The sequence below is a fragment of the Bradyrhizobium sp. UFLA06-06 genome, assembly GCF_054820065.1.
The window spans coordinates 115,344-159,225 of the sequence record NZ_JADFUD010000014.1; the positions used below are offsets into that span (position 1 = coordinate 115,344).

Consider the following 43,882-nt stretch of genomic DNA (forward strand, 5'->3'; position numbering starts at 1 on the left):
CTGCGCTCGCCGACGCCAGCCAGCGCGGATCGTTCAGCGCGATCTCGGCCTCGGTGCAGCAGCTGTCGGGCGGGCTGGGCTCAGTCTCTGCGGCGGCGGCGATCGCCGGCGTTCTCAAATTCCAAGCATCGGCCGACGTGTTCAGCCAATCGCAAACATGTCGGCACGCTCAATGATCAGATCGCGGAATAGTCTCGCGCGGTGCGACATCCAATGCGGGTCAGGATAGACGAGATGCATCGGCAGCGATGGTACCGCATAATCCGGCAGCAGATGAACAAGCCGGCCTGCGGCGATGTGTTCGACGGCGCACCAGCTTGGCAGCACCGCGACGCCGAGCCCCTCAACCGTCGCGAGCGTCATCACGTCGGCGTCGTCGCAGGTCATGGACGGCGCGATCTCGACCACATGGCGGCCGGTCTCGGCTTCGAACGTCCACTGGTTCCGCGGCGACAAGCGCGAATACGTTACGCTCGGCATGCGGCGCAGATGGTCGGGGAGGAGCGGGGCTTGATGCCGTGCGAGCAGTGAAGGGGCCGCCACCAGGAGGCGCTTGATGGTGCCGACGCGCCGCGCCACCAGCGAGCTGGAGTTCAGCATTCCGATCCGAATTGCCAGCTCCGTCCCGGTCTCCACCAGGTCTACGAACTGCTCGGTGAAGCTCACATCGAGCCGCACGTCGGGATAGCGGCGAAGATACTCTGCGAAAATGCCGCGGAAAAAATACCGACCGAACGAGGTCGGCACAGTGATCCGCAAGGTCCCCGACGGACTGCGAACCCGGCTCTGCGCCGGCGTGCTGGCACTTTCCAACAGCGCGACGATGTCCTTGGCGAGCTTGAGCACGCGATCGGCCTCCGGCGTCGGACGAACCTTGCGCGTGGTGCGGACGAACAGCCGGCAGCCGAACTCCGCCTCCAGCAGCGCCACGCGCTTGCTGATGGCCGGCTGTCCGAGGCCCAGATCGCTCGCGGCCTGGCTGAAGCTGCCGGCCTCCATCACGCGAATGAAGGTTTGCAGCGCATCGATCCGATCCATGCATTCCTCCCAGGAATTTGTAATATTCTTATCATTCCCTACATGAGCACAGTCGATCCGGTCTAGCCTCTCGGTAACCAGGGAGGATCAACAATGAACAAATCGATCGGGATCGTCGGCGCCGGAATCGGCGGCCTGCATCTGGCTCTTTATCTGCAACAGCACGGGATCCAGGCGACGGTGCTGACCGACCGCACTCCGGAGCAGTACGCCTCGGCACGGCTGATGAACACGGTCGCCCATCACAGCGTCACCATCGCGCGTGAGAACGAGCTAGGCGTGAACCATTGGGATGACGCGGCCACGATCTACCACCACCACGACCATTTCTTTAATTTCCCAGGCAACGGGCTGCTGTTTCGCGGCGCGTTCAAGAAGCCGAGCCGGGCAGTGGATTACCGCATGTACCTGCCCGCTCTGATGAAGGATTTCGAGCATCGCGGCGGCAGCATCGAATATGCCAGCATTCAGGACGACGACATCCCGGCTCTGGTTTCACGCTTTGACCTTCTCGTCGTGTCGACCGGCAAGGGTGCGCTCGGGCGAATGTTCGCCCATCGGCCGGAGTTGTCCCCCTACAGCCAGCCACAGCGCCTGCTCTGCGTGGGACTCTATGACGGCGTCGATCACGGCAGCCCGGACGGTGACGACCCGCGCGGTGTCACGCTCTCGGTGTCACCCGGACATGGCGAGATGATCGTCATTCCGACGCTGTCATTTAGCGGCATGAAGACAGCGCTCCTGATGGAGAACATTCCCGGCGGCGACATGGCCGATCTGGTCTCGCTGAACTACGACGCGGACCCTGCAGCCTTTCGCCAGACAATTCTCGACAAGCTGGAAAAGCATCATCCGCACACCTACAACCGGATCGATACCCATCGCTTCGGGCTTGCCCAGCCGCTCGACCTGCTGCAAGGCGCAGTGGTGCCGACCGTGCGGCAATCGTCGGTCGCCTTCGATGGCGAGAAATTCGCCGTCGCGCTGGGCGATGTCCATTCAGTGGTCGACCCGTTGATGGGCCAAGGCGCCAACATCGCCTCCTACGCCGCCTTCGAACTCGGCAAGGCGATCGTGGAAACGGTGGCCTTCGACGCTCGCTTCGTTGAGGAGGTGGATCGCGCCCGCGAAAATCGCGTGTTCGCGGCTGCGCGCTGGACGAATCTGATGCTGCGGCCGCCGTCCGAGGCGATGGGTCGGCTGATCCTCACCATGGCGCAGGACCGAGAACTCTGCGACGAGTTCACCGATAATTTCAACTACCCGGAGCGCCAGTGGGATCGCGTCGCGACCGACAAGCGCATCCACGCTTGGATCGACAGGCGCGCGCCGCTCGCCGCCTGACGCAACAATGATCGCGAGCCGGCCGTACGGTCCCACTTGCACCAGGCAGCTGCCTGCCGACAAACCATCGCTCGAGCCACACGCCGAAAGGCGCGACCTCTTGCCGTTTCGCCATGGAGCGCTATCGATGAACCCGCATCCCGATCCGGCGAGCTTCCGGGAGGCCGCTGCGCGCTTCCCCACAGGCGTGACAGTCGTGGCGAGCATCGACCGCGACGGCACTCCGGTCGGCATGACGGCCAACAGCTTCACAACCGTCTCCACCAAACCGCCGACCGTGCTGGTGTCGGTGATGCGAGGGCGGACCTGGCAGGCGATCATGGATTCGAAGCGTTACGCCGTGAATGTCCTTCACGCGGAAGATCTCGCACTCTGCGCGCACTTCTCCGGCAGACCGCGGGCCGAAGGCTCGCCATCGCTGGTCAAACGGGAAGAGTTTCCAGTCCTGCCGCAAGCGATCGCCCAGTTCGCTTGCGACGTGGTCCGGTCAATTGACGTCGCCGACCACACGCTATTCATTGGCGAGGTCCGCTGGTGCCGGCAGCGAAACGGTTCCCCGCTCGCCTTTTATTCCAACCGATTCTGCAACGGGCTCGGTGCGGCGATCATGCCCGCGGAGACGATCGCCTATCCCGCCGACGGATGGGCGATCTAAGGCGAAGCGCGAAGCCTTCGCGCGACGAGCCCTGGAGAACCCGAAATCTGCAGCACACTGGAGCGGTGGCCCCACGGGCGAACGATCGCGAGCGCCAGCTGAGCAGGATGCCTGCTAAGCTCGTCTCAAAAACCCGTCCTGAGGTGCTGGAATGAAGATCGGGGACAGAGTCGAAGTCATGGCGATTCCGGATGCGCTACCGGAGCACATGGGAACGCAGGCGCTCTTCATGAAGTGCCTCGGCCGCCATTTTCCGATCGTCGATCTCAAGGGACATCTGGTCGAGCTCGAAGTCGGCGAGGTCCTCGGGGGAGCCAAGCTACATGCACTCCATTTGGATCGAACGGGATTACGTCCGTCTTGCCTGACGGAGGAAATGCGCAAACGGTCGCGTAACGGAAACCGAGGCCGATGTAGCTAGGTTGGGCGGCGGTATCATCGCCATCTCACCAGCTCTCGCTGGGTTACGGCTTCGCCGCACCCCCTCCGGATACTGAGCGATTTCAATCGCTTAAAAAGGGGGTGGTGCCCAGGAAAGGACTCGAACCTTCACGGCCGTTAAGCCACTGGCACCTGAAGCCAGCGCGTCTACCAATTCCGCCACCTGGGCATGTGGAGCGGCTTAGTAAGGATCGGTTGCGCGCTTGTCAAATTCGCGATTGGAAATTCAAATACCCTGTACAGGATAAGGCCGATGGCGTATCGCCAGACGGTTAACCCACGTCAATCGCTCTCGAATCCCACAGGAATCACCCCATGGCATCGAACCTGGACACGCTGGTCACGGTCTTCGGCGGATCGGGTTTTCTGGGGCGGAACGTGGTCCGGGCGCTCTGCAAGCGTGATTACCGCGTCCGAGTCGCGGTGCGGCGGCCTGAACTGGCCGGCCACCTGCAGCCGCTCGGCCGTGTAGGGCAGATTCATGCCGTCCAGGCCAATGTGCGCTACCCGGCCTCGGTCGAGGCGGCGATGCGTGATTCGCATATCGCCATCAACCTGGTCGGCATCCTGGCCGAGGGCGGCGGGCAGAGCTTCGATGCCGTGCAGGTGAAGGGCGCCGAGAGCATCGCCAAGGCGGCGGCCGCTGTCGGCGGGCGGATGGTCCACGTCTCGGCGATCGGGGCCGACGCGGATTCGCCCTCGAGCTATTTCCGCGCCAAGGCCGAGGGCGAGGCGGCGGTGCTGGCGGCCTTGCCACATGCCACCATCATGCGGCCGTCGCTGCTGTTCGGACCCGAGGATCAGTTCACCAACCGCTTTGCGGCGCTGGCACGGATGTCACCGGTGCTGCCGCTGGTCGGCGGCGGGGTCAACACGGTGCAGCCGGCCTATGTCGGCGACGTCGCGGTCGCCGTGGCCAATGCCGTGGACGGCAAGGCGAAGCAGGGCGCAGCTTACGAGCTCGGCGGGCCGGAAGTGCTGACCATGCGCGAGGTGATGCAGATCATCCTCAAGATCACCCAGCGCGATCGCATGCTGGCGCCGCTGCCGTTCGGCCTCGCCAAGTTCCAGTCGTACATCCTGCAGTTCGCGCCGGGGCCGTTCACTCTGACGCCGGACCAGGTCGAGATGCTGCGTTCGGACAATGTGGTGTCCGACGCCGCCAAGGCCGCCGGCCTGACCTTCGCGGGCCTCGGCATCTCGCCGGATTCGATGGAAGCGATCGCCCCGCAATATCTCTGGCGCTTCCGCGCCACCGGCCAGTTCCAGAAGAAGAGCGCGTAGGCGTTACCACGGAAAGACTCCGCCCCCTCTCCCGCTTGCGGGGGAGGGTTGGGGTGGGGGTTTCACCGCAAAACAACTCTCTTGGTGTGGAGAGAGCCCCCACCCGGATTGCATCTACGATGCAATCCGACCTCCCCCGCAAGCGGGAGAGGTGAAGACCGCTGACGCAGTGAGAGCTGTTCCTTACCGTCCCATCGCCAGCGCGATCAGGCCGAGCGTGCCGACGATCACACGCCACCAGGCGAAGAAGGTGAAGCCGCGGCGGGTGACGAAGTTGAGGAACGCCCGCACCACGATCATCGCCGTGATGAACGACACCACGAAGCCGACCGCGATGACGCTGAGATTGTCGGAGGTGAAGTCGGCGCGGTTCTTGTAGAAGTCATAGGCGAACGCGCCGACCATGGTCGGGATCGCGAGGAAGAACGAGAACTCCGCTGCCGAGCGCTTGTCGGCGCCGAGCAGCATCGCCGCCACGATGCTGGCGCCCGAGCGCGACACGCCGGGAATCATCGCCAGGCACTGCGCGACGCCGATCCAGAAATACATCAGCAGCGGGAAGCGCGTCGCATCGTCCTCGTACACTTTGAGATCGAGCTGATCGACCCACAGCAGCACGGCGCCGCCGACGATCAGCGTGAAGCAGACCACCCACGGATTGAACAGGAACTCCTTGATGTATTTTCCGGCGATCAGGCCGATCACGACGGCGGGCAGGAATGCCACCAGCACGCCGATCACGAAGCGGCGGTCGTCGGGATTGGTGAACATGCCGAGCGCGACGCGCCACAATTTGACGAAGTAGAGCGCGAGGATCGCGAGGATCGCGCCGAGCTGAATCAGGATCGCAAAGCTCTTCCAGAAATTGCCTTCGCCGAGATTGAAGAAGCGCTCCGCAAGCAGCAGGTGGCCTGTCGAGGAGACCGGCAGGAACTCCGTGACGCCCTCGATGATGCCGAGAATCACCGCCCGCAGCATATCCGTCATCATGTTGTGGCCTGCCCTGTGTGGAAAACGGGATTCTTCTCGCTTATTCGCACATTGGCCGCAATCGCAAAAAATCGTCAAACAATGGGTTACCCGGCCGATTTGCTGAGCTATAGCGTTTTTGTGACCCGCACCATCTGCGGGGATGGCTACCGGTTTGCGTGCTGACGCGACATAGAGACGACCGGAACTGGCCTGGCCAAAGCACAGGTCCAGGCCGCACAGGTTGATGATTTCTTAAGCGCCGCGAAACTACCAAGGGCTTCATGTATACGCTGTATCACCATCCGTTCTGTCCGCATTCGCGCTTCATTCGGCTCGTGCTCGGCGAGTATGGGCTCGATTTGCGCCTTGTGGAGGAACGGGTGTGGGAACGGCGCGAGGCGTTCCTGGCGCTCAATCCGGCGGCCACCACGCCGGTGCTGATCGCCGAGGGCTTTCCACCGATCCCGGGTGCGCCTGTGATCGCCGAATATGTCGACGAGGCGCATGGCCTCGATGCCGGCGATCGGCGGCTGTTGCCGACCTCGACGGCCGAGCGCGTCGAGGTGCGCCGGCTGATGGCGTGGTTCAACGAAAAATTCTTCGAGGAAGCCTCCAACCCGCTGGTGACCGAGCGGATCTACAAGCGCTTCATGAGCGAGGACAACGGCGGCGGTCCGCCGGCCCCCGACGTCATGCGCGCCGCCAAGGTCAATGTGCGCTATCATCTGAGCTATATCGGCTGGCTGGCGAAGACGCGGAACTACCTCGCCGGCGACCGCCTCACCTACGCGGATCTCGCCGCCGCGGCGCATCTCTCGGCGATCGACTATCTGGGCGACGTGCCATGGAGCGAGGACGACGCGGCAAAGTCGTGGTACGCGCGGGTCAAATCCCGCCCGTCGTTCCGCCCGCTGCTCAGCGAATGGCTGGCGGGGGTGCCGGCGTCGCGCACCTATGTGGACCTCGACTTCTGAACCCGGCGGTCAGGCTCTCCCCTTCCGATCTCAAGGCGGCGCTGCAGCGCGAGGCCCGCGCGCTCGGCTTCGATGCCATCGGCTTCACCGCGCCTGACGCGACGAGCGAGGCCGGAAAATATTTCCTCGAATTCCTCGGCTCCGGCGGCCATGGCGACATGGACTGGCTCGCGGCCAATCCGGAGCGGCGCGCCGATCCGCGCGTGCTGTGGGGCGGCGTGCGCTCGATCATCATGCTCGGCGTCAATTACGGGCCGGACGACGACCCGCTCGACATCCTCGCGCGCCGGTCGCATGGCGCGATCTCGGTCTATGCGCAGGGCGACGACTATCACGACGTGATCAAGAAGCGGCTCAAGGTCCTGGCGCGCTGGCTCGCCACCATCACCGGCGACGAGGTGAAGGTGTTCGTCGACACCGCCGCGGTCATGGAGAAGCCGCTCGCCCAGGCGGCCGGCATCGGCTGGCAGGGCAAGCACACCAATCTCGTGTCGCGCGAATTCGGCTCGTGGCTGTTTCTCGGGGCGATCTATTCGGCGACCGAGCTGCCGCGCGATGATGCCGAGGCCGATCATTGCGGCAGCTGCCGCGCCTGCCAGGACATCTGCCCGACCGCAGCGTTCCCCGCGCCCTACAAGCTCGATGCGCGGCGCTGCATCTCGTATCTGACGATCGAGAACAAGGGTCCGATTCCGCACGAATTCCGCAAGAGCATCGGCAACCGCATCTATGGCTGCGACGATTGCCTCGCGGTGTGTCCGTGGAACAAGTTCGCGCAAGCGGGGCGCGAGCAGAAGCTCGCCGCGCGCGATACGTTGCGGGCGCCGGCGCTCGCCGATCTCGCACGGCTGGATGATGCCGCCTTCCGCGCTCTGTTCACGAAGTCGCCGGTCAAGCGCATCGGCCGCGACCGCTTCATCCGCAATGTGCTGATCGCGATCGGCAACTCCGGCGATGCAAGTCTTGCCGGCGAAGCGCGGCGTTTGCTCGACGATGCGAGCCCGCTGGTGCGCGGCGCCGCGGTGTGGGCGCTGTCGCAGCTGATCACGCGCGATGCGTTCGCCGCGCTGGCGTCGCGGGCCGGCGGCGAGCCCGACGTCACGGTGCAGCAGGAGTGGCGCGCGGCTCTGTCCCCTCATCCTGAGGAGCGCGCAGCGCGTCTCGAAGGATGAGGCCACAGACCGGGCCTCATGGTTCGAGACGCCGCTACGCGGCTCCTCACCATGAGGGTGAAGAGTCTTGATTTCATCGCGCTGTTCCCGTCATGGTCGCGCGCCATGACAAACCAGCCCTTCTTCACCAGGCACGGCGACGGCTTCATGCCGACACCAGTTGCGAACGGACCGTGGAGTCCGGAATCCCTGCACGGCCGCGTCGTGATCGGCCTGCTCGCCTTCGTCATCGAGGAGCGCCACGGCTCCGACGATTTCGTCCCCGCCCGGCTGACCGTCGACATGTTCCGGCTGCCCAACATCACGACGCCGATCGAGGTGACGACCAAGCTCGTGCGCGACGGCATGCGCATCAAGATGATCGAGGCCGAGTTTGTCTCCGGCGGCACCAGCATGGCGCGCGCCTCCTGCCAATTGTTGCGCAAGACGGAAAATGCCCCCGGCAATGTGTGGTCGCCGCCGAACTGGCAGGTGCCGGCGCCGGCGGAGATTCCGAAGCCGACCGATCCGAGGCTCGGCATGAACGGCAAATGGGAGACGCGGCCGATCGTCGGTCACATGGGCTCGCTCGGCGAGCGACGGCTCTGGATGAGCGAGGTGCGCGAGCTCGTCGCGGGCGTGAAGATGACGCCATTCGTCCATGTCGCGACCGGCGCGGATTTCGCCAGCCCCTTCGCCAATGCCGGCGACCAGGGCCTCGGCTACATCAACAGCGACGTCACGATCTATCTGCATCGTTTGCCGGTGACCAACTGGATCGGCTTCGAGGTCGTCAACCACCACGCCACGGACGGCATCGCGATCGGCGAATGCTGGCTCTATGACGAGAAGGGCCCGATCGGCACCTCCACCGTGGCGGCGCTCGCCCAGCGCAAGCCGATGACCAATCCGCCACCGCCGTAATTCTTCGCCGTCATTCCGGGGCATCGCGCAGCGATGAACCCGGAATCTCGCGCCAACACTTCTGGATTCCGGGTTCGCGCTTCGCGCGCCCCGGAATGACGTCAAACCAGATGCCGCTGCATCTCCGGCCGCGCTTTCAGCTCCGCGCCCTGCTTGCCGACGATCTTGGCGATGCGCTCCGGCGCGAAGTTCAAATCGACGAACGCCGGCGCGGTGTTGGCGACCTCGTGGTACTCCGTGATCTTGCCGTCGCGCAGCCGCATGATCGCGACGCCCTCGAACATCGCGCGGGCCCCCTTGGCTTCCGGCAAGGTCGAGCGGTAGCTGAACGTGTAGCGCGCATAGAGCGTTGCGCCGTCACTGACGGGATCGTGCATCACCCAGCGGAAATCGGTCGCAGTGCGGTAGAACCAGTCGTCGATCATCTCGGCGATTTTGCCGTGGCCCTTGAAGGCACCGTAGAACACATCGTGATAGACGCCGTCCTCGGTGAAGAGATTCGCAAAGGCCTTGCCGTTGCGTTGCTCGACCGCGTCGCAGAACGCGCGCAGCATTGTCGTGGTGTCCATTGGCGTCTCCCTCGCGTGCGGCCATCCTTCGAGGCTCGCTTCGCTCGCACCTCCAGCGACAAAGGCAAAGCCTTTGCGCAGGATGACGTCTTTCTCCGTAGCCGTCACCCCCGCGCAACGGCGAAGCCGTTGTCGCTGGAGGAGGCCGCGAAGCGGCCGTCTCGAAGGGCGGGGCGTGGCTAGATCTCCGCCACCGCGGCGATGATCCGGGCGATGTCCTGCGGCCGCGAGAGGCGGTGGTCGCCGTCCTGGATCATGGTGAGCACGACGTCCTCGGCCGGCAGGCGGTGCACCAGCGCGAAGGCGTGCTTCCACGGCACGTCGGGATCCTGCGCGCCCTGCAGGATGCGCACCGGGCAACCGACGTCGATCTTGCTGCCGAGCAGCAGGTGGTTGCGGCCCTCCTCGATCAGGTTGCGGGTGATCGGATAGGGCGTGCCGTCGCCATATTCGGACGGACGCAGCCACATGCCATTGGCCTCGATCTCGGCGCGGACCTCCGGCGAGAACGCCTTCCACATCAGCTCCTCGGTGAAGTCGGGCGCCGGCGCGATCAGCACGAGGCCGGCGAGCTGTGCTTTCCCGTTCCCGCGCCTGGCGATCTCACGCGCAAGCAGCAGCGCCATCCAGCCGCCCATCGAGGACCCGATCACGACCTGCGGCCCGTTGCAGAACTGCGAGAACACGGCCACGCTCTCCTCGAGCCAGCGGCCGATGGTGCCGTCGGCGAACTCGCCGCCGGATTCGCCATGCCCGGAATAGTCGAACCTGACCGAACTGCGGCCGTGCTCGGCCGCCCACGCATCGAGCGCCAGCGCCTTGGTGCCGGCCATGTCGGACTTGAAGCCGCCGAGCCAGAACAGCCCCGGCGCGCCACTTGCGCTGCCGGGATCGCTGCCGGCACGGGCCCGCACAGCGATCCGGCGCGCCTCGCTGCCCTCGCCGACCTCGATGAAGGCAGGTTCCTGTTCCGATGCGGCGGTTTGGCTCATGGTTCGGTCACTCGCGTGTCAGACATCCGCTTTTCAATTGTCGCGCAGCACCGGTCAACGGCTGCAAGCCCCGTCTTGCGGAGCAGACGCGCCCGCTATATGTGCCGGGCGTGGCCAAAATGCCTCGCAATTGGCGGTTTTGCCGCTTAAAGAAGCGAGTTCGCTTGCCCGTCGCAGCATCTTGCTTCAAAATATCCGCCTTCCCTTTCACAACTTTGGAGAGTTACCCATTCGCCGTCCCAATAGAGCCCCGCCCACAGTCGCCAAAGAAGGGCCGCGCACCAATGACGAGATTCGCAACGCACAGATCCAGCTGATCGATGCGGAGGGTGTCAATCAGGGCACCGTAGAAACCATGGTGGCCATCAAGATGGCCATGGAAGCCGGCATGGATCTCGTCGAGATTTCGCCGAATACCAGCCCTCCCGTCTGCAAGATCATGGACTACGGGAAGTACAAGTATTCCGCGCAGAAGAAGGCTGCCGAAGCTCGCAAGAAGCAGAAGGTCGTCGAGATCAAGGAGATCAAGCTCCGCCCGATGATCGACGATCACGACTATGACGTGAAGATGCGCGCGATGCAGCGCTTCTTCGAGGAAGGCGACAAGGTCAAGATCACCTTGCGCTACCGCGGTCGTGAGATGGCGCACCAGGAGATCGGCACCAAGCTGTTGGACAAGGTGAAGGCCGACGTCGCCGAATTCGCCAAGGTCGAGCAGGACGCGAAGTTCGAGGGCCGCCAGGTCGTGATGGTGCTGGCGCCACGCTAGTTCGAATTTGTCGCTTTGTTGAAATGAAATGGCCCGTCAGGCGATCTGGCGGGCTGTTTCGTATCTCGGGCGCCCCTTATGGCGCGGTGGTGCCAACCTCCCCTTGAAAAGGGGAGGTCGATTTGCTCGCCAGAGCAAAGCGGGTGGGGATCTACTCTCTCCACGAGCAGCGACGCCGCGGCCGACCCCCATCCCGGCCTTCCCCCTTTCAGGGGGAAGGGGAAGACCGATCCGCCCCGATTCCCCGCTGCAAACGTTGCAAAACCGCCGATCCTCTGTCATAAGCCGGGCCTTCGCCGCCCGGCTGATCAAGGGCTGCCGTGGCGACGGTTCGTGCAGGTTCTTTCAATTCGGAAAAAACCTTAGCACTTTCAACGCTCTAACGAGCATTTTAGCCGGCCGGACGCCTCTCGGGGCGATTTTCGTGCTGTGCGACAGGAGAGCCAAATGCCCAAGTTGAAGACCAAGTCGGGCGCTAAAAAGCGCTTCAAGGTGACTGCCACTGGCAAAGTCATGCACGCCCAGCGCGGCAAGCGCCACGGCATGATCAAGCGGACGAAGAAGCAGATCCGTCAGCTGCGCGGCACCCGCGTGCTGTTCAAGACCGACGGCGACAACGTCAAGAAGTACTTCTTGCCGAACGCCTGATCGCACCGATCCGCTTGAACCCTCGCCGCGACTGCGCGGCGCCCCGTCACCTCTTCCAGATCAAGGATTTCCGTCATGTCTCGCGTCAAACGCGGTGTGACCGCTCACGCCAAGCACAAGAAAGTCTACAAGGCCGCCAAGGGCTATTACGGCCGCCGCAAGAACACCATCCGCGTCGCCAAGCAGGCCGTCGAAAAGGCCGGCCAGTACGCCTTCCGCGACCGCAAGCGCAAGAAGCGCACCTTCCGCGCGCTCTGGATCCAGCGCATCAACGCCGCGGTCCGTCCGTTCGGCATGACCTACAGCGTGTTTATCAACGGCCTCTCCAAGTCGGGCGTCGTCGTCGACCGCAAGGTGTTGTCGGATCTCGCGATCCACGAGCCGGTTGCGTTCCAGGCGATCGCCGAGAAGGCCAAGGCCGCGCTGGCCGCCTGATCCTGGCGGGCGGCCCTAACGCGATTTGGGGCCCGCCTTCAGCGCCTTCTGCGAATAGCGCTGGGCGACGATCGCCCGGCAGAACGCCGTGAACGAGCGGTACATGGTGCCGCTTTCGTTGTCGTATTTGTGGTCGCAGCGCTTGAGCTGGCCGGCATAGGCCTTCTTCTGCGACGCTCCGAGGCCGGACAGGAAGTCCCCCTCGCACCTCTTCTCGACCACGGCGCCGAACTGGACGTCTCCGCTGGCGCCGTATTCGCACGCCTCGAAGATCTTCATCGCGCGGTTGCAGCTCGGCGCCTTCTGAAGCTCCGCGATGATGTCGTCCATCTGGGTCGATTTGGCGGGGCATTCCTCGGTCGCGGCATGCACGGTGGTGAGCATCAACAGCACCGCCGGCACAGCCAGGCAAGATCGCAGCAACATCGCGTGGGCCTCCTTGAACTCCCCCTTGGGTAGCCCGGCCTCCGCGCGGGGTTCAATGCTGCCGGCCATCGGCCCGAAATGACCGGCTTTTTGCTTGACGTTACCGCCTTCGGGCGGCGACAACCCAGCCGAATTTTGGCGCATGGTCCCCGGTTCGGGTAGCGGTACTTCCCACCAGATCGTGCTCCGCTCAAGCGCAGGAATTGACCGTGTCCGACCTCGCAACGCTCGAACAATCCATCCTCGACCAGATCGCCTCAGCCGCTGACGAGGCCGCCCTCGAGGCGGTCCGCGTCTCGGCGCTCGGCAAGAAGGGCTCGATCTCGGCACTCCTTGCGACCCTTGGAAAAATGTCGCCGGAGGAGCGCAAGACCGAAGGCGCGAAGATCAACCTCGCCAAGGATGCGGTGACGCAAGCGCTCGCGGCCAAGCGCGACGTGCTGAAAGCAGCCGCGCTCGATGCGCGCCTCGCCGCCGAGACCATCGACGTCACGCTGCCGCTGCGCGAGGCGCCGGCGGAGACCGGCCGGATCCATCCGCTGAGCCAGGTCTGGGACGAGCTCACCACGATCTTCGCCGACATGGGCTTTGCGGTCGCCGAAGGTCCCGACATCGAGACCGACGACTACAACTTCACCAAGCTGAACTTCCCGATCGGCCATCCGGCGCGCGAGATGCACGACACCTTCTTCTTCAACCCGAAGGAGGACGGCTCGCGCATGCTGCTGCGGACCCACACCTCGCCGGTGCAGGTGCGTACCATGCTGACCCAGCAGCCGCCGATCCGCGTGATCTGCCCGGGCCGCACCTATCGCATCGATTCCGACGCGACGCACACGCCGCAGTTCCATCAGGTGGAGGGCCTCGTGATCGACAAGGGCTCGCATCTCGGCCACCTCAAATGGATCCTGCACGAATTCTGCAAGGCGTTCTTCGAGGTCGACCACATCAACATGCGGTTCCGGCCGTCGTTCTTCCCGTTCACCGAGCCGTCGCTCGAGGTCGACATCCAGTGCCGCCGCGACAAGGGCGAGATCCGCTTCGGCGAGGGCGAGGACTGGCTGGAGATTCTCGGCTGCGGCATGGTGCACCCCAACGTGCTGCGCGCCTGCGGCCTCGATCCCGACGTTTACCAGGGTTTTGCCTGGGGCATGGGCATCGACCGCATCGCGATGCTGAAATACGGCATCGCCGACCTGCGCCAATTGTTCGACAGCGACGTGCGCTGGCTCAACCACTACGGCTTCAAGCCGCTCGACATCCCGTCGATCGCGGGAGGGCTGAGTACGTGAGTCAGGTTCTCCTTGACCTACGTCGCGCTCTCTCCGACAGCGCGACGTCTTTCCGAGCAAGTGGCTTGCCCCTCTCCCCAACCCTCCCCCGCAAGGGGAGAGGAAGCCCTACCGCCGTCGCAAGCACGCTAGTCAACACCAACAAGAACCGAGGCATGCAGCCGTGAAGTTCACCCTCTCCTGGCTGAAGGAACATCTCGAGACCGACGAGCCGCTCGAAAAGCTCGCCGACAAGCTCACCATGATCGGGCTCGAGGTCGAGAACATCGAGGACAAGGCGAAGGCGCTCGCGCCGTTCACCATCGCGCGCGTGATCTCGGCCGAGCAGCATCCGAATGCGGACCGGCTGCGCGTCTGCATGGTCGACACCGGCGACGGGGCTGAGCCGGTGCAGGTGGTGTGTGGCGCGCCGAATGCGCGAGCCGGGCTGATCAGCGTGTTCTCGCCGCCCGGCACCTATATCCCCGGCAAGAACATCACGCTCGGCGTCGGCACCATCCGCGGCGTCGAGAGCCGCGGCATGCTGTGCTCTGCAGCCGAGCTGCAGATCTCCGAGGATCACGACGGCATCATGGAGCTGCCGGCGGACGCGCCGCTCGGCAAGGGCTATGCCGACTGGGCCGGGCTCGGCGATCCCACCATCGAGATCAATTTGACGCCGAACCGGCAGGACTGCACCGGCGTGCACGGCATCGCGCGCGATCTGTCCGCCGCCGACATGGGCAAGTTCAAAGACCCCGGCATCAGGCCGATCAAGGGCGAATTCCCCTGCCCGGTCCAGGTCAAGGTGGAAGACGCCACGCTGTGCCCGGGCTTCGCGCTGCGGCTGGTGCGTGGCGTGAAGAACGGCCCGTCGCCGGAATGGCTGCAGAAGCGGCTGACCTCGATCGGGCTGCGCCCGATCAACGCGCTGGTCGACATCACCAACTTCATGACCTACGACCGCGCCCGCCCGCTGCACGTGTTCGACGCCAAGAAGGTGCAGGGCAACCTCACCGTCCGGCGCGCGAAAGACGGCGAGACGCTGCTCGCGCTCGACGGCCGCACCTACACGCTCGACAGCAACATCTGCGTCATCGCCGATGAGCACGGCGTCGAATCGCTCGCCGGTATCATGGGCGGCGAGGCCTCGGGCTGCGATGATAACACCACCGACGTGCTGATCGAATCGGCGCTCTGGAACGAGATCAACATCGCGCAGACCGGCCGCAAGCTCGGCATCAATTCGGACGCGCGCTATCGCTTCGAGCGCGGCGTCGATCCGGCCTTCATGGTGCCCGGGCTCGAGCTCGCGACCAAACTGGTGCTGGAGCTGTGCGGCGGCACGCCGTCCGAGAACGTCGTGGTCGGCAAGCAGTTCGGCGAGGATCGCGTCATCGATTTCCCGCTCAGTGAAGTGAAGCGCCTCGCCGGCATCGAGGTGCCGCTGGTCGAGGTGAAGCTGATCCTCACCCGGCTCGGCTTCATGCTGGCCGGCAACGGCCCCGTGGTGAAGATCGCGATCCCGTCCTGGCGCACCGACGTGCACGGCAAGGCCGACATCGTCGAGGAGATCGTGCGCATTGTCGGCGTCGACAAGGTGCCGATGACGCCGTTCGAGCGCGGCGAGGAGCCGCGCAAGCCGGTGCTGACGCCGATGCAGCTGCGCACCCGCCGCGCCAAGCGCGCGCTCGGCGTGCGCGGCATGGTGGAAGCCGTGACCTGGTCGTTCATCACCAATGACGCGGCAAAACTGTTCGGCGGCGGCCAGAGCGAGCTCGTGCTCGCCAACCCGATCGCGGCCGATCTCTCCGACATGCGGCCGAGCCTGCTGCCCGGCCTCGTCGCGGCGGCTCAGGCCAACATCAACCGCGGCTATCCTGACGTGGCGCTGTTCGAGGTCGGCCAGGTGTTCCGCGGCGACCGCCCGGAGGACCAGCTGGTCGCCGCCTCCGGCGTGCGCCATGGCTTCGCCTCGTCGAAGGGGATCGGACGGCACTGGACCGGCTCGGCTGTGGCGGATGCGATGGATGCCAAGGCCGACGCCTTCGCCGTGCTGGCGGCCGCCGGCGCGCCGATGCAGGCGCTGCAGATCGTCCCCGGCGGTCCGGCCTGGCTGCATCCGGGGCGCTCCGGAACCATCCAGATCGGCCCGCAGAATGTGCTCGGCACTTTCGGCGAGCTGCATCCGCGCGCGGCCGAGGCGCTCGGCGCCGACGGCCCGATGATCGTGTTCGAGGTGATCCTCGAGCGCATCCCGCAAGGCAAGCAGAGGGCGACGCGCGCCAAGCCGGTGCTGGAACTCTCGGCATTCCAGCCGGTGTCGCGCGACTTCGCCTTCATCGTCGACCGCGGCGTCAAGGCGGGCGACATCCTCCGCGCGGCGCAGAATGTCGACAAGAAGCTGATCACCGATGTGACCGTGTTCGACGTCTACGAAGGCAAGGGCATCGATCCCGACAAGAAGTCGATCGCGATCGCGGTAACGATCCAGCCGCGCGAGAAGACCATGACCGACCAGGAGATCGACGCGGTCGCGGCCAAGGTCGTCGCCGAGGTGACCAAGAAGACCGGCGGCACGCTGCGTGGGTGATGTGAACCACAGGCGGTCTATTGCACCGTCACCCTGAGGAGGCCGCGTAGCGGCTGTCTCGAAGGGTCGACGGCCCCGTCTGTGGCCGTGCATCCTTCGAGGCTCGCTCCGCTCGCACCTCCAGCGACAAAGGCGAAGCCTTTGCGCGGGGATGACGGTCCGACCGAAGTGCCGTTGCGTTAGAACCGTAGTGCGGGCGGGCACGCCGGACAGCAAATCGAACCTCACTTCCAGCCCCCGCATGACCTCCTTCAGCCTGATCCCCTCCGACATCTCGACCAGCATCGCGCTCGCGATCTGTGCGATCGCCTTCGTGTCGGGGACGGCGCGCGGCTTCTCCGGCTTCGGCTCGGCGCTGATCTTCATGCCGCTCGCGAGCAGCGTCGCGGCGCCGCGGCTGGTGGCGGCGCTGCTGCTGATCATCGACTTCATCGCCGCCACGCCGCTGCTGCCGAACGCCTGGACCCATGCCGACCGCAAGGCGACCGCGGTCATGGTCGCCGGCGCGCTGGTCGGCGTTCCCATCGGCACCTATTTTTTGACCGTGCTCGAGCCCGTGACGACGCGCTGGATCATCTCCTGCTTTGTCGCGGCGCTGCTCGCGCTGCTGCTGTCGGGCTGGCGCTACCACGGCAAGGAGCACGTCGCCCTCTCCGTCGGCGTCGGCGGTCTCTCCGGCTTCTGCAGCGGCCTCGCGCAGACCGGCGGCCCGCCGATCGTCGCCTACTGGCTGGGCCGCCCGATCTCGTCGGTGATCTCGCGCGCCAATATCGTGCTGTTCTTCGGCGCCTCGGATTTCTTCTCGCTGGTCAGCTACTGGTTCACCGGCCTGATCACGATCGAGTCGGTCAAGTTCTCGCTGATCGTCGGCCCGATCTACGGCATCGGCGTCTGGTTCGGCGCCGCGCTGTTTGGCAAGGCGAGCGAAAGGGTGTTTCGCGCGATCTGCTACGCGCTGATCGCCGCGGCCGTCATCGTCGGTTTGCCCGCGCTTGATGGCATCTTGCGCGGCGGCTAGGGTCGCAGCACTCAAAAGAGACCAGGGAGACACCGATGATCGATCGCCGCAATGCATTGAAACTGGCGCTCGGCAGCGCCGCCGTGCTCGCAGCGCCTCACGTGCGCGCGCAAACCGACAAAGCGCGGACCCGCATCGTGTTCCTCGGCACCAAGGGCGGACCGCGCGTCGGAATCGGCGCTTCGAACCCCGCCAATCTCGTCGTCGTCAACGATACCCCGTTCGTGATCGATTGCGGCATGGGCGTCAGCCGCCAGCTTGTGCGCGCGGGCGTGCCGATCCCGCAGGTCAAGTACATCTTCATCAGCCATCATCATTCCGATCACAATCTGGAATACGGCAATCTGTTCTACAACGCCTGGGCGGCCGGCCTCTCGACACCGGTCCATTCGTTCGGCCCCAAGGGCATCGAGGCGATGACAAAAGAATATTGGGAGCTGAACAAGTTCGACGTCGAGACCCGGATCGAGGACGAAGGCCGGCCCGATCCCCGAAAGCTGCTGATCGCGAAAGACATCAGCGACGACGGCGTGGTGCTGAAGACATCGGATGTCACCGTGACCGCGTTCCGCACGCCGCATCCGCCGATCACGGATAACTACGCCTACAAGTTCGAGACGCCGGACGGCACCATCGTGTTCTCCAGCGACACCGCCTACAACCCGAAGCTCGCCGAGTTTGCCAAGGGCGTCGACGTGCTGGTGCACGAATGTCTCTACGTCCCCGCAGTCGATCGCCTGGTCGCCACGACCAAGAACGGCGCCACGCTGAAGAAGCATCTGCTCGACAGCCACACCTCGACCGAGGACGTCGGCCGTATCGCCGCCGCTGCCGGCGTGAAGACGCTGGTGCTCAGCCACTTCGTCCCCGGCGACGATCGGCAGGTCACCGATGATGACTGGACCCGGGATGTAAAGAAGAACTATTCCGGCCGCATCGTGGTGGCCAAGGATCTGATGGAGCTGAAGCTGCCGGTGTGAGGGGAGACGCTCTCCCTGGTCGTTATTCCGGGGCGTGCGAAGCGAGAGCCCGGAATCCATCGGGCCATGTCGCGAGAGTGCGGATGTATGCCTCAAGTGGCGCCAAAAATTCGCTGTCGTCCCGGGCAAGCGAAGCGCGACCCGGGACCCATAACCACGGGCCGTCATTGTTTGCACGATGCTGGGGCCGCAGCTCAGTCCTACAACACAACCCTGTGGTTATGGGTCCCTGCTTTCGCAGGGACGACATCTGTTATGCGGCACTCCTCTGCCCGCACATCCAGTAGCGGTGCCTGATCTTCCTCAGCCGTCAATTCATCGCCCCGGAGCGAGGCGACGTGCGGCGCTTGTGTTTTGCGGCGGGCGCTGCGGGCGCCGGTGTCGCTTCCTTCACCCCGCCGATCCTGCGTAGCGCGGCGTCGGCGGCGCGCTCGCCGCTGTCCCAGGCGCCGTCGATCGTGCCCCACAGCGTTTCATGGGTGGCCTCGCCCGCAAGATACATCGCGCCGATCGGCTCGGTCAGGATCCGGCGCGAGAATTGTGCGCCGGGTGCGGCGGCCGACATCGCGCCGAGGATGAAGGGCTGCGCATTCCAGCGCGTCGCGCTGGTCTTCTTCACGGCGGCGCCGACCTCGCTGCCATAGAGCTTGGTCAGCCATTCCACCGCGAAAGCCGCCATCGCCTTCTCGCCCTGCGCGGACAGATCGCGGCCGAACGAACCTGCAACGTCGATCGTGCACAGCGAGGAGCCCGCGATATTGCCGTAGAGCAGCGCCGTCTTGGTGGAGTTGCTCTGCTCGATGATGACGTCGTCGCGCGACAGCCCGAGCGGATTGCCGGGAATCTGCAATGCGATGCGATCGTAGCTGCCGAGGCTGAGCTTGGCGGCGGCATCGAGCGCGCGCTTCGGAAGCTCCGGCGCGAACTTGATGTTGCCGCTCGCAAGCACGTTGCTCGACACGGTGACGATGGCGGCGCGCGCGGTGATCTTGCCGGAGGGCGTCTCGACCATCACGTCGCGATTGCTCCACAGGATGCGCTGCGCCGGCGTCGACAGCGCCAGCGGCAGTCCCTCGCCGAGCTTTGTGATCAGCGCGCCGAGCCCCTGCCGGCAGGCGATCGCAGTGTTGCGATCCTGCGCGCGTACCTTGTCGACGGCGGAAAGATCCTTCAGATCCTTGCCGCAGAAATTGGGCCCGAGCAGGAATTCCGCGGTGCCGGCCCAATCGCCGAGGTCCTTCGGCATGACCGCGGCGCAGGCGACATCGGCCTTGCGCGCAGCGTCGTCGACGGCGCGATTGGCGCGCACCAGCGCCGCCAAGAACTCCTCGGTCTCGCCGGGGCGGGCATAGCGCCGGCCGATCCGGATCTTCTGGCCCGCGGGCGCCGTGACGATGTCGAGGCCTGCAGAGCGGGCCAGCCGGATCATCGGGTTGGTTTCGGGATTGTGCATCCAGCGCGCGCCGCGGTCGAACGGCACGCCGAATGTCGATGCGTCGGTCTGGCAGCGACCGCCGAGCTGGCCGGCCGCCTCTACCACGATCACCTTGCGATTTGCGGCAATGATCCGTCGCGCCGCGGCGATGCCTGCGGCACCCGCGCCGATCACGACGACGTCGGCCTCGCGCGGCGGCGGCTGCGCAGCAAGCACCCGGCCGCCCAGCGCAGGCACCAGCGCGAAAACTGCGGACGCCGACAGGAAATCGCGGCGCGTCACTGGCATGACATAGCTTCTGGCATGGTTTCCGGGGACTTGCGGAGAACGGGAACGCTTCGCGAACTGTGCCGCATCTCACCGACCTCAGCAACCATCATGGTAAATCAATCATGATTGATCCGCCGATGGCATGAACTAAATTGCAACGGCTTGCGACCATGATTAAGTGAAACACAAGCGGTCATAGAACCGCTGGGGGGAATCCATGGGCGTAATGCTCGATACCGTCGGGAAATGGATCGCGGGGTACCTTCAAAAAGAAGTTCCCGGTTACGAGCCGTTCACGCCGAGCGACCCGGACCATCTGCGGAGCATCATGCAGCCCGGCGACGTGCTGCTGGTCGAAGGCAACAACCGGATTTCCGGCATCATCAAATACCTCACGCAGTCGACCTGGTCGCACGCCGCGCTGTTTGTCGGACCGATCGACGGCGCGTTCGAGCCTGACGGCGAACAGCATGTGCTGATCGAGGCCAATATCGGCGAAGGCGTGACCTCCGCGCCGCTGTCGAAATATCTCGCCTACCACACCCGCCTCTGCCGTCCGGTCGGACTGTCGTTCGAGGACCGCACCACGGTGTGCCGCTACGCCATCAACCGCATCGGCTTCGGCTACGACACCAAGAACATCGTCGATCTCGCGCGCTATCTGTTTCCGCTGCCGATCCCGCAGCGCTGGCGTCGCCGCATGATCGCGTTCGGCTCCGGCGATCCGACCAAGATCATCTGCTCGGCGCTGATCGCGCAGGCGTTCGACGCCGTGCGCTATCCGATCCTGCCCAAGATCACGCGCGCTGCCAGCCGCAAGGCGCGTCGCGACATCCTGCATATCCGCGATTCCTCGCTTTACATGCCGCGCGACTTCGACATCTCGCCCTATTTCGAAGTCGTCAAACCCACTATCGTGCACGGTTTCGACTACACGGCCCTGCACTGGGCCGACAAGCAGAAGCCGCTCCAGGAGGTAGCCGGCGAATTCGGTGTGTTTCCAAAATCGCCGCCGCTCGTTCCTGAAGCGACTGACGAAGCGGCGACGCTTCCGGCTGCGGAAATGACCGTGAACACTGCCCCGGTGTGAGGGTTCACGCGGCAACGGGCATGAGCTTCGTAGCCCGGATGGAGCGCAGCGCAATCCGGGGCCTCGCACCCGCGGACAGGGCTTCCCGGATTTCGCTTCGCTCCATCCGGGCTACGCAATGAGTACGCTACGCCGCCCTCGCCTTGGTGCCGCGCGGCAGGCCGGCGCGGGCGAGGCCGCCATAGAGCGCCTCGTTCGGCATCGCGGATTTCAGGATCGCGCGCACCTCGACCAGGCGATCGAGATCGATGCCGGTCGGAAATCCCTTGCTCTCGCAGAGGAAGACGAGGTCCTCGAACACAACGTTGCCGGTGGCGCCCGGCGCGAACGGGCAGCCGCCGAGGCCGCCGAGCGAGCCGTCGAGCACGCGGGCGCCCTCGTCGAGCGCGGCGGAGGCATTGGCGATGCCCATGCCGCGGGTGTCATGCAGATGCACGCAGACCGGCTTGGAGCCTGCGATCTTCACCGCGCCGCGCGTCAGCTCGCCGACCTGCTTCGGCCCGGCATAGCCGACCGTGTCCGCAATCGCGACCATGTCGACGCCGACCTCGTAGAGCTTCTCGGTGAGGCGCAGCACCTCCTTCGGATCGACGGGACCGACGATCGAGCAGCCCAATCCCATCGAGATCGCGGCATTGACCAGCGGCTTGTGCGCGCTGGCGTCGCGCAGCTCGCAGAGCCGCTTGATGTTCTCGATCGCCGATTCGCGCGAGCGGTTGGCGTTGGCCTGGCTGTGCTCCTCGGTCGCCGACACCACCGAGGCGATCTCGGCGACGCCGGAGGCCAGCGCCTCGTTAACGCCGCGCTCGTTCAGCGCCAGCGCGACGCCGTGCGCGCCGGGCAGCGCGGCGATGGTTGCAACGACGTCACGGACATCGACGAATTGCGGAAACGTCTTGGCCGGCAGGAACGAGCCGACCTCGAAATGCCGGACGCCGGCGGCGTATTCATCGCGCACCCAGCGCGCTTTCGCCGCGGTCGACGGGAACGTCTTCACCAGCTGCAGGCCGTCGCGCAGGCCGACCTCGCGCAGGCTCACCTTGTCGCTCGGATAGATATCGTGGACGCGGGTCATGTCAGCCTCACGCAGCGTTTCCGGTTGATGAAATTGTCTGTTGTGCGAGCTCGGCGCGCACCGCCTCGGTATCGGCGCCCAGTACCGGCACTTTCAGGCCTTCGCCGATATTGCTGCCGTTCCATTCGAGCGGCAACGCGGGGACGCGGAACGGCTTGCCGTCGGCGTTCACGTTGTTGACCAGACCGCCGGGACGCAGCACATGCGGATCCCCGAGCAGATCCTCCGGCCGGTTGATCGGCGAGAAGCAGATGTTGAGCGCATCGAGCCTCGCCGAGAGGTCCGCCACGTTCCAGCCTTTGATCACCGCGGCAACGCGCGGAATGATCCGGTCGCGCGCCATGATGCGGTCCGTGGTCGAGCGCAGCGTGGGATCGTCGGCGAATTCCGTGAGGCCGAACTCGCGGCAGAAGCTCTGCCAATGACCTTCGGTGACGACACCGATGAAGATGCGATCGCCGCCGGCGGCATCGAAGATGTCGTAGATCGGCCAGGCATGCTCGCGCTCCGGCATCGAGCGCGGTTTGCGCCCGGTCATCTCGTACTCGACCATGTGCTGGGCGACCAGGAACAGGCAGTTCTCGAACAGGCCGATGCGGATGTCGGCGCCATCAGCCTTGCCGCCACGCTTCTGATAGAGCGCGGCGAGGATCGAGATCACCCCGAACATGCCGCCCATGATGTCGTTGGCGGAGGAGCCGACGCGCTGCGGCTTGTCGCGCGTGCCGGTCATCGCCGCGAGGCCGGACATCATCTGCACGACCTCGTCGAGCGCCGGCCGATGATCGTAGGGACCGGACAGAAAGCCCTTGTGGCCGGCGATGATCAGCTGCGGATATTTTTGGCGAAGCTCCTCGGCGCCGAGCCCCTGCTTGTCGAGCTGGCCGTCGCGAAAATTCTCCAGGAACACGTCGGCGCTGGCAAGCAGCCGGTGCATCGTGTCGCGATCCTCGGGCTTGGCGAAGTCGAGCACGACGCTGCGCTTGCCGCGGTTGAACAGCGGAAAGAACGAGACTCCCATGCCGCCGAGCGAACGGGTCTTGTCACCAGCGGGCGGCTCGACCTTGATCACCTCGGCGCCGAGTTGCGCCAGGATCATGCCGCAGGTCGGCCCCATCACCATGTGGGTCATCTCGACGACCCTCACGCCTTCCAGCGGCAGTCCGCTCCCGGTCATCGGTTTCTCCGTGCTCGTTGCGCTCTTTTTCTGACGCGTTTTCTCCATGCGAACCGGTACCCGCTTCGCTCGAAAACGCTTTGTGATCGGCGCAGGTTAGGCTTCCGCACGCTATCTGAAAAATATAATCTGTCGAATAGTGTATTCGTGGTTCTAGAACGCTGAACCCTCATGGATTCGCGCCAACTTCGCTATTTCATCGCGGTTTACGAGCAGCGCAACCTGTCGCGGGCGGCGGATCAGGCCAACGTCGCGCAATCCGCGCTCAGCCACCACATCGCCAATCTCGAGGCGGAATTCGCCACGCCGCTGTTCGAGCGCAAGCCGCGCGGCATGGAACCGACCGCGGCGGGCGAGCGGCTCTATGAACATGCCCGCATCATCCTGCGCGCGATGGCGGCGGCCGAGCGCGAGATCAAGGAAGGCGCCAGCGTGATCGCCGGCGACATCTCGATCGGCATGGCCAATTCCGGGATGAAGGCGATCGGCGTGCCGCTGATGCGGACCGTGCTGACGAAATATCCGAACCTGAAGCTGTCGCTGACCGAGAGTCTCTCCGGCGCGACGCTGCTGCATCTGCTGAGTTCCGAGGTCGACCTCGCGCTGGTCTATAATCCGCCGTCGGAAAAGGACCTGATCGCCGAGCCGGTACTGGAGGAACAGATGTTCTGCGTCGGCACCGAAAAGCTGATCGGCAAGAAAACGCCAATCACCTTCGAGGAGGTGACGCGGCTGCCCCTGATCCTGTTGCGGTACGGACTATCGGCGCGCGCACTGCTGGATGATCCCGTGCTGCTGAAGCGGCTCGAGGCCAATGCGATCATGCACCTCAACTCGACCAGCGGCATGATCGGCGCGCTGACCGCGGGCTTGGGCTGCACGATTGCGACCACCCATTTCGTCAGCGAGCCGTTGAAGGCACGATCGCTGGTCGCGCGCGAAGTCATCGAACCAAAGCTGACCCGCACCCTCTATCTTTGCCGCTTGCGCAATCGCCCGATGACCTACGTCATGGAGGAGATGTGCCGCCTGATCCGCGCCCTGATCGCAGACCAGGTCGGGCGCGGCGCGTGGGAGGCAACGCTGCTGATCTGAATGCATGACTCAGTGGTTGCATAACAGGTTCAGTGTCGTCCCTGCCTAGTGCGCAATTGCGCACGGGAGCAGGGACCCATAACCACCGAACCGCAAAGTTGCGCACCGGTGGGACGACGAGTCCCTTTCACGGCACCCGCCGCGGCGTATGGGTCCCTGTTTTCGCAGGGACGACAGTTGAACAAGCCGTTTGACAGGTGAATCAAAGCAACCCTTCCCCCTGAGTTCGAAAATATCGAACGTTTCCTTCGATATGTTCGTCTGGATTTCTGGCTCCCGGCTGCCAAACATGCGCGACCGGCACGCCTTCGCAAGAGGGGCGGCCGTTGCACCATTCGGGGAGGACCATCATGAGCGCCGTCGAACTCGGCTCGGTCGCCGATCTCGCCAACACGACAAGCGGACCCGACCAGATTTCGCGACGGCTCGAGGCGCTGCCCACCTCCTTCTATGTCTGGCGGCTGGTGATCCTGCTATCGCTCGGCGGCTGCTTCGAAATCTACGATCTGTTCTTCACAGGCTATATCGCGCCGGGCCTCGCCCGCAGCGGGTTGATGACCACAACGACGCAGGCGTTCTTCGGCTTCTCCGGCATCGGCGCCTTCGTCGCGGCGACCTTTGCAGGCCTGTTTATCGGCACCTTCTGCCTCGGCTTCCTCGCCGATCGCTTCGGGCGCAAGGCGGTCTTCACCTGGTCGCTGCTGTTCTACAGCGCTGCATCGGTGATCATGGCGTGCCAGACCACACCCGGCGGCCTGCTGCTGTGGCGCTTCATCGCCGGGATCGGGATCGGCATCGAGGTCATCACCATCGACGCCTATATCACCGAACTGGTGCCGAGCTGGATGCGCGGCCGGGCGTTTGCGATCAACCAGGCGGTGATGCTGTCGGCGGTGCCTGTTGTCGCCGCGCTGTCGTGGTGGCTGGTGCCGCTCTCGCCTTACGGCATCGACGGCTGGCGCTGGGTGGTGCTGATCGGCGCCGCCGCCAGCATGATCATCTGGGTGTTGCGGCTCTACGTTCCGGAAAGCCCGCTCTGGCTGGCCCGCCATGGCCGCGCCGCCGAGGCCGAGAGGATCATGCGGACGCTCGAGGCCGCAGCGCCGACGGCTGCGCCGCGTCCTGCTCCCGCGGTCGCAACCGCACCAGTTCGTGCGCCGGTCGAACCCGGCTATGCCGACCTGTTCAGGCCGCCCTACGTCTCGCTTGTCGTGCTGTTCATGATCTTCAATCTCTGCCAGGCGTTCGGCGTCTACGGCTTCTCCAACTGGGTTCCGGCGCTGCTGGTGCAGAAGGGCATCAACGTCACCAAGAGCCTGCAATATTCGTTCATCATCGCCTTCGCCTATCCGCTCGCGCCGCTCCTGGCCGCAACCTTCGCCGACCGCTTCGAGCGCAAATGGATCATCTGCGGCGCGGCTGCCGCGATCTCGGTGTTCGGCCTCGCCTTCTCGCAGCTCACCGAGCCGGTGCTGCTGATCGCCAGCGGCGTGCTGGTGACGGGGGCCAACATGACGCTGTCCTACGCCTATCATGCCTACCAGACCGAGGTGTTCCCGACCGCGATCCGGGCGCGCGCCGCGGGTCTCGTCTATTCGATGAGCCGGCTCAGCGCGACTTTCTCCGGCTTCATCGTGGCGTTCATGCTGAAGGAGGCCGGCGTCGGCGGGGTATTCGGCCTGATCACCGCGGCGATGGTCATCGTGATCATTGCTATCGGTGTCTGGGGGCCGAACGTCCGTGGCAGGCCGCTCGACGCCTAAAGCATGATCCGGAAAAGTGCGAAGCGGTTTTCCGAAAAGATCATGCGCAAACAAGGAGCTAAAGCGCGATGGCAATTCAACCTAATCTCATCGCGCTTTAGAGCCTTTCGCTCGAAAACGCTCGCACCGCGGCACAAACGGCACTTGCCGAAGCCATATTGGGTGTCTACCTCTCGCGGGTCATTTGTGCAGAGGTAACCCAGTCATGTTAGCCGCCGCCGTCAAGGCGCTTTCGCAAATCCTGTCGCCGCCGATGCGCTCGATCCTGTGGCGCTCGATCGGGCTTGCGCTGGTGCTGATCACCGTGCTGGCAATCGGATTGCAGCGGCTGCTGAGCTGGTTTGCCGACACTGGCGAGGTCTGGGCCGAAGGCATGCTCGGCCCCAACTTCCATTCCACGCTGCACGTGCTGTCCTGGATCGTCTCGATCTCGGCGGGCCTTGGCGTCGTACTCGGCGGCATCTTCCTGATGCCCGCAATCACCTCGCTGGTGGCGAGCCTGTTTGTCGACGACGTCGCCGACCATGTCGAGCGCGAGCATTATCCGGCCGACCATCCCGGCGTGGCGCTGCCGGTCACGCTCGCGACGATCGAGGGCGTCAAGACCGCGCTGCTGACGATCCTGGTCTACCTCGTCGCGCTGCCGTTCGTGCTGTTTGCGGGCGCAGGCTTCATCATCTTCTTCGTCGCGACCGCCTGGCTGCTCGGCCGCGAATATTTCGAGCTTGCGGCGATGCGGTTCCGCTCGCCTGATGACGCCAAGGCGATGCGCAAGGAGAACGCGGCGACAGTCTTTACCGCGGGCCTGTTCATCGCTGCCTTCGTCTCGATCCCGATCGTCAATCTGGCGACGCCGCTGTTCGGCATGGCCTTCATGGTGCACATGTACAAGCGGCTGTCGGGCCCGCGGCGCGAGCTGATCGAGCCGGCGCGGCGAACCAATGTGTCCTCGGTCTAGGTGGTATCCGGCACCGGCAGCGATGCCGATACCCGATCGCTTGCGAATGGCACGAGCAGCAGTCCGACGATCGCCACGCAGGCGAGCATCGCCCATGCCTCGTTGACGGTGAGTGCGAGCGACGCCCGTTCGACCAACGGCCGGATGAACGCCACCGTCGCGTCGTCCGGCAGACCCGGCGGACGGTCGATCAGCAACTTCGGATCGAGCCCGATCGCCTGCGCCGCGGTGACATCCCCTGCCAGCAGGCGCACGCGGAAATCCTCGCCATAAATTGGGCTTCGCCCGTAGAGGATGGTATCGATCAGGGCGATCCCGATCGCGCCGCCCAGATTACGCATCAGGTTGAACAGTCCGCTGGCGTCGGCAATGTCCGCCTCCGGAAGGGCACCCAGCGCAATGCGCGTCGGTGGCAGCAGGCAGAACATGATCGCGACGCCGCGCACGACCTGCGGCCAAAACATCTCGCCAAAATCCGCCGTGCGCGGTTGAAAGGCGCTCCAGCCGAGGCCAAGCGCGAACAAGGCGAAGCCCGCGCCGGTCAACCGCCGCGCGCCGACGCGGCTTTCGAGGACCGCCGCAAGCGGCGCCGCGACGAGCTGCGCAACTCCCGTGACCAGCATGATGGTGCCGATCTCGAAGGCGTCATGGCGGCGGACGAAACCGAGGAAGACCGGCATCAGATAGGTCGATCCATACAGGCCAATGCCGAGGCAAAAGCTCAGTGCGCAACCGATCGCGAACGGACGCCGCTTGAAAAGCGTCAATTGCGCGATCGGATAGGCCGCGCGGAGCGTGCGCCGGATCAGCAGCGCCATCCCGGCAATGCTTCCGATCAGCAGGCCGAGGCAAGGCATCGCGGCCCAACCGCGTTGCGGCGCTTCCTTCAGACCAATCATGAAGCTTGCGAGCGTCGCTGCGAGCAGGACTAGCGACCATTTATCCAGCCTGGAGAACGCGCGAAGCTGCACGCCTTCCTTCGGAAGCAGCAAGGGCGTGACCGAGGCTGCCACCGTTCCGGGAATCACATTGATCAGGAACAGCCAAGGCCACGACCAGGTCTGCGTGATCCAGCCGCCGACGACAGGTCCAACGGTCGGCGCGAGCACCGCGACGACGCCGCCGATCGTGGTGGCCACCGCATGAAGCCGCGCCGGGAACAGCGTGAACACGGCGGAGAACACTGCGGGGATCAGGACGCCGCCGGAAAATCCCTGCAGCACGCGAAATGCCAGCAGCGCGGCAAAGCCGTCGCTGAGGGCGCAGCCGACCGACGCGACGGTGAACAGGCTCACGGCAAGCGCGAACAGCCATCGCAACGACAGCGCATGCGTGAACAGGCCGGTCAGTGGGATCGCGATCACTTCCGCGATCAGATAGGCGGTCTGGATCCAGCTCATCGCCGCCGGCGAGATCGCAAGCGCGCGCTGGATCGTCGGCAACGAAGTTGCGACGACCTGGATGTCGAGAATCGCCATGAACATGCCGAAGCACATCAGGAGGAAGCCGGCCCAGGTCGCAGCTGATGGGCTGTCGGTTCGGTGATCCGCCCCCTTGCTCATGATGTGCTTGTGCGTGGCCAGTCGGAAACGGAGAGCGCGCGGTTCTCGACCCGAATCCGGAGCGCAAGCACCGCGAGATTGAGGAGGGTGAAGATCAGCGCCAATCGCGGCAGGTGCAGCGCGAGGGGTAGCAGCGCGATTTCACCAACCACGACGGCGTAGTTTGGATGCGGGAAATATCGGTACGGCCCGGATGCGACCAGCGGCGCGCCCGGCAGCACGACGATCCGCGTGGTCCATCGCGGCCCGAGCGCGGCGAGGATCCACAGCCGCAAGCCTTGCAGCAGCAGAAAACCCGCCAGCGCGGCCAGATTGACGTCCTGGTCGCGGCCCCAGATCCACAGCGCGGTCAGCCAGCCGGCGTGAACCAGGACAATGAGCGGGTAGTGACTGGCGCCGACCTCGACCGCGCCTCGTGCGAGAAGCTGCTCCGTGTTGCGACGTGACAGCACGAGCTCGCCGAGACGCTGCAGCGTGACCAGAGCGAGGATGACCGCCGCGAAGCTCACGCCGCGTGCCTGAGCGCAACGCAGCTGAGCGTGAAGCCCGGCCCGAGCGCCGTGAGCAGCGAGCGCGGCGGCAATCCCTTGGCGCAGGCGCGTTCGAGAACAAAGAGAACCGTCGGGCCTGACATGTTGCCGCAAGCCGCGATGACGTCGCGCTCGTGATCGAGCGTGCCCTGATCGAGCGCGAGTGCCCGCTCAAGCGCGGCGATGACCTTGGCGCCGCCGGGATGGCAGAGGAAGCGGTCGACGTCACCGGCCGTCAGCTGCATCCGCGCGAGGATTTCGGCAACGGCTGGCCCAACATGGTCGCGGACGAAATCCGGAATGGTTCGCTGAAAGACCACGCCGAATCCTTCCGGATCGACCGTCCAGCCCATGATGTCGAGCGTATCCGGCCACAGCTTTTCACCGGTCGCCTCGATCCGCGTCGCGCCGCCGTCGCCAGCACGCAGCACGATCGCGGCCGCGCCATCGCCGAACAGGCTGGCCGCAACGATATTTGCCTTGGTGAGCTCGTCGTGCCGGACCGCGAGCGTGCAGAGTTCGAGCGCAACCAGCAGCACGTTCGCTCCCGGCCGCGCTTCGGCCAGCCGCGCGGCGATCGACAGGCCAGACACGCCGCCCGCGCAGCCGAGGCCGAACACCGGCACGCGCGACACATCCGTCCGCAGTCCGAGCTTGCCGGCGACGCGCGCCTCCAGCGTCGGCGTGGCTATCCCCGTCGAGCACACCGTGACCACGATATCGATGTCCCTGCCGGTCAGGTCAGCGCGCGCAATCGCCTTGCAGGCCACGTCGACATACAACGTCTCCGCGCCTTCGAGGAACGCCAGCGTTCGCTCCGGCCAGCCGCGCCGTTCGAGATACCATTCGATCGGCTTGACGCCGTAGCGATCCTGGATGCCGGTGTTGGCGAACAGGCTGGAGAGCGTCTCGAATTCGGCATAGCGGTCGGCGAGGAGGTTACGCGCGGCCTGCAGGACCTGTCCCTGATGGAATAGATGCGGTGGAACCGCCGTCGCCAGGGAAACAAGCGCGGCCGTCTGCTTTATCTCGATCATCGTGGCTCCATTTCCCCCGCTCTTGGAACCGCGCGATGAGCAAAATATTTCAACACGCCTGCGACATAGCGCGAGCGCCGCATTCACTATAAATTGACCCGGCGGCGATATCCGCGCCGCCTCTTCGCAAATCAGGGAGCGGCGGCGCCCAGCCTGCGCATCACGCTCTTCACGAAGCCAAGCGGCACCGGCGACAGCGGGCCAGCCGGTGCGCGCGTGATCAGGGCGACCAGGACCAGCGCCAGGATCGCGAGCCAGAAGCACAGCCAGAAGCCGTCGATATAGGCGAGCGTGTTGGCCTCGCGCTGCACCAGCGCCGCCAGCGTGCCAACGGCGCGCCCCGTCGCGGTCCCGATGCCGTGGCCGGAAAATTCACCTGCCAGCCGCTTGAGCAGGTTCACGACGTCGATATTGCCGTTCTGCACATGCTGTCCGAGATAATTCGAATGGATCTGCTCGCGGACCCGCAGCCACGTCCCCATCAGCGCGACGCCGATCTCGGCGCCGCCAAGGCGCATGATCTGGATATAGGCCGCGAACGCCGTCGCCCGCGACGGATCGGAATTCGACAGCGCCATGATGATGATCGGCAGCAGCGTGAACGCCTGCCCGATCGACGTGAGCAGGACGATGCCGACAAAATCCTCGCGCGCCCAGACATGGCTCAGCTGCGTGCCCCAGAGATTGGCGGCCGCGAACGCCGAGAAGCCGAGCACTACGACGATGCGCGGATCGAGGTGGCGCAGCAGCAAAATCGAGATCGGCACCAGCACGAACATCGGCAGCGCGCCGTAGGTGAACAGCAGCACGCCCGACTGCTCCGGCCGCAGCGCGGCGACGGTGCCGAGGAAGTTCGGCACCAGCGACGAATTCGACAGGCTGGTCAGCGTGTACAGCAGGATGACGATCAGCGAGAGCCCGATATTGCGCGAGAACAGCACGTTGAAATGCGCCCAGGGCCGACGCGCCACCATTTCGTTGATCATGAAGGCGACGATCAACAGCCCACCACCGATCAAGAGCGCCATCACCGTGCCCGACGAGAGCCAGTCCAGCCGGTTGCCCTGATCGAGCCCGGCATAGACCATCGACACCCCGGCGCCGAGCAGCAGCATGCCGCCCCAATCGGCATGGTGCAGCAGGTCGCGATTGACCGGCTCGTTCGGCGTGCCGAGATACACCATCAGCCCCATCAGCGGCGCAATCACCACGCCCTGCCAATACAGCCACTGCCAGCCGAGATGCTCGACATAGAAACCGACCAGCGAGCTCGACGAGTCGAGCGCGAAGCCGACGCGGATCGAGTACATCGCGATCGCCGGCAGCCACCATCGGATCGGCAAATTGCGCAGGATGATCATCAGCGTCGCCGGCACGAAGGTGCCGAGCAGCATGCCGTGGGCGATGCTGAGCGCAATCAGCGTCGTGTAGTCGCGCACGAACGGGATGGTCAGCGAGACCACCGCATAGACCAGGCTCGGAATGCCGAGCACACGGCGCAGGCCGAACACGGTGGCAAGCCAGGCCACCGCAGGCGCGACGAAGATCTGCGAGCCGATGGCAGCCGTCGAGAGCCAGGCGCCCTCGTCGAAGCTGAGCGAGAACGCACCGCGCAAATCGGGCAGGCCGACCGAGGTCAGGCGGCTGTCGAAATTCGCCAGGAACGCGCCGAGCAGCACGGCGACGACCGCGAACAGCGGATAGCGCGCGACGTCGCCGCGCGAGACCGGACCGCTGTGTCGGTCGTCACTTTCCGCCATTGGCGACCGCCTCGCCGGTGTCGATCCGCGTGACGACCGACATGCCCGGCAGCAGGCGCTCGAGCAATGGCTGGCCCTTGTCGAACTGGATACGCACCGGGATGCGCTGCACCACCTTGGTGAAATTGCCGGTGGCGTTATCGGGCGGCAGCAGCGCGAACTGCGATCCGCTCGCCGGCGCGATGCGCTCGACGACGCCGCGCAGCTTCTGGCCCGCGAACGTATCCACGGTGACTTCGACCGGCTGGCCCGGCTTGACGTTGGTCAGCTGGGTTTCCTTGTAGTTGGCGATCACATAGACCTTCGGCAGCGGCACGACGTTGATCAGATTGGCGCCGATGTTGACGTAGTCGCCCGGCTGGACCTGGCGCTCGCCAGTGACGCCATCGAACGGCGCGACGATCTTGGTGTAGCCAAGCTTGAGCTTGGCCGATGCCAATAGCGCCTTGGCGGCGTCGAGGTCGGCGGCGCGCTGCTTCTTGGTGCCTTGCAGGACCTCGAGCTGATGGCGCTGCGCTGCGATGACAGCGCGGCTGGCGCGCACGTCGGCCTCCGCCTTGGCGTAGGATGCGGTCGCCTGCTCGAGCCGCTGCCGCGTGCCGGCGTCGGTTTGCGACAACGACTGCTGACGCTCTTCCTCCTGGCGTGCCAGAGTCTGCTGCGCCTCCGCGGACAACCGTGCAGCCTCGGCCTGCGCGATGGTCGCATATTGCAGCTCGACCTGGTTGTTGAGGTTGTCGAGCACGGCCTGGGCACCGACCACGCCGGCCTCGGCCTGCGCCACCTGCGCCTGATAATCGGCCGGATCGATCTGCACCAGGAGATCGCCGGCCTTGACGCGCTGGAAATCGGAGACGGCGACGGTGAGCACCTCGCCGGACACGCGGCTGGAGAGCTGGGTCAATTCGGCGCGCACATAGGCATCATTGGTGGTCTGGATCGCGGCGCTGCCGACCCAGGCATCCCAGCGACTGGTCGCCACCGCGACGAACCCCAGCGCGATGAGCACGGCAAACAGCGGAATCGCGAAGCGGCTCCAGAAGCCGCTTGCTACTGATTGCGGCTTGGCAGGCGCCGTCTGGCTGGCGGGCGACGGACCATCTTGAACCTGCTCGGCCACACCAAACTCCTCAAGCACGCGCCCAAACGCCGGACGAACCTATTAGCACATGATGACGATCATGCCTCAGACGGTCTTCTCCGGCCACCGGCAGAGATCATTGATCAGACATACGTCGCAACGTGGACCGCGGGCGAGGCAAGTGTAACGGCCATGCAGGATCAGCCAGTGATGGGCGTGCAGCATGAACTCGGTCGGGATCACCTTTTCCAATCCCAGCTCGACCTCGAGCGGCGTCTTGCCGGGCGCGAGCCCGGTGCGGTTGCCGACGCGAAACACATGGGTGTCGACCGCCATCGTGTGCTCGCCGAATGCCATGTTGAGCACGACATTCGCGGTCTTGCGGCCGGCGCCGGGCAACGATTCGATCTCGGCGCGCGTGCGCGGCACCTCGCCGCCGAACTCGGCGATCAGCTTCTGCGAGAGCGCGATGACGTTCTTCGCCTTGTTGCGATAGAGCCCGATGGTCTTGATGTAGTCGCGCACCCTGTCTTCGCCGAGCTCAAGCATCTTCTCCGGCGTGTCGGCGACCGCGAACAGCGACCGCGTCGCCTTGTTGACGCCGGCATCGGTCGCCTGCGCCGACAGCACCACCGCAACCAGCAGCGTGTAGGGGTTGAGGTGCTCGAGTTCGCCCTTCGGCTCGGGATTGGCTTTGCGGAACCGGTCGAAAGCCTCGTAGACCTCCTCCGATGTCCATGGCTTTGGCTTTGCGACGTGCTTGGCGGCCTTCTTGGCCGCCTTCTTTGCCCCGCGTTTGGGCAGCAGCCTTGCCGCTTTTGCGGCTTTCTTCTTCGGTGCGGAGCGAACGCTTGACGTGCTGGCGCGTTGAGAGCGAATGATTTTGGCCATGAACCGGATATACTGATACGTCATGACCGCAGGCAACGACTTTGATCCGGGCGAAGACCTCAGGGCCAATGACCTCGCGGCTGATGCCGCTGAGGCCGAGCCCAAATTGTTCTCGGCATTGCTGACGCCGCACCGCTCGCTCAATCGCACCGGCTTTATCGTGCTGATGTCGTTCGTCACCGCGGTCAGCTTCATCGCCGGCGCGGTGTTCTGGTGGCTCGGCGCCTGGCCGATCTTCGGCTTCTTCTGCCTCGACGCGCTGGTGATCTATTGGGCGTTCAAGGTCAATTTCCGCACCGCCAAGGCGAGCGAGGAAATCACCGTCACACCGTCGGAACTGCGGGTGCGCAGGATCAGCCATCGCGGTCATGTGGTGGAATGGGTGCTCAATCCGCTCTGGGTGCGGTTCGAACAGATTTCGCATGAGGAGTTCGGCATCGAGCGGCTCTATCTGGTCTCCAGGGGCCGCCGGGTCAGCGTTGGCAGCTTCCTGGGTCCGGACGAAAAGGCCAGCTTCTCCAAGGCCTTGACGGCGGCGCTCAACGCCGCAAAACGTGGCCCGACCTACAACCCCATCCGCTAGGTCTTATTTGAGCATGATCTTTTCGGAAAACCGGTCTCCACTTTTCCGGATCATGCTTGTCAGAAATCGGGTGGTTTGGACGCGCCATGGCTCCTAAATCAGACACCATGATGACACTCGCCATACACGATCAGCGCCTGGCCAAGCCGGGCCTCCAGAGCGCCGCGCTGCGCGACTATGACTCGGTTCGGCGCGCCATCGCGTTCATCTCGGAGCACTGGCGCACGCAGCCGACCATCGAAGCGATGGCCGATGCCGCCGCCGTCACGCCGGATGAACTGCACCATCTGTTCCGCCGCTGGGCGGGGCTGACGCCGAAGGCTTTCATGCAGGCGCTGACCCTGGACCACGCCAAGAACCTCTTGCGCGATTCCGCCAGCGTGCTCGATGCGGCACTCGACTCCGGCCTGTCAGGGCCGGGACGGCTGCACGACCTGTTCGTCACGCATGAGGCGATGTCGCCGGGCGAATGGAAGACCGGCGCCGGCGGCATGACGCTGCGCTACGGCTTCCATCCCTCGCCGTTCGGCACCGCGATCGTGATCGCAACGGATCGCGGGCTTGCGGGGCTTGCCTTCGCCGATCACGGCGACGAGCAGACCGCATTCGCCGACATGAAGCGGCGCTGGCCGAACGCGACCTATGTCGAGGACACCAACGGCACCACCGCATTGGCGCAGCGCGTGTTCGATACAAGGTTGTGGCGGGCGGACCAGCCGCTGCGCGTCGTCTTGATCGGCACCGATTTCGAGGTGCGGGTGTGGGAGACGCTGCTCAAGGTCCCGATGGGCCGCGCGGTCAGCTATTCCGACATCGCCTGCAAGATCAACAGTCCAAAGGCCTCGCGCGCGGTCGGCGCCGCAGTCGGCCGCAATCCGGTGTCGTTCGTGGTGCCCTGCCATCGCGCACTCGGCAAGAGCGGCGCACTGACCGGCTATCACTGGGGCATCACCCGCAAGCAGGCGATGCTGGGCTGGGAAGCCGGCCAGGTCGGATTGCACTAACCTCTATCTCGTCATTCCGGGATGGTCCGAAGGACCAGACCCGGAATCTCGAGATTCCGGGTTCGATGCTGCGCATCGCCCCGGAATGACAACATCAAACCTCTACCCCGCGAGATCGACCTTGGACGCCACGGTGGAATCGGCATTGAGCCGATAGACCACCGGCGCGCCGGTGGCGAGTTCGCGCTTGAGGATCTGCTCCGGCGTCAGCTTCTCCAGCACCATGATCAGCGCGCGCAGCGAATTGCCGTGGGCGGCGATCAGCGTGCGCTGGCCGCGCAGTACGCCGGGCAGGATCTCCTGCACGTAATAGGGCAGCGTCCGCGCCAGCGTATCCTTCAGGCTTTCGCCGCCGGGCGGCGGCACGTCGTAGGAACGGCGCCAGATCAGGACCTGGTCCTCGCCCCACTTCTTGCGGGCGTCGTCCTTGTTGAGGCCGGAGAGATCGCCGTAATCGCGTTCGTTGAGCGCGAGATTCTTCGTGGTCGGCAATCCGGTCTGGCCGATCTGCTCCAGCATCAGCTTCAACGTGTGCTGCGCACGGGTGAGATCGGAGGTGAACGCGACATCAAACGACAGGCCCTGCGCCTTCAGCTTGCGGCCGGCCTCGTTGGCTTCGTTGACGCCTTGCTCGGTGAGATCCGGGTCCTTCCACCCGGTGAACAGGTTCTTCAGATTCCAGTCGCTCTGACCGTGACGAACGAGCACAAGAAGACGATCACTCATTTCAGATTCCGTTTTCGCTTAGCTGGATTTCATTCCGTCGAGCGGCGTCAGTCGCTCAACCCGAGGACGTCGGCCATCGAATACATGCCGGGCTTCTTGCCATGCGCCCACAGCGCTGCCTTCAGCGCGCCCTGCGCGAACAGCGCGCGATCTTCTGCATGGTGCGAGAGCGTGATGCGCTCGGAGGGGCCGGCAAAGATCACGCTGTGATCGCCGGCCGCGGTGCCGCCGCGCAACGAGGCAAAGCCGATATCGCCCGCGCGCCGCGCGCCGGTGAGACCATCGCGACCGCGCGCCGAATGCTGGTCGAGCGCGATCTTGCGTCCCGCGGCCGCAGCTTCACCGAGCATCAAGGCGGTGCCCGACGGGGCATCGATCTTGGACTTGTGGTGCATCTCGAGAATTTCGATGTCAAAACTCTGGTCGAGCGATTGCGCGACGCGCTTGACGAGCGCGGCGAGCAGATTGACACCGAGGCTCATATTGCCGGATTTCACCACGATGGCGCGGTTGGTCACGCTGCGGATCACCGCATCGTCGGACGGCGACATGCCGGTGGTGCCGATGACGTGAACGAGGCCGCGCTCGGCCGCGATCGCGACATTGGCGATGGTCGCGGCCGGCACGGTGAAATCCAGGATGCCGTCGGCGGCGGCCGACATCGACCACAGATCGGCCGACAGCTTGACGTCATTGGCGGGGAGGCCGGCGAGCACGCCGGCGTCCTTGCCGAGCAGCTCCGAGCCCGGCGCTTCCAGCGCACCGACCAGCACCGCCCCCGGGGTCTCGGAAATCACCCGCGTCAGCGTGCGGCCCATCCGGCCGCCGGCTCCCGCAACAATCAGACGCATGTCAGCCATGGCTCACCTCTCCACGCGATATAGCGAGCCATGGCTGTTCCGGCAACCGAACCGGCCACCCGCGATCAGGGCTGCGGGCCGTCATAGCCCTCGATGATGATGAGGTCGGCGATCGAATGCGGCTGCCGCACCTTGATGTTGGCCTGGTATTCCGGGGAGTTGTAGCAGGCCATCGCGGTTGCGTAGTCGGGGAATTCGATCACGACATTGCGGGAGCGGCTCTCTCCCTCGACGCAGTTGAGCTGGCCGCCGCGCACCACATAACGGCCGCCGAACTTCTTGAAGATCGCAAGGTTGGCCACCGCGTAGGGCTTGTAGCCCTCGTCATTATGAACGTCGACGCGTCCAATCCAGTATCCCTTCGCCATCTCTGTTCTCCCTCTTGTTGTTCAGGCGAGCGCCTGGGCGATTTCGGCGTGAATGGCTTCGGCTGAAGCCTTCGGATCGGCGGCTTCCATCACCGGACGTCCGACCACCAGATAGTCGGCGCCGGCGGCAATGGCGCGGGCCGGCGTCATGATGCGCTTCTGATCGCCGGTCGCCGAGCCCGCGGGGCGGATGCCCGGCGTCACCAGGTTCATCTGATCGCCGACGATCTTGCGCAAGGCGGCGGCCTCCTCGGGCGAGCTGACGAGGCCGTCGACACCAAGCGCCTGCGCCTGTTTGGCGCGCGCTTCGACGAGATCGGAGACGTTGAGGCGATAGCCCGCCGCGTGCAGATCGGTGTCGTCGTAGGAGGTCAGCACCGTCACCGCGAGGATCTTCAGGCCGGAGCCGGCGCGGGCCTCGACCGCCGCCTTCATGGTCTGCGGATATGCATGCACGGTGAGAAAGGTCGCGCCGAGCCCGGCGACGCTTTCGACCCCGCGCGCGACGGTGTTGCCGATGTCGTGCAGTTTCAGATCGAGGAAGACCTTCTTGCCGCTGCCTGCAAGCTGTTTCGCCAGCGCGAGGCCGCCGGCATAACCGAGCTGATAGCCGATCTTGTAGAAGGTGACGGCATCGCCGAGCCGGTCGATCATCGCCTCGGCGCTGGCGACCGACGGCAGATCGAGCGCCACGATCAACCGGTCTCTTGGAGCGATCCTGGCTGGCTGCATGTCACCTCACATCATGCGTTGGGATTGGTCGATCAGCTGCCGCACCAGCGCCCGCATCGCGTCGATGTCGGCCTGGTGCTTCAGATGATCCATATCGTCGTAGGCCTGCTCGGCGAATGACAGCGCGAGCTGGTTCGGGATCACGGTGGCGTGGCACGCCGTCAGGATCAGGCGCAGCGCAGCCAGCGCGCGCGTGCCGCCGAGCCGGTTGCCGGATGCGGCTGAAATCGCGAACGCGCGGCCGTGGAACACCTGACCTCGCACCTCATGCGGATCCTGCACGCGGCTCACCCAGTCGATCGTGTTCTTCACCAGCGCCGGCACCGAGGAATTGTATTCCGGCGTCACGATCAGCACGCCATGATGGGCGCCGATCATCCGCTTCAGATTCACGGCATGCTGCGGCACGCCGGATTTCGCCTGCAGGTCGCCGTCATAGATCGGCAGCGGAAAATCGCCGAGCGAGATGCGGGTGACGTCGGCGCCGGATTGCGCCAGTTCGTACGCCAGCACGGCGGCCAGCTTCGCATTGAGCGAGCCTGACCGAAGCGATCCGGGGATCACGAGGATTTTCAGCGCGGACATCTTGAAATCGCAGGTATTGGGCGCAGGCCCGGCGCGACGGGCGCTGGGTGGTCAGCCCTTGCGATACACCCAGACCCGCGCGGGCGGAAGGTTCATCCAGATCCGCTCGGAGGCCTCTGTGGACACGCCCGGCAGCGACTTCGGAATCGGAGGCACCACCGAATAGGTAAACTGAATGAAGGGCGCGCCGGGTGCGAGCGCCAGGAAGGCGTCACGGACCAGCCTTAGGCGGGTCAGCATCGGCTTGGTGACGAGCGGCAGGCCGGAGACCACGGCCGAGGCGGGAGATTTCAGCACCTCCCACACAGTATCGCGCAGCGTGTAGGCGTCCCCCTGGACGACCCTGGCCTGCGGATAGCGTTCGCGCAGCAACGCGCAGAAGCCGGGATTGTATTCGACCAGGACGAGACGCTTTTGATCGACGCCATGCTCGATCAGCGCGTTGGTGATCGCCCCGGTGCCGGGTCCAAGTTCGATGACCGGCCCCTCGGCATCGCGATCGACATATTGCGCCATGGTGCGGGCGAGCAGCCGCCCGGACGGCATCACCGCGCCCATATGCAGCGGCTTCTCCATCCATGAACGGAGAAATCGAACCTCGTCGTCGAGACGGAGGGGTTTCTTCGACGCACGCACGGACGATTGCAAAGGCATGTCGCTACCAGGCGGGGACCGCACAATCGAGCGGTTGTCAGAAAACAGTCACAAACACGTATAGATCGAAGTCGTTACGGTCAAGCATAACGACTGCGGCTAGACGGAGCGATTGCCAAAGAAGTCCTTGACCTTAGAGAAGAAACCCGCTGCCTCCGGCTGGGTTGCGCCGGACGAGAGCTTTTCGAACTCCATCAGCAGTTCTTGCTGCTTCTTGGTCAGATTTTGCGGCGTTTCGACCACGACCTGCACATACATGTCGCCGGTCTGGCGCGAACGGAGCACCGGCATACCCTTTGATGCGATGCGGAATCGCCGGCTGGACTGGGTGCCGGCCGGCACCTTCACCTTGGTCTTGCCCTTGTCGATGGTAGGCACCTCGAATTCGCCGCCGAGCGCTGCGGTCACCATCGAGATCGGCACGCGGCAGTGCAGGTCGGCGCCGTCGCGCTGGAAGAACTGGTGCGTGGTCAGCGACAGGAAGATGTAGAGGTCACCCGGCGGTCCGCCGCGGACACCGGCCTCGCCTTCGCCGGCGAGACGAATTCGGGTGCCGTCCTCGACGCCCGGGGGAATGTTGACCGACAGCGTGCGGTCGCGCGTCACCCGGCCGGAACCCGCGCAGGAGGTGCAGGCATCCTCGATCATCTGGCCGCGGCCCTGACAGCCGGGACAGGTCCGCTCCAGCGTGAAGAAGCCCTGGGCCTGCCGGATACGGCCGGCCCCGCCGCAATGCGAGCAGGTCTTCGGCTTGGTGCCGGCCTTGGCGCCGGTGCCCGAGCAGGATTCGCAGGTGACCGAGACCGGGATCTCGATCTGCGCGGTCTTGCCCTGGAAGGCCTCCTCGAGCGTGATCTCCATGTTGTAGCGCAGGTCGGCGCCGCGCTCGCGGCCGCCGCCGCGGCGCTGCCCGGCCATGCCGAACAGATCCTCGAAGATGTCGGAGAAGGAAGAAGCGAAGCCGGCGCCGAAGCCGGGGCCGCCGCCGCCCATGCCCTGCTCGAAAGCGGCATGGCCGAAGCGGTCATAGGCGGCGCGCTTGTCGCCGTCCTTCAGCACCTCATAGGCTTCGTTGATTTCCTTGAACCGGACTTCGCTGGTGGCGTCGCCCGGATTCTTGTCCGGATGCCATTTCATCGCGAGCTTGCGGAAAGCCGATTTCAGCTTGGTCTCGTCCGCGTTCCGCTCAACCTCGAGGGTCTCGTAATAGCAGCGCTTGGTGGACATCCTTCAATTCCGTCCGAAGTTCATCGCGATCGCCGAAGCTTGCGCTCAGGTCGCGTCAAGGATTGCGCCTGTCTGGAAGATGCAGCGATCGCCTTAAAGAAAAATGACCCCCACTCCTCCGAGACGCGGCGCGTGCTCATTGGTGTGAGGGTCATGATCGCAAATCCGCTTAAGCAGACTTCTTGCTGTTCTTGTCGTCATCGACCTCGGTGAATTCCGCGTCGACAACGTCATCCTTGGCAGCGTCCTTGGCCGCATCGGCCTCGGCCTGCTGCTTGTACATGGCCTCGCCGAGCTTCATCGAAGCCTGCGCCAGCGTGTTGGTCTTGGCCTTGATCGCCTCGGCGTCGTCGCCCTTCAGCGCTTCCTTGAGGTCGCTGACGGCGTCTTCGATCGCGCGGCGCTCGGTGTCGGCGATCTTCGAACCGTGTTCGGCCAGAGCCTTCTCGGTCGAGTGAACCAGACCGTCGGCATGGTTCTTGGCGTCGACAGCCTCGCGGCGCTTCTTGTCCTCGGCCGCGTTGACCTCGGCGTCCTTGACCATCTTGTCGATGTCGGCCTCGGACAGACCGCCGGATGCCTGGATCCGGATCTGCTGTTCCTTGCCGGTCGCCTTGTCCTTGGCCGAGACGTTGACGATGCCGTTGGCGTCGATGTCGAAGGTCACCTCGATCTGCGGCATGCCGCGCGGAGCCGGCGGAATGCCCATCAGGTCGAACTGGCCGAGCATCTTGTTGTCGGCCGCCATTTCACGCTCGCCCTGGAAGACGCGGATGGTGACGGCGCCCTGATTGTCTTCGGCGGTCGAGAACACCTGGCTCTTCTTGGTCGGGATCGTGGTGTTGCGGTCGATGATGCGGGTGAACACGCCGCCCAGCGTCTCGATGCCCAGCGACAGCGGGGTCACGTCGAGCAGCAGCACGTCCTTGACATCGCCCTGCAGCACGCCGGCCTGGATCGCAGCGCCGATCGCGACGACCTCGTCGGGATTGACGCCCTTGTGCGGCTCCTTGCCGAAGAACTGCTTCACGACTTCCTGGATCTTCGGCATGCGGGTCATGCCGCCGACCAGCACCACTTCGCCGATCTCGCCGGCGGTCAGGCCGGCATCCTTCAGCGCCTTGCGGCACGGCTCGATGGTTTTCTCGACGAGGTCGGCCACCAGCGCCTCGAACTTGGCGCGGGTCAGCTTCATCGTCAGATGCTTCGGACCGGTCTGGTCAGCCGTGATGAACGGCAGGTTGATTTCGGTCTGCGTGGTCGACGACAGCTCGATCTTGGCCTTCTCCGCAGCCTCCTTCAGGCGCTGCAAGGCGAGCTTGTCGTTGCGCAGGTTGATGCCCTGCTCCTTCTGGAATTCGTCGGCGAGATAGCCGACCAGGCGCATGTCGAAATCTTCACCGCCGAGGAAGGTGTCGCCGTTGGTCGACTTCACCTCGAACACGCCGTCGCCGATCTCGAGGATCGAGACGTCGAAGGTGCCGCCGCCGAGGTCGTACACGGCGATCGTGCCGGACTTCGACTTGTCGAGACCGTAGGCGAGCGCGGCAGCCGTCGGCTCGTTGATGATGCGCAGCACTTCGAGACCGGCGATCTTGCCGGCGTCCTTGGTGGCCTGACGCTGCGCATCGTTGAAATAGGCGGGAACCGTGATGACAGCCTGCTCGACCTTCTGGCCGAGATGCGCCTCAGCGGTCTCCTTCATCTTCTGCAGAATGAAGGCCGAGACCTGCGAGGGCGAATAGGTCTTGCCATCGGCTTCGACCCAGGCGTCGCCGTTCGATGCCTTGACGATCTTGTAGGGAACGAGCTTCTTGTCCTTCTCGACCATCGGGTCGTCGTAGCGGCGGCCAATGAGGCGCTTCACCGCAAAGAACGTACGCTCGGGATTGGTCACCGCCTGGCGCTTCGCCGGCTGGCCGACGAGGCGCTCGCCATCGTCAGTGAAAGCAACGATCGACGGCGTCGTTCGCATGCCCTCGGCATTCTCGATCACCTTGGCGTTCTTGCCATCCATTACGGCGACGCACGAATTCGTGGTGCCGAGGTCGATCCCAATGACCTTACCCATGGTTTTGATATCCTCTTTGCTACGGCAGGTTGGTTGGGCCCTGACGGCGCTCCGTACCGAACCCCCAGACGTTCACATACTCGCGATATTGCGACGGTGAGCCTGATATAGGAGAGAGGGTCCTGCCCGCAAGGACTGGACGCAACGTTGAGGCCTGAAAAGACTGACGTTTGAAAGATTGTGTCAGCCCGACTGCGGCGCCGGTTCAAGCCCGATCCAAGTTAACAAATCGGCAATGATGCGGCCCGCCGTCGACCGCGAACATCCGCTACACGACGTCGGCGCTGTTGAGTGAACACTCACAAACGTCGTATGCGGAAGCGGGCGCAGGCCAAGGCGCGCTGTTTGGCCGCTGGCGGCCGATCGTCGGAAACGTCGGGAAACTGGAAAGTGCCAGCCAATCGGGACGAAAAGCCCACGGAATCGGGCCTGCAGGTCCGAAGCGGGGCTTTGGCGACCTGTTGCAGGGTCATCAAAACCGCTAAAAGCGGTCCGACTGAAAGAGGCCATCCAGCCCTGCACCGGCCCCGTTGCGCGGCCACCAAGCAAAACCGGTAGATCCCCCATGACGCCTTTTCGACTTCTCGTTGCGGTTGCCTTGCTGCTTGCTGCCACCTGTCGTGGCTTTGCCGCCGACGTGGTGTTTCCGCCGGGCGCGCATGTCGGGATGAAGCCGCTGGTGGGCCTCAACCGCGCCAAGTCGTTCATCGGCTTCGAGACCGAGGACCAGGGCGTGAAGGTCCTGATCGCCGATCTGCCCGCGGACGCCTACAACGAGGTCGTGAGCGCCTTCAAGGCCAACCCGGCCGGTAGCGGAAACATCAAGCCCGAGAGCCTCGAGACGCCGGCCGGCCTTGCCTATTA

The 43,882-nt window shown here is 64.7% G+C and carries 42 protein-coding genes, 1 tRNA gene and 1 pseudogene; 21 read left to right on the top strand and 23 right to left on the bottom strand.

The window, feature by feature from the left end:
* Positions 1 to 141: 141 nt before the first annotated feature.
* On the bottom strand, positions 142 to 1,038 hold the full coding sequence (locus IF803_RS14910) for a LysR family transcriptional regulator (protein ID WP_461192626.1): 897 nt from the start codon (positions 1,036 to 1,038) through the stop codon (positions 142 to 144).
* Between the two features lie 93 nt (positions 1,039 to 1,131).
* Between IF803_RS14910 and styA the strand changes: the two genes are divergently transcribed.
* The 3 genes from styA to IF803_RS14925 all read left to right on the top strand — a co-directional run bounded on the left by styA (position 1,132) and on the right by IF803_RS14925 (position 3,458).
* Entirely contained in the window at positions 1,132 to 2,382 is a 1,251-nt protein-coding gene (gene styA / locus IF803_RS14915; protein ID WP_461192627.1) for a styrene monooxygenase subunit StyA, read from the top strand.
* Positions 2,383 to 2,509: 127 nt separating this feature from the next.
* On the top strand, positions 2,510 to 3,037 hold the full coding sequence (locus tag IF803_RS14920) for a flavin reductase family protein (protein WP_461192628.1): 528 nt from the start codon (positions 2,510 to 2,512) through the stop codon (positions 3,035 to 3,037).
* Between the two features lie 151 nt (positions 3,038 to 3,188).
* Positions 3,189 to 3,458, top strand: a complete 270-nt coding sequence (locus IF803_RS14925; RefSeq protein ID WP_461192629.1) for a hypothetical protein — start codon at positions 3,189 to 3,191, stop codon at positions 3,456 to 3,458.
* A 102-nt stretch (positions 3,459 to 3,560) separates the two neighbouring features.
* Here IF803_RS14925 and IF803_RS14930 read toward each other — a convergent pair.
* Positions 3,561 to 3,647: transfer RNA gene (locus IF803_RS14930), tRNA-Leu, on the bottom strand.
* A 146-nt stretch (positions 3,648 to 3,793) separates the two neighbouring features.
* Here IF803_RS14930 and IF803_RS14935 point away from each other — a divergent pair.
* Entirely contained in the window at positions 3,794 to 4,762 is a 969-nt protein-coding gene (locus IF803_RS14935) for a complex I NDUFA9 subunit family protein (protein ID WP_461192630.1), read from the top strand.
* A gap of 183 nt (positions 4,763 to 4,945) precedes the next feature.
* On the opposite strand, the gene IF803_RS14940 is transcribed toward IF803_RS14935, so the two are convergent.
* On the bottom strand, positions 4,946 to 5,752 hold the full coding sequence (locus IF803_RS14940) for an undecaprenyl-diphosphate phosphatase (protein ID WP_028341730.1): 807 nt from the start codon (positions 5,750 to 5,752) through the stop codon (positions 4,946 to 4,948).
* A gap of 263 nt (positions 5,753 to 6,015) precedes the next feature.
* On the opposite strand from IF803_RS14940, the gene IF803_RS14945 reads away from it, so the two are divergent.
* From IF803_RS14945 to IF803_RS14955, 3 genes are all read left to right on the top strand, one after another.
* Positions 6,016 to 6,708, top strand: coding sequence for a glutathione S-transferase family protein (locus IF803_RS14945; protein ID WP_028341731.1), 693 nt, complete (start codon positions 6,016 to 6,018; stop codon positions 6,706 to 6,708).
* Positions 6,657 to 7,880 carry a tRNA epoxyqueuosine(34) reductase QueG gene (gene queG / locus IF803_RS14950; RefSeq protein WP_461192631.1) on the top strand — a complete coding sequence of 408 codons (1,224 nt, stop codon included), beginning with the start codon at positions 6,657 to 6,659 and terminating at the stop codon, positions 7,878 to 7,880. Before IF803_RS14945 ends, queG begins: the two co-directional genes overlap by 52 nt.
* Before the next feature lie 105 nt (positions 7,881 to 7,985).
* Complete coding sequence (locus IF803_RS14955; protein ID WP_461192651.1) at positions 7,986 to 8,783, top strand: acyl-CoA thioesterase domain-containing protein; 798 nt, start codon at positions 7,986 to 7,988, stop codon at positions 8,781 to 8,783.
* A gap of 101 nt (positions 8,784 to 8,884) precedes the next feature.
* On the opposite strand, the gene IF803_RS14960 is transcribed toward IF803_RS14955, so the two are convergent.
* Both IF803_RS14960 and IF803_RS14965 read right to left on the bottom strand, forming a co-directional pair.
* Positions 8,885 to 9,352 (bottom strand): nuclear transport factor 2 family protein, encoded by a 468-nt coding sequence (locus IF803_RS14960; protein ID WP_411779826.1) that lies wholly within the window; start codon positions 9,350 to 9,352, stop codon positions 8,885 to 8,887.
* Between the two features lie 179 nt (positions 9,353 to 9,531).
* The gene (locus IF803_RS14965) at positions 9,532 to 10,344 is read right to left on the bottom strand and encodes an alpha/beta hydrolase (RefSeq protein WP_461192632.1); all 813 of its coding nucleotides are present in this window, start codon (positions 10,342 to 10,344) and stop codon (positions 9,532 to 9,534) included.
* Positions 10,345 to 10,573: 229 nt separating this feature from the next.
* On the opposite strand from IF803_RS14965, the gene infC reads away from it, so the two are divergent.
* From infC to rplT, 3 genes are all read left to right on the top strand, one after another.
* On the top strand, positions 10,574 to 11,113 hold the full coding sequence (infC, locus tag IF803_RS14970) for a translation initiation factor IF-3 (protein ID WP_026192043.1): 540 nt from the start codon (positions 10,574 to 10,576) through the stop codon (positions 11,111 to 11,113).
* Between the two features lie 447 nt (positions 11,114 to 11,560).
* Complete coding sequence (gene rpmI / locus IF803_RS14975; RefSeq protein ID WP_008539890.1) at positions 11,561 to 11,761, top strand: 50S ribosomal protein L35; 201 nt, start codon at positions 11,561 to 11,563, stop codon at positions 11,759 to 11,761.
* Between the two features lie 75 nt (positions 11,762 to 11,836).
* Positions 11,837 to 12,196 carry a 50S ribosomal protein L20 gene (gene rplT / locus IF803_RS14980; protein ID WP_018269297.1) on the top strand — a complete coding sequence of 120 codons (360 nt, stop codon included), beginning with the start codon at positions 11,837 to 11,839 and terminating at the stop codon, positions 12,194 to 12,196.
* 15 nt (positions 12,197 to 12,211) lie between these two features.
* On the opposite strand, the gene IF803_RS14985 is transcribed toward rplT, so the two are convergent.
* On the bottom strand, positions 12,212 to 12,622 hold the full coding sequence (locus tag IF803_RS14985; protein WP_461192633.1) for a hypothetical protein: 411 nt from the start codon (positions 12,620 to 12,622) through the stop codon (positions 12,212 to 12,214).
* Between the two features lie 209 nt (positions 12,623 to 12,831).
* Between IF803_RS14985 and pheS the strand changes: the two genes are divergently transcribed.
* The 4 genes from pheS to IF803_RS15005 all read left to right on the top strand — a co-directional run bounded on the left by pheS (position 12,832) and on the right by IF803_RS15005 (position 18,484).
* Complete coding sequence (pheS, locus tag IF803_RS14990) at positions 12,832 to 13,914, top strand: phenylalanine--tRNA ligase subunit alpha (protein ID WP_028341736.1); 1,083 nt, start codon at positions 12,832 to 12,834, stop codon at positions 13,912 to 13,914.
* Between the two features lie 163 nt (positions 13,915 to 14,077).
* Positions 14,078 to 16,486 carry a phenylalanine--tRNA ligase subunit beta gene (pheT, locus tag IF803_RS14995; RefSeq protein WP_461192634.1) on the top strand — a complete coding sequence of 803 codons (2,409 nt, stop codon included), beginning with the start codon at positions 14,078 to 14,080 and terminating at the stop codon, positions 16,484 to 16,486.
* 241 nt (positions 16,487 to 16,727) lie between these two features.
* Entirely contained in the window at positions 16,728 to 17,504 is a 777-nt protein-coding gene (locus IF803_RS15000) for a sulfite exporter TauE/SafE family protein (protein WP_461192635.1), read from the top strand.
* Positions 17,505 to 17,539: 35 nt separating this feature from the next.
* The gene (locus IF803_RS15005) at positions 17,540 to 18,484 is read left to right on the top strand and encodes an MBL fold metallo-hydrolase (protein WP_461192636.1); all 945 of its coding nucleotides are present in this window, start codon (positions 17,540 to 17,542) and stop codon (positions 18,482 to 18,484) included.
* A gap of 310 nt (positions 18,485 to 18,794) precedes the next feature.
* Here IF803_RS15005 and IF803_RS15010 read toward each other — a convergent pair whose 3' ends face one another.
* Positions 18,795 to 20,207, bottom strand: coding sequence for a flavin monoamine oxidase family protein (locus IF803_RS15010; RefSeq protein WP_461192637.1), 1,413 nt, complete (start codon positions 20,205 to 20,207; stop codon positions 18,795 to 18,797).
* Positions 20,208 to 20,406: 199 nt separating this feature from the next.
* Here IF803_RS15010 and IF803_RS15015 point away from each other — a divergent pair, with 199 nt between their 5' ends.
* Positions 20,407 to 21,279 carry a YiiX/YebB-like N1pC/P60 family cysteine hydrolase gene (locus tag IF803_RS15015; RefSeq protein ID WP_245288768.1) on the top strand — a complete coding sequence of 291 codons (873 nt, stop codon included), beginning with the start codon at positions 20,407 to 20,409 and terminating at the stop codon, positions 21,277 to 21,279.
* 127 nt (positions 21,280 to 21,406) lie between these two features.
* Here IF803_RS15015 and IF803_RS15020 read toward each other — a convergent pair whose 3' ends face one another.
* Positions 21,407 to 22,354, bottom strand: coding sequence for a hydroxymethylglutaryl-CoA lyase (locus IF803_RS15020; protein ID WP_461192638.1), 948 nt, complete (start codon positions 22,352 to 22,354; stop codon positions 21,407 to 21,409).
* Between the two features lie 7 nt (positions 22,355 to 22,361).
* Positions 22,362 to 23,531: a CaiB/BaiF CoA transferase family protein gene (locus IF803_RS15025; RefSeq protein WP_461192639.1), complete on the bottom strand. Its 1,170-nt coding sequence runs from the start codon at positions 23,529 to 23,531 to the stop codon at positions 22,362 to 22,364.
* Positions 23,532 to 23,702: 171 nt separating this feature from the next.
* Here IF803_RS15025 and IF803_RS15030 point away from each other — a divergent pair, with 171 nt between their 5' ends.
* From IF803_RS15030 to IF803_RS15040, 3 genes are all read left to right on the top strand, one after another.
* On the top strand, positions 23,703 to 24,626 hold the full coding sequence (locus IF803_RS15030) for a LysR family transcriptional regulator (protein ID WP_016840003.1): 924 nt from the start codon (positions 23,703 to 23,705) through the stop codon (positions 24,624 to 24,626).
* Positions 24,627 to 24,976: 350 nt separating this feature from the next.
* Positions 24,977 to 26,389, top strand: coding sequence for an MFS transporter (locus IF803_RS15035; protein WP_461192640.1), 1,413 nt, complete (start codon positions 24,977 to 24,979; stop codon positions 26,387 to 26,389).
* A gap of 205 nt (positions 26,390 to 26,594) precedes the next feature.
* On the top strand, positions 26,595 to 27,347 hold the full coding sequence (locus IF803_RS15040; protein ID WP_461192641.1) for a sulfate transporter family protein: 753 nt from the start codon (positions 26,595 to 26,597) through the stop codon (positions 27,345 to 27,347).
* Here IF803_RS15040 and IF803_RS15045 read toward each other — a convergent pair.
* The 6 genes from IF803_RS15045 to nth all read right to left on the bottom strand — a co-directional run bounded on the left by IF803_RS15045 (position 27,344) and on the right by nth (position 34,208).
* Positions 27,344 to 28,843, bottom strand: a complete 1,500-nt coding sequence (locus IF803_RS15045; protein ID WP_369525592.1) for a DHA2 family efflux MFS transporter permease subunit — start codon at positions 28,841 to 28,843, stop codon at positions 27,344 to 27,346. The two genes, IF803_RS15040 and IF803_RS15045, sit on opposite strands and share 4 nt — an antisense overlap.
* A 62-nt stretch (positions 28,844 to 28,905) precedes the next feature.
* Positions 28,906 to 29,418: an isoprenylcysteine carboxyl methyltransferase family protein gene (locus IF803_RS15050; protein WP_461192642.1), complete on the bottom strand. Its 513-nt coding sequence runs from the start codon at positions 29,416 to 29,418 to the stop codon at positions 28,906 to 28,908.
* Positions 29,415 to 30,467, bottom strand: coding sequence for a type III polyketide synthase (locus tag IF803_RS15055; RefSeq protein WP_461192652.1), 1,053 nt, complete (start codon positions 30,465 to 30,467; stop codon positions 29,415 to 29,417). Before IF803_RS15055 ends, IF803_RS15050 begins: the two co-directional genes overlap by 4 nt.
* A gap of 140 nt (positions 30,468 to 30,607) precedes the next feature.
* Positions 30,608 to 32,236, bottom strand: a complete 1,629-nt coding sequence (locus IF803_RS15060) for an MFS transporter (protein ID WP_461192643.1) — start codon at positions 32,234 to 32,236, stop codon at positions 30,608 to 30,610.
* Positions 32,223 to 33,356, bottom strand: coding sequence for an HlyD family secretion protein (locus IF803_RS15065; protein ID WP_461192644.1), 1,134 nt, complete (start codon positions 33,354 to 33,356; stop codon positions 32,223 to 32,225). The genes IF803_RS15060 and IF803_RS15065 overlap by 14 nt, the downstream gene beginning before the upstream one ends.
* 66 nt (positions 33,357 to 33,422) lie before the next feature.
* The gene (nth, locus tag IF803_RS15070) at positions 33,423 to 34,208 is read right to left on the bottom strand and encodes an endonuclease III (RefSeq protein ID WP_461192645.1); all 786 of its coding nucleotides are present in this window, start codon (positions 34,206 to 34,208) and stop codon (positions 33,423 to 33,425) included.
* A 22-nt stretch (positions 34,209 to 34,230) separates the two neighbouring features.
* Between nth and IF803_RS15075 the strand changes: the two genes are divergently transcribed.
* On the top strand, positions 34,231 to 34,791 hold the full coding sequence (locus tag IF803_RS15075; protein WP_461192646.1) for a DUF2244 domain-containing protein: 561 nt from the start codon (positions 34,231 to 34,233) through the stop codon (positions 34,789 to 34,791).
* 107 nt (positions 34,792 to 34,898) lie between these two features.
* Positions 34,899 to 35,795 carry a methylated-DNA--[protein]-cysteine S-methyltransferase gene (locus tag IF803_RS15080; RefSeq protein WP_461192653.1) on the top strand — a complete coding sequence of 299 codons (897 nt, stop codon included), beginning with the start codon at positions 34,899 to 34,901 and terminating at the stop codon, positions 35,793 to 35,795.
* A gap of 102 nt (positions 35,796 to 35,897) precedes the next feature.
* Here IF803_RS15080 and IF803_RS15085 read toward each other — a convergent pair whose 3' ends face one another.
* The 8 genes from IF803_RS15085 to dnaK form a co-directional block, all read right to left on the bottom strand.
* Positions 35,898 to 36,521: a 2,3-bisphosphoglycerate-dependent phosphoglycerate mutase gene (locus IF803_RS15085; RefSeq protein WP_028341753.1), complete on the bottom strand. Its 624-nt coding sequence runs from the start codon at positions 36,519 to 36,521 to the stop codon at positions 35,898 to 35,900.
* A 47-nt stretch (positions 36,522 to 36,568) separates the two neighbouring features.
* A complete protein-coding gene (dapB, locus tag IF803_RS15090) occupies positions 36,569 to 37,381 on the bottom strand; it encodes a 4-hydroxy-tetrahydrodipicolinate reductase (RefSeq protein ID WP_411779843.1) in 813 nt (270 codons plus the stop codon).
* 65 nt (positions 37,382 to 37,446) lie between these two features.
* On the bottom strand, positions 37,447 to 37,749 hold the full coding sequence (locus IF803_RS15095) for a DUF1330 domain-containing protein (protein WP_028335765.1): 303 nt from the start codon (positions 37,747 to 37,749) through the stop codon (positions 37,447 to 37,449).
* Between the two features lie 21 nt (positions 37,750 to 37,770).
* Positions 37,771 to 38,481, bottom strand: a complete 711-nt coding sequence (gene pyrF, locus IF803_RS15100; RefSeq protein WP_461192647.1) for an orotidine-5'-phosphate decarboxylase — start codon at positions 38,479 to 38,481, stop codon at positions 37,771 to 37,773.
* Positions 38,482 to 38,487: 6 nt separating this feature from the next.
* Positions 38,488 to 39,066 carry an NADPH-dependent FMN reductase gene (locus IF803_RS15105; RefSeq protein WP_028341756.1) on the bottom strand — a complete coding sequence of 193 codons (579 nt, stop codon included), beginning with the start codon at positions 39,064 to 39,066 and terminating at the stop codon, positions 38,488 to 38,490.
* A gap of 51 nt (positions 39,067 to 39,117) precedes the next feature.
* Positions 39,118 to 39,720, bottom strand: coding sequence for a class I SAM-dependent methyltransferase (locus IF803_RS15110; RefSeq protein WP_028341757.1), 603 nt, complete (start codon positions 39,718 to 39,720; stop codon positions 39,118 to 39,120).
* Positions 39,721 to 39,819: 99 nt separating this feature from the next.
* A complete protein-coding gene (dnaJ, locus tag IF803_RS15115; RefSeq protein ID WP_028341758.1) occupies positions 39,820 to 40,947 on the bottom strand; it encodes a molecular chaperone DnaJ in 1,128 nt (375 codons plus the stop codon).
* A gap of 169 nt (positions 40,948 to 41,116) precedes the next feature.
* Complete coding sequence (dnaK, locus tag IF803_RS15120; RefSeq protein WP_026192053.1) at positions 41,117 to 43,018, bottom strand: molecular chaperone DnaK; 1,902 nt, start codon at positions 43,016 to 43,018, stop codon at positions 41,117 to 41,119.
* Between the two features lie 565 nt (positions 43,019 to 43,583).
* On the opposite strand from dnaK, the pseudogene IF803_RS15125 reads away from it, so the two are divergent.
* Positions 43,584 to 43,882 (top strand): annotated as a pseudogene (locus IF803_RS15125) (hypothetical protein); the annotation flags it as partial.

Bases quoted from the DNA above. Each gene is read 5' to 3' on its own strand.
- IF803_RS14910 (WP_461192626.1), bottom strand. From the start codon at position 1,038: ATGGATCGGATCGATGCGCTGCAAACCTTCATTCGCGTGATGGAGGCC.
- styA (WP_461192627.1), top strand. From the start codon at position 1,132: ATGAACAAATCGATCGGGATCGTCGGCGCCGGAATCGGCGGCCTGCAT.
- IF803_RS14920 (WP_461192628.1), top strand. From the start codon at position 2,510: ATGAACCCGCATCCCGATCCGGCGAGCTTCCGGGAGGCCGCTGCGCGC.
- IF803_RS14925 (WP_461192629.1), top strand. From the start codon at position 3,189: ATGAAGATCGGGGACAGAGTCGAAGTCATGGCGATTCCGGATGCGCTA.
- IF803_RS14935 (WP_461192630.1), top strand. From the start codon at position 3,794: ATGGCATCGAACCTGGACACGCTGGTCACGGTCTTCGGCGGATCGGGT.
- IF803_RS14940 (WP_028341730.1), bottom strand. From the start codon at position 5,752: ATGATGACGGATATGCTGCGGGCGGTGATTCTCGGCATCATCGAGGGC.
- IF803_RS14945 (WP_028341731.1), top strand. From the start codon at position 6,016: ATGTATACGCTGTATCACCATCCGTTCTGTCCGCATTCGCGCTTCATT.
- queG (WP_461192631.1), top strand. From the start codon at position 6,657: ATGGCTGGCGGGGGTGCCGGCGTCGCGCACCTATGTGGACCTCGACTT.
- IF803_RS14955 (WP_461192651.1), top strand. From the start codon at position 7,986: ATGACAAACCAGCCCTTCTTCACCAGGCACGGCGACGGCTTCATGCCG.
- IF803_RS14960 (WP_411779826.1), bottom strand. From the start codon at position 9,352: ATGGACACCACGACAATGCTGCGCGCGTTCTGCGACGCGGTCGAGCAA.
- IF803_RS14965 (WP_461192632.1), bottom strand. From the start codon at position 10,344: ATGAGCCAAACCGCCGCATCGGAACAGGAACCTGCCTTCATCGAGGTC.
- rpmI (WP_008539890.1), top strand. From the start codon at position 11,561: ATGCCCAAGTTGAAGACCAAGTCGGGCGCTAAAAAGCGCTTCAAGGTG.
- rplT (WP_018269297.1), top strand. From the start codon at position 11,837: ATGTCTCGCGTCAAACGCGGTGTGACCGCTCACGCCAAGCACAAGAAA.
- IF803_RS14985 (WP_461192633.1), bottom strand. From the start codon at position 12,622: ATGTTGCTGCGATCTTGCCTGGCTGTGCCGGCGGTGCTGTTGATGCTC.
- IF803_RS15000 (WP_461192635.1), top strand. From the start codon at position 16,728: ATGACCTCCTTCAGCCTGATCCCCTCCGACATCTCGACCAGCATCGCG.
- IF803_RS15005 (WP_461192636.1), top strand. From the start codon at position 17,540: ATGATCGATCGCCGCAATGCATTGAAACTGGCGCTCGGCAGCGCCGCC.
- IF803_RS15010 (WP_461192637.1), bottom strand. From the start codon at position 20,207: ATGCCAGTGACGCGCCGCGATTTCCTGTCGGCGTCCGCAGTTTTCGCG.
- IF803_RS15015 (WP_245288768.1), top strand. From the start codon at position 20,407: ATGGGCGTAATGCTCGATACCGTCGGGAAATGGATCGCGGGGTACCTT.
- IF803_RS15020 (WP_461192638.1), bottom strand. From the start codon at position 22,354: ATGACCCGCGTCCACGATATCTATCCGAGCGACAAGGTGAGCCTGCGC.
- IF803_RS15025 (WP_461192639.1), bottom strand. From the start codon at position 23,531: ATGACCGGGAGCGGACTGCCGCTGGAAGGCGTGAGGGTCGTCGAGATG.
- IF803_RS15030 (WP_016840003.1), top strand. From the start codon at position 23,703: ATGGATTCGCGCCAACTTCGCTATTTCATCGCGGTTTACGAGCAGCGC.
- IF803_RS15035 (WP_461192640.1), top strand. From the start codon at position 24,977: ATGAGCGCCGTCGAACTCGGCTCGGTCGCCGATCTCGCCAACACGACA.
- IF803_RS15040 (WP_461192641.1), top strand. From the start codon at position 26,595: ATGTTAGCCGCCGCCGTCAAGGCGCTTTCGCAAATCCTGTCGCCGCCG.
- IF803_RS15045 (WP_369525592.1), bottom strand. From the start codon at position 28,843: ATGTGCTTCGGCATGTTCATGGCGATTCTCGACATCCAGGTCGTCGCA.
- IF803_RS15060 (WP_461192643.1), bottom strand. From the start codon at position 32,236: ATGGCGGAAAGTGACGACCGACACAGCGGTCCGGTCTCGCGCGGCGAC.
- nth (WP_461192645.1), bottom strand. From the start codon at position 34,208: ATGGCCAAAATCATTCGCTCTCAACGCGCCAGCACGTCAAGCGTTCGC.
- IF803_RS15075 (WP_461192646.1), top strand. From the start codon at position 34,231: ATGACCGCAGGCAACGACTTTGATCCGGGCGAAGACCTCAGGGCCAAT.
- IF803_RS15080 (WP_461192653.1), top strand. From the start codon at position 34,899: ATGATGACACTCGCCATACACGATCAGCGCCTGGCCAAGCCGGGCCTC.
- IF803_RS15085 (WP_028341753.1), bottom strand. From the start codon at position 36,521: ATGAGTGATCGTCTTCTTGTGCTCGTTCGTCACGGTCAGAGCGACTGG.
- dapB (WP_411779843.1), bottom strand. From the start codon at position 37,381: ATGGCTGACATGCGTCTGATTGTTGCGGGAGCCGGCGGCCGGATGGGC.
- IF803_RS15095 (WP_028335765.1), bottom strand. From the start codon at position 37,749: ATGGCGAAGGGATACTGGATTGGACGCGTCGACGTTCATAATGACGAG.
- pyrF (WP_461192647.1), bottom strand. From the start codon at position 38,481: ATGCAGCCAGCCAGGATCGCTCCAAGAGACCGGTTGATCGTGGCGCTC.
- IF803_RS15105 (WP_028341756.1), bottom strand. From the start codon at position 39,066: ATGTCCGCGCTGAAAATCCTCGTGATCCCCGGATCGCTTCGGTCAGGC.
- IF803_RS15110 (WP_028341757.1), bottom strand. From the start codon at position 39,720: ATGCCTTTGCAATCGTCCGTGCGTGCGTCGAAGAAACCCCTCCGTCTC.
- dnaJ (WP_028341758.1), bottom strand. From the start codon at position 40,947: ATGTCCACCAAGCGCTGCTATTACGAGACCCTCGAGGTTGAGCGGAAC.
- dnaK (WP_026192053.1), bottom strand. From the start codon at position 43,018: ATGGGTAAGGTCATTGGGATCGACCTCGGCACCACGAATTCGTGCGTC.